This is a genomic window from Morganella psychrotolerans (genome assembly GCF_965118875.1).
GTDB lineage: Bacteria > Pseudomonadota > Gammaproteobacteria > Enterobacterales > Enterobacteriaceae > Morganella > Morganella psychrotolerans_C.
The window spans coordinates 57,672-115,342 of sequence record NZ_CBCPJD010000010.1 but is presented as its reverse complement, the minus strand read 5'-3'; the positions used below and the strand labels follow the sequence as shown (position 1 = coordinate 115,342).

The window sequence follows — 57,671 nt, the reverse complement described above, 5'->3', positions numbered from 1 at the left end:
GAGATGATTCCGTACTCTTAGTGTTGAGTTAGTTGTGACAGACGGTGAACCGCTGCCTGTAAAGCATAACGGTAACCTTCCGCACCCAGTCCGCAGATAACGCCGGTGGCAATATCTGAGAGATAGGAGTGATGGCGGAACGGCTCCCGTGCGTGTACATTCGACAGATGAATCTCGATAAACGGGATACTGACAGCCAGCAGGGCATCACGCAGAGCCACACTGGTGTGAGTGAATGCGGCCGGGTTAATCAGAATAAAATCTGTGTTTCCCCGCGCAGCATGAATTCTGTCAATGAGTTCGTGCTCGGCGTTGGATTGCAGGTGGCTTAATGTCACACCACACTGACCGGCATCCATGGTCAGTGTTGCGACGATATCCGCAAGAGTGAGTGTCCCGTATTTCTCAGGCTCCCGCGTTCCCAGCAGATTCAGATTCGGGCCGTTCAGCAACAAAATTTGGTAACTTTCGGTCATCCTGCTGACATCTCCTGCAATCTTACGTAATCGCACAACATAACGCGATGTTAATGCGTTGTCACCTTTTTCTCATCGTATGCAAAATTATTTTTTGCGGATGAAGGGCGACATTATAAACATTTCATTGCAGTTCGCAGCAAAATACTGGTCTGAACAGGTCAGATACCGGCATAAGCAGGCGGATTAATCGTTATCACCGTGTGTCTTACCTGAACGGTTCTGTGTGACGACTATCCGCGGATGTTAACCAATGTCCGGCCGGTGATGGTATTGCTCATAAGTTTTTCTGCGTAACGGACGGCGTCAGATAAAGATATTTCTGTCGCTGCCTGTAAATAGTAGTCTGCCGGCAGGTTTTTTAACAAACGAGCCCGGATTTCAGAACATTTTTCTGTAGGTTCGCTCACAGAATCCATGATCTGAAGACGGACATTACGTAAAATAAACGGCATCACTGTTGTCGGTAATGTAAATCCGCAGGCCGCCACAGCGGCGTTATAGTGCATCTGTGCAGGCAGATTGGCAAGTATCTGTCCGCCGGTTGTGTCCGCAGCTCCCGCCGGGAGCACTTAACTTCTCCCGCAGCGGTTGTGCCGTATCCACATCGTTAACGGCGGCAGTCAGTATATTATTGCCTTGCTCAGGTACCAGAGCTTTCATCTCCGACTTCATTTTTGGTATGAGGGAACAGATATCATTATTTTGGTATCAACCTCTTAATGTAGAGGACATAACCCGGGTGAGTACTGACAGTCACAAGATTATGACCCGCAAAAAAGAAAGGTTATATTTATTTATAGTATTATTTTGAGATTATTCCGAATAAAAGGTACTGTGGATACGCCATAATCTGGCCGCCCGTCCGGGGTTTTTTCCGGTTTATTCGTGATTTATCCACATATTTTAATCTGAGTCCGGGCCTGATGGTTTCTGCCCGATTGTAAGATTGCGTATATTATATAAAATCCGGTTGAACTTGACGTAAAGTGACGGGTCAACTGTACGACAGTTTCTCATCAGGGATAACGTTTGCATAACGGATATCGCCGGTTTTCGATGAGAATCATGTGTGAAAATTTAAAATCCGGAGATAATAACCGGATTTTTATTACTAATTTTAGTCCGTCTATGCGTATTTCATCAAATTATGAGAAAAAGTCTGCATTTTTGTGCAGCTTTATACTGCGTAGCGTATAAAAATTATCTAGAATAGACCGCTTCCCCTATGTGGTGTGGACACGCTGCTGGCAAGGTGCATGTGCGGCTTGTCGCAAAAAACGTGGTTGGTAAAATAGACGGTTTTATTTCCGTCCCCGGCTTGCAGGATTATCCTTTTGTATGTTTAAAAAAATTCGTGGCATGTTTTCCAACGACTTGTCTATTGACCTGGGTACTGCCAATACCCTGATTTATGTCAAAGGACAAGGTATTGTGCTTGATGAACCGTCTGTTGTGGCTATCCGTCAGGATCGCCCCGGCTCCACCAAGAGTGTTGCGGCAGTCGGGCATGAAGCTAAGCGGATGCTGGGGCGTACCCCCGGTAATATTGCAGCAATCCGTCCGATGAAAGACGGTGTTATCGCTGACTTTTTTGTAACTGAGAAAATGCTTCAGCATTTTATCAAACAGGTTCACAGCAACAGCTTTATGCGTCCGAGCCCGCGTGTTCTGGTGTGTGTACCGGTTGGTGCCACTCAGGTTGAGCGCCGCGCTATCCGCGAATCTGCACTCAGTGCCGGTGCCCGCGAAGTCTATCTGATCGAAGAGCCGGTTTCTGCGGCAATCGGTGCCGGTTTGCCGGTATCAGAAGCGACCGGTTCAATGGTGGTGGATATCGGTGGTGGTACAACAGAAGTTGCTGTTATCTCTCTGAACGGCGTGGTGTATTCCTCCTCTGTCCGCATCGGTGGTGATCGCTTTGATGAAGCCATCATTAATTATGTGCGCCGTAACTACGGTTCACTGATTGGTGAAGCAACGGCTGAGCGCATCAAACACGAAATCGGTTCTGCATATCCGACTGACGAAGTGCTTGAAATCGAAGTTCGCGGCCGTAACCTGGCTGAAGGTGTTCCGCGTGGTTTCACGTTGAATTCCAACGAAATTCTGGAAGCATTGCAGGAGCCGCTGACAGGTATTGTCAGTGCGGTGATGCTGGCGCTGGAACAGTGCCCGCCGGAGCTGGCGTCTGATATTTCCGAACGTGGTATGGTGCTGACCGGTGGTGGCGCACTGCTGCGTAATTTAGACCGTCTGCTGATGGAAGAAACCGGGATTCCGGTGATTGTTGCAGAAGATCCGCTGACGTGTGTTGCACGCGGTGGTGGTAAAGCACTTGAGATGATCGACATGCACGGCAGCGATCTTCTTAGTGAAGAATAAGCGAACTCCCGTTCGTTCAATACTGCAAGCCGGGGGAGTTCGCTCCCTCTGCTCGCCGGATACACCCTCTGTCTGCCCGGACAGAATTACTGTAGCGCCTTGTATCGCAATCTATGAAGCCGATTTTTAGCCGGGGGCCTTCCCTTCAGATTCGCATTATTATCGCGGTTATTTTTGCCATCGGATTTATTGTGGTTGATAACCGGGTTGATGCGTTTACCAAAGTCCGTAACTATCTGGATACGGCGGTCAGTCCGTTCTATTTTTTAGCTAACGGCCCGCGTCAGTTACTTGATGGTATTTCGGATAACTTTGCAACACGCCAGCAACTGGAATTTGAAAACCGGGCATTGCAGCAGGAACTGCTGGTTAAAAACAGCCAGAATCAGTTGCTTGAACAGTTTAAACAGGAAAATGCCCGCCTGCGTGAATTGCTCGGCTCTCCGTTGCGCCAGGATGAGCACATGATGGTCACCCAGGTGATGTCAGGAGCGAATACACCTTACCGCGATCAGGTGGTAATTGATAAAGGCAGCCGTGATGGTGTGTATAACGGGCAGCCGGTTATCAGTGATAAAGGTGTGGTCGGACAGGTTATTGCTGTCTCTCAGCTGACCAGCCGCGTATTGCTGATTTGCGATACAACACATGCACTCCCTATTCAGGTATTGCGTAATGACATCCGCGTTATTGCATCCGGTACCGGATGCAATGATGATTTACAGCTTGAGCCGCTGCCGAACAATATTGATATCCGTGTCGGGGATGTCCTGGTCACATCCGGTCTTGGCGGACGTTTCCCTGAAGGCTATCCTGTCGGGATTGTCTCTGCGGTGAAGGTTGATAATCAGCGCGCGTATACCATTATCAGTGCCAAACCGACGGCTGATCTCCAGCGGTTGCGTTACCTTCTTTTATTATGGGGCGGGGATGGTAATCCGCGTGATCCTTCCGGCCCGTCTGAAGTCTACCGTGCGGCAAATGAACGCATCATGCAGGTCATGCCGCAGGTGGTGCCGCCTATTATGGCCCCGGCACCGGAAAGCACGCCGGACAGTGCTGTGCCGCCGGTAGTACAACCTGCAGTACAACCAAAACCAGCAGTGCAACCTAAGCCTGTACAGCCAAAACCGGCTCAGCCGAAGCCGGTCCGTCCGGCACAACCTGCTGTGCCGCCTGCCGCTCAGGATACACCGGATACCGCAGACACTGCACCTGCCCGTCAGCTGAGAATGAAACCGCAATGAATACCTACCGGGGACAGAACCGGATTATCATCTGGATCTCATTTCTGATAGCGCTTGTGCTGCAAATCATGCCGTGGCCGGAACAACTGCAATTTTACCGTCCGTCCTGGGCGATGCTGTTTCTTATTTACTGGGTGATGGCGCTGCCACACCGGGTCAGTGTCGGCTCTGCTTTTTTTCTCGGTATGATGATTGATCTGATTGAAGGATCCACGCTCGGCGTGCATGCACTGAGCTTATCGATTGTCACTTATCTGGTGGCGTTCAAGCATCAGTTACTGCGTAATATGGCACTGTGGCAGCAGTCACTGGTGATTATGGTATTGTCGGCACTGATGCAGTTCTTTGTTTTCTGGTCAGAATTTCTGCTGTCAAACATTGTGTTTCATCCGGAAGTCTTCTGGAACAGTCTGGTCAATGGTATCTTATGGCCATGGATTTTTTTATTATTGCGTAAGACGCGCCGTCACTTTTCTGTTCATTAATAAGGGAACGGCGGCGTAATACGTTAACAAAACGTCAGGACGCCTGAATGCTGCCGATTTACCTTGCTTCAACTTCTCCCCGCCGTCGGGAACTCATTAAACTGCTGAATGTGCAATGTGAAATACTGTCACCCTGTATTGATGAAATTCGCCGGGACGGTGAATCTGCGCCTGCTTATGCGGAGCGTCTGGCACGGGAAAAATCACAGGCAGGCGTCTTGCTGGCGACAGAAGAGCGGCCGGTTATCGGCTCGGATACCATTGTGGTACTCGACGGCGAAGTTCTGGAAAAACCCCGCGATGAAGCCCATGCTTTCGCTATGCTCAGCGCACTGTCCGGTCATACGCATCAGGTGATGACGGCTGTTGCGGTTTCCGATCGTTTTCGTACCCTCAGCATCCTGATTGTGACAGATGTGACTTTCCGCCGGTTATCTGATTGTGAAATAAAAGAATATATTCAATCCGGTGAGCCGATGGATAAAGCGGGTGCTTATGGCATTCAGGGGCTTGGCGGGCGTTATGTCCGGAAAATTAATGGTAGCTATCATGCCGTAGTGGGATTACCGTTAGTGGAAACCGAAGAATTGATTAAGCGGTACACGGAAACCCTGAACGGGACTGTACCGGCACACTTAGATGGAAAAGAAATACCATGACAGCCGAACTTTTAGTCAACGTGACCCCGTCTGAAACACGAGTGGCTTATATTACAGGCGGGATCCTTCAGGAAATTCATATCGAACGCGAAGCAAAACGCGGCATCGCCGGTAATATCTATAAAGGGCGTGTGAGCCGGGTGCTGCCCGGGATGCAGGCGGCCTTTATCGATATTGGCATGGATAAAGCCGCGTTTTTGCACGCCTCTGACATTATTCCGCATACAGAATGTATTGCCGGTGATGAGCAGGAAAAATTCCGTACCCGCGATATCGGGGAGTTGGTGCATCAGGGGCAGGATCTGATTGTCCAGGTGGTGAAAGATCCGCTGGGCACTAAAGGCGCGCGTCTGACCACGGATATCACACTGCCTTCCCGTTATCTGGTCTTTATGCCCGGTGCTTCCCATGTGGGGGTTTCCCAGCGCATTGAAAGTGAAGAAGAGCGCGAGCGGCTGAAAAATATTGTCTCCGGCTATTGTGATGAGCAGGGCGGATTTATTATCCGCACAGCAGCAGAAGGGGTCGGCGAAGAAGAGCTGACATCTGATGCGGCGTTTCTCAGACGCCTGTGGACAAAAGTTATCCAGCGCAAAAAACGCAATACCACGCGCACCAAAATTTATGGTGAGTTGGCACTCGCTCACCGCATTCTGCGTGACTTTGCCGGTGAATCACTCGACCGGATCCGCATCGATTCCCGCCTGAGTTTCAGTGATCTGCAGGAGTTTGTGGATGATTATATTCCGGAAATGACCGCAAAACTGGAGCTGTACCAGGGCAGCCAGCCAATTTTTGATCTCTATGATACCGAAAACGAGATCCAGCGGGCGATGGAACGAAAAGTCGAAATGAAATCAGGTGGTTACCTGATTATCGATCAGACAGAAGCGATGACAACAATCGACATCAATACCGGTGCATTTGTGGGACACCGGAATCTGGAAGAAACGATTTTTAATACCAATATTGAGGCAACTCAGGTAATTGCCCGCCAGTTACGGCTGCGCAATCTCGGTGGTATTATTATCATTGATTTTATTGATATGACGGATGCGGATCATCGTCGGCGGGTACTCAGTTCTCTGGAGCAGGCGCTGTCGAAAGATCGTGTGAAAACGACTATTAATGGTTTCTCTCAGCTCGGGCTGGTGGAAATGACCCGCAAACGTACGCGGGAAAGCCTCGAGCATGTTTTATGTGAGAAATGTCCGGCCTGTCAGGGCCGGGGAAATGTCCGCTCCGTGGAAACGGTCTGCTATGAAGTCCTGCGGGAAATTGTCCGTGTTCACCGGTTGCTGGATGTTGATCGCTTCCTGGTGTATGCCTCTCCGGCGGTGGCAGAAGCCTTGCAGGGTGATGAATCCCATGCACTGGCGGAAGTGGAAATTTTTGTCGGCAAGCAGGTACAGGTCCGCGCAGAACCACTCTACAGCCAGGAACATTTTGATGTGGTGATGATGTAATATACCCAACGTCATTCAGGATGCAGCTTTGCTTCGAACCTGCAGTTTGAATGAATAAGGGTATAGATTAGCGGTATGTTACCGGATATGAGACAGTGTCCTGTATCGCCGGCCTTGACAGCAGCAGGGAGAAGGGGAGCCAGTGAGGCGACTGCCAAAGGTTTTGTTTACATGTGTTGTTGTGATTGTGATTGCTGCTGCTCTGTTACTGGGCGGTCTGCGTTATCTATTGCCTCAGATTAATGAATACCGCCCGCAAATCGAAGAAACACTCTCTGAAATGACCGGTGCGACAGTCAGGATCGGTGAAATCAGCGGACGCTGGCAGGGTTTTGGTCCTGTACTGACTATCCGCGACCTGACGGTTACCAGTGATGAAGCAGATATATCAGCCGAAAAAATCAATCTGTCTCTGGATATCTGGCGCACCTTGTTCCGCTTTAGTGTCAGTTTTCGTGACCTGACATTCTGGCATATGAATGTGGATTACAAATCCCCTCTCAGCAGTGACGGCGGCAATTTTGAGCCGGATGCCATCTCTTCTCTCTGGCTGGAACGCTTTGATAATTTTGACCTGCGTGACAGTGAGATCCGTTTTCTTACCCCGTCCGGCGACCCCGCTACCTTAGTGGTTTCCCGCCTCTCCTGGCTTAATCAGACCAGGCGCCACCGGGCACAGGGCGAAGTCCGGCTCTCATCCGTGAATAACCCGCGCGGCTGGTTACAGGTACGCCTGGATCTGCGGGATGTGAATGGTCTGCTGGATGAAGGTATGGTGTATCTCCAGGCGGATGAAATTGATATGACGCCGTGGTTCAGCCGCTGGCTGCGGGATAACACCGGACTGAACGAAGCCCGCTTCAGTCTTGCCGGCTGGATGACAGTTGAGCGCGGGACAATCACCCGCGGGCTGGTGCAACTGAATACCGGCGAGGCGGACTGGCTGGTCGGCAAAGACAGACACACGCTGGAAGTCCGCGACCTGGTTGTGCGCATGCGCCGTCAGGGCGAAGGCTGGCTGTTTAATATTCCGGAGCTGTTTAACCTCAAAACAGACGGACAGCAGTGGCCGGAAGGTAATTTATCACTGCTTTATATCCCCGCATCAGAAAAATATCAGGGTAATCAACATCTGCGTATCCGCGCAAACAATATTGAACTTGCCCGGCTGAGTAGCATTGTGCCGACATTCTCTTTCCTGACGAATGATGATGTCAGAGCCTGGCAGAACCGCGACCCGTCCGGGTTGATTCAGGATTTCGCTCTTGATATCACGCCTGCCACCCCGGAAACGCTGGATCTGGACGTCGCCTGGCAGGATGTGAGCTGGAAGCCGTGGGGCGGGCTGCCGTCAGTCTCTCACTTCAGCGGGCTGCTGCGCGGAGACAGAGCAAAAGGCATTATGCGTTTCGCCCTTGCGGACAGCGTGGTGGACTATCGTCCGATGTTTACCGCACCGCTGACTGTTTCGCAGAGTGGCGGACAAATTCAGTGGCGCAATACCGACGGTGATTTCAGTGCCTGGAGTGATAATTTAGATCTGCGATCCGGCGCATTATGGACAAACGGACACTTCCGTTATCAGCAAAATAAAGAAGGTCCGCCGTCACTCGGGATCCTGGCAGGTGTCCGCCTGACGGACGCCGGAGAAGCCTGGCGCTACTTCCCTGTCCCGCTGATGGGTGAACATCTCAATGAATACCTGACACAGGCGCTGATTGCCGGGAAAGTGGAAGACGCCACGGTAATTTTTCAGGGAGATCCTGCTGATTTTCCGTTCCGCAAAAATCAGGGACAGTTTCAGATATGGGTGCCGCTGCGTGATGCCACATTCAAATACGATCCGGACTGGCCTGCGCTGATGGATGTGGATGTCGATCTGAATTTTCATAATCATGGGTTATGGATGACGGCTCCGCAGGCAAAACTGGGTAACGCAACAGCACGGAACCTGAAGGCGGATATTCCGGACTTTACGATTGAGCGCCTTTATATTAAGTCAGATATTGAAGGGAAAGGAGAGTCGCTGGGGAACTATTTTGATCAGACCCCGATGAAAGACTCCATCGGCAATACCCTGAAACAGCTGAAAATTGGCGGCAGTATCAACGGTAACCTAAACCTGGAAATTCCGCTCAATTTTGATGAAATGGTGCGGGCGACCGGTGAGGTCCGCCTGAAAAATAATACTATTGATGTCGTGCCGCTCGCCAGTACGCTGCATGATGTCTCCGGGCTGTTCCGTTTTGATAACGGCGACCTGGAAAGTGATCGCATTACTGCGCGCTGGTTCGGACAGCCGCTGAATATTGACTTCACAACCAAAGAAAATCCGAAAGATTTTGCGGTTAATATCGCACTGAACGGCAACTGGCAGATGAAAGGGATTGATGGCCTTCCTGACGTTGTAAAACAGCATGTAAATGGATCGTTTCCGTGGACGGGAGAGGTGAAAATTGCGCTCCCGCAAAAAGGGGAAGTTAGTTATACGGTTGATCTGGATGGTAAAACAGGAAATCTGACCAGCAGCACGCTGCCTGCAATCCGGCGCTGGGCGGCTGACACCGGCACACTGAATATTCATGCCACAGGAACAGAGCACACACTGAAAGCGGGGGGAACGCTCGGAAAATCCCTCAGTTTCCTGACAGACTGGACACTCGGCGATATTCTGACTCTGCGCGGTGCCGCTATCCGTCCGGGAACAAAAGTACCGGAAAAAATCACACCGGATACCATCAGTATTGCGTTGCCGGCGGTGACGGGTGAGCACTGGGTCGGCGCACTGGCTGCTGCAGGGCAAAGTCATGAATCGCCTGCATCACTGAAACTGCCGGGGAATATTGATATTTCAGCGCCAAGTCTGGATTTTGCCGGACAACGCTGGAATCAGATAAAACTGCGCATCCACCCGCAGGAAAATGGCTGGCTGCTGAGTGCGGACGGAAAGGAGCTGCGTGGTGATATCCGCCTCCCGCCATCAGGACCGTGGCAGGCAAGCATTGATTATCTTTATTATAATCCGGACTCAATTGAGAACGCGTTACCGAAATCTCAGCGCAGTGAGCAGACCAAAACAGATTACCGGGTCGCAAGCTGGCCGGCAATCACGTTGCGCTGTGAGGCGTGTTGGGTCGGCGGGTTGAATATCGGTACGGTGAACGCCAAGGTTTATCCTGAAAATAATACCCTGGTTCTGGATGCGGCATCGGTGAAAAACAGTGCCAGTGAACTGACTGTCAGCGGGCGCTGGGATGCGGGTCTTACTCCGCTATCGCACTTTAAAGGTCAGTTTAAAGGGCCGGTATTTGATAATATGGCTGCCTACTTCGGGGTTCTGGTGCCGATCACCGGTTCGCCGTTTACTGTGGATTTTGACCTGAACTGGCGTGATGTGCCGTGGTCGCCTGATGTGGCCTCACTGAACGGTATTATTAACACCTCACTGGGGAAAGGTGCCATAGAACGCATGGGTGGCGGAAATGCCGGAAAACTACTGCGGCTGGTCAGTTTTGATGCATTATTGCGTAAGTTACAGCTGGATTTTACCGATACCTTCAGTAATGATTTTGTTTTTGACAGCATACGCGGCAAAGGTGTCATCAAAGAGGGTATTCTGAGTACGAATGATACCCGCGTGGATGGTCTGATGGCGGATATCAGTTTTGATGGTTCGATTTATCTTGTGGAGCGTCGCATTGATATGTCGGTGGTAGTCACACCGGAATTGTCTGCGACAGTCGGGGTGGCAACCGCGTTTGTTGTCAATCCGATAGCCGGAGCGGCGGTCTTTGTTGCCAGTAAGGTACTGGGCCCGCTCTGGAGTAAAATTTCGGTGATACGTTATCACCTGAGCGGCAGTTTAGAAGAGCCTAAGATAGATGAAGTTTTGCGTCAGTTAAAGGAGACTCAGTAATGAAAAACGCAAATGTGGCACTATTACAATTGTGCAGCGGCACAAATACCAAACACAATTTGGCGCAAATCGAACAACAGATCAAACAACTGCCTGATAATATCAAATTGGTCATGACGCCGGAAAATGCCCTTATTTTTGCCTCGGGCAATACTTATCATAAATATGCGGAAACCCAGGGTGACGGGCCGTTGCAGAGTGCCGTGGCTGATATGGCGCGCCGTTATGGTGTCTGGATCCTGATTGGCTCTATGCCGCTGATAAGCCGTGAAGATCCGCAGCGCATTACTGCCAGCAGTATTTTGTTTGATGATAAGGGCGACATTAAAGCCCGTTACGACAAAATTCATATGTTTGATGTGAATATTGACGACGAACAGGGTTCTTATAACGAATCCAAAATTTTCCAGCGCGGTGAGCACATCACGGTAGTGGATACCCCGGTAGGACGCCTCGGCATGACTATCTGTTATGATCTGCGCTTCCCGGGCCTGTTCCAGGCACTGCGTGAGCAGGGTGCAGAGATTATTTCTGTCCCGGCGGCGTTTACCCGTCTGACCGGAAAATCACACTGGGAGCCGTTACTGCGCGCCCGTGCGATTGAAAACCAATGCATTATTCTCGCACCGGCTCAGGTTGGTGTACATGGCACCCGCCGTACATGGGGACACTCCATGGTGGTTGATGGCTGGGGTAAAGTCGTGAAGAAAAATCCGGATGCGGTCGCGGCGATTGAAGCGGATATTCGTCCGGAAAGCTTAACATCAATGCGCGAGCAGATCCGTGTGGTCAAACACAACCGGTTCCGTCCTCAGCTGACCTCGCTGATTGAGAAAAAAACGACAGGTAAAGAGTAAATTATGAGTTTTTCAACTGTTAGCAACGATCTGCTGACCGCCAATGGTCTTGATGAACAGGATCTGTTTTCTGTGCTCACTCAGTTGGCTGATCGTCATATTGATTACGGCGATCTCTATTTCCAGAACAGCTTCCATGAAGCCTGGATACTGGAAGATAAAATTATTAAAAACGGCTCTTATAATATCGACCAGGGTGTCGGGATCCGTGCCGTCAGCGGTGAGAAAACCGGATTTGCCTATTCGGATCAGATAAGCCTCACTGCATTACAGCAGAGTGCTTCTGCGGCGCGCAGTATTGTGCGTGAGCAGGGAAATGGTCAGGTTCAGGCACTGAGTCGTGTGAATAACACTGCGCTGTATGCCGCACTCGACCCGCTGCGTTCTATGCCGCGTGAAGAGAAAATTGCGCTGCTGCACCGTCTTGACCGTGTGGCGCGGGCAGAAGATCCCCGCGTTCAGGAAGTGAATGCCAGCCTGACCGGTGTCTATGAAGAAGTGCTGATTGCCGCAACCGACGGCACGCTGGCGACGGATATCCGTCCGCTGGTGCGACTTTCTGTCAGCGTGCTGGTGGAAGAGGACGGTAAACGCGAACACGGCGGCAGCGGCGGCGGTGGTCGTTTTGGTTATGACTATTTCCTCGGTACAGAAGACGGTGAAGTCCGCGCTGATAATTTTGCCCGTGAAGCTGTGCGTATGGCGCTGGTTAATCTCTCTGCGGTTGCCGCTCCGGCAGGTTCAATGCCTGTGGTTCTGGGTGCAGGCTGGCCGGGTGTGTTATTGCATGAAGCTGTCGGACATGGACTGGAAGGTGATTTTAACCGCCGTAATTCCTCTGTATTCAGCGGAAAAATAGGTCAGCAGGTCACATCAACACTGTGTACGATCGTCGATGACGGCACCATCAGCGATCGCCGCGGCTCACTGGCAATTGATGATGAAGGCGTGCCGGGTCAATACAACGTATTGATCGAAAACGGTATTCTGAAAGGGTATATTCAGGACAAACTGAATGCGCGCCTGATGGGTGTTGCGCCGACCGGTAACGGCCGCCGTGAATCCTATGCTCATATGCCGATGCCGCGTATGACCAACACCTATATGCTGGCGGGTGAATCATCGCCGGAAGAGATTATCGCAAGCGTGAAAAATGGTCTGTATGCCCCGAATTTCGGCGGCGGTCAGGTGGATATCACGTCCGGGAAATTTGTCTTTTCCACATCGGAAGCGTATCTCATTGAAAACGGTAAAATTACCAAACCGGTGAAAGGGGCGACACTGATTGGCTCGGGTATTGAAGCCATGCAGCAGGTCTCGATGGTCGGTAATGATCTGAAACTGGATAAAGGCGTGGGTGTCTGCGGAAAAGAGGGGCAGAGCGTCCCTGTCGGCGTCGGACAGCCTACGCTGAAGCTTGACAGTATCACAGTCGGCGGTACGGCGTAATGATGCAGAAGTACGGCACGCTGGTGATTGTCCTGATCGTTGCCGTTTCTGCCTGGCTGGCGGGGTTACCGGGACAATTTATTGATACCCGCCCGTCAGAGCCGGTCCCGCAACGTACAGAACAACCGCAGGCAATTGATGCACTGACGGAAAAATCCCGCGTGGTTCGTTATGTGCAGCAGCACCAGCAGTTACCGGATTACTATGTGACAAAAAAAGCGGCACGGAATGCGGGCTGGCAGCCATCAAAAGGCGATCTTTGCGAGGTGATACCGGGTAAAGCTATCGGCGGTGATCGTTTTGGTAACCGTGAAAAAGGCTTGCCGGATGCCCCTGCGCGGCAGTGGTTTGAAGCAGATATTAATTATAACTGCGGACACCGCGGCAGTGATCGCCTGCTCTACTCAAATGACGGGCTGATTTATGTGACAACAGATCATTACCGCTCATTTCAGAAGGCAGGATAATGCATGACGGCTGAGACAAACACGGCTGAGATAAACACCGTACATTTTGATTTCCGCATAATCCGGACCACAGAGGATTTTTATCAGCAGTTTTGCGATAAATTTCAGTTTGTTGCGGGTTTTGGTCATAACACGGATGCATTATGGGATATGTTAACGGGCGAAATTGAGTTGCCTGTAACGCTGGTGTTTGAGCATATTACTGCGCGTCAGCGGCGGTTGTTCTCGGCGGTGATTGCCACCTGCCGTGATGCAGAGGAAGAGTGGCCGGGGGATATTCAGCTGATACTGACCCCCCTGACCATGCGGACGGATTAAGCGGTTTCAGCCAGTTCTTTCAGATACTGGAACAGCTGGCGGTACGCTTTCGGGGGTTTATTCCCTTCGCGCTCTTTTTTCGCATTACGGATAAGTGAGCGCAGTTGCTGACGATCAAGGTGCGGGAACAGATCGATAGCTTCTTCTGCCACACTGTCGTCACCGGTAACCAGACGATCACGCAGATCTTCCAGCTTGTGCAGCAGAACGACCTGCTGGTTATGGCGGTTTTTCAGTTTATCCAGTGCCGTGATGATGGGATCCATGTCACGGGAGCGCATTAGTTTACCGATGAGCTGTATCTGACGGCGGAGGCCTTCACGTTTGATTTTTTGTGCCAGCAAAATGGCATCGAGTAATTGTTCATCCAGCGGAATTCGTTCCAGCTGTACTTTACTTAACGCAACCAGTTCGGCCCCGAGTTTTTTCAGGATTTCCGCATCGCGTTTGATTTCGCTTTTGCTGACCCAGATAATCTCGTCGTCTTCTTCTTCCTGAGGAAGGGCTTCGGGTTCTTCAAACCAGGTTTCAGGCTGCTTTGCCATAATTTGTATTCCTGTGGCGAAACACAGAGCAGCATGAAGCCGGATGATCTCTGTGTTTGTGAGTGTTAACATTCGTATATTGGCTATTGTAACCGGGGAAAAGGCCGGATAACACCTATTAGCTACCTGATTGGCTGAACGGCCCCTTAATTTATTAGATTGGAACCTGATTGATGAATATCACTTCTCAGATTATGGCGCAACGTACGCGTCTTGAACAGGCAGTTCAACAGGCATTGAGTATTGCACAAAAAGGCTGTGACAGTGCAGAAGTTGCTGTCAGCAGAACCACCGGCATGAGTGTCAGCACCCGTATGGGTGAGGTGGAAAACGTTGAATTTAACAGTGATGGCGCGTTAGGGATAACGGTTTATCATAACCAGCGCAAAGGCAGTGCCTCTTCCACAGATTTAAGCGACGATGCAATTGCCCGCACGGTACAGGCCGCCATTGATATTGCAAGATACACATCAGAAGATCCTTTTGCGGGTCCGGCTGACCGTGACTTGCTGGCATTTGACGCACCTGATCTGCAACTATTTTATCCGGCAGAGGTCAGCGCGGACCAGGCGATAGAATACGCCGCAAATGCAGAAAAAGCTGCACTGAGTGCCGATCCGCGCATTACCAATACCGAGGGCGGCAGTTTCAACAGCCACTGTGGGATCCGTGTTTTTGGTAACACGCTTGGGATGTTACAGAGCTATTGCAGCACCCGTCACTCAATGTCAGCCAGCGTGATCGCCGAAGAAAACGGGGATATGGAGCGTGACTACGCTTACACTATCGCCCGCAAACTTGAGGATTTACAGTCTGCTGAATGGGTCGGAAAAGAGTGCGCACGCCGTACATTATCACGCCTGGCACCGCGTAAGCTGGCAACCCAAAAAGCGCCGGTTATTTTTTCACCGGAAGTTGCCACCGGGCTGTTTGGTCATCTGGTGGGCGCTATCAGTGGTACATCAGTTTACCGCAAATCAACCTTTTTACTCGACAGCCTCGGCAAACAGATCCTGCCGGACTGGCTGACTGTCCGCGAGCTGCCGCATGTGATTGGCGGGCTGGCTTCAACGCCGTTTGACAGCGAAGGTGTCCGTACACAGGACCGCCTGATTATCGAAAATGGTGTTCTGACTAACTGGCTGATGACAACTTACGCTGCGCGGAAACTGGGGCTGAAAAGTACCGGGCACGCAGGCGGGATCCATAACTGGCATATTGCCGGACAAGGGATGGGCTTTGATGCCATGCTCAAAGAGATGGGCACCGGGCTGGTTGTGACAGAGCTGATGGGACAGGGCGTCAGCGGTATTACCGGTGACTATTCACGCGGTGCATCCGGTTTCTGGGTGGAAAATGGCGAGATTCAGTATCCGGTCAGTGAAATCACGATTGCCGGTAATCTGAAAGACATGTGGGCGAATATGATTGCCACCGGGGATGATATCGAAACCCGCAGCAACATCCAGTGCGGCTCTGTCTGGCTGCCGGAAATGAGTATCGCCGGGCAGTAAATAAGCGCGTGCTTTTTCCGGGTTCTTATGCAATATTACCCATGTAGTTTGTGGCGGTAGGAATATCCCCACGTTAAAAACCTGAATTCCTTGTTTGTAGTGGTGGTAGGAATATCCCCACGTTAAAAACCTAAATTCCTTGTATGACTACATGAAAAACCCTGACATTTACGTCAGGGTTTTTTTATGCCGGAAAGAAACATAGCGATGAAATTATTAAAGTTAGATAGTTCATTTTACGAAGATAATCCCGTTATCAGAGAAGCACTTGATTTTGATGCTAAAACACTATCATGGGGGAGATCTGATAATAAAAGACGGGGACATGGAATTGTCAAAATCACACTAAGTAACCTGGTTTTTGCTATACCTGTACGCTCCAATATCAGACACAATGATTGTTTTATTATTGAAATTGACCATTCTGAATCAGACGGAAGGGGAATGGGGCTTGATTATACGAAAGCGATGTTAATCAGAGATATCACTCATATCAGTGATGAGCCATTCTTACTGAAAAATAAAGTTTCCGGTAAAAAATTGCTTGGAAAAGAAGAACATATTGAAAAACAATTTTCTAAGTATATTGACAGGTATATCGCAGCAGTACTGAAGTGTGATGAAAATATCCTGCGGCGTTATCGCTTCGCAACATTGATTAATTATCATCCGGAGTTAGGGTTAAACAGATAATCCTGGTCGCCTGCTTTTTGCGACTGATGCCAAATCTTACATCATCAGCATAGCAATACTTTGACAGACAAAGGTAACCTGACTTTCAAACCCGAACAGCAGAGGGAAAGAGAACTCAGACATCGGCGCAGGCAGGCCAAAAAGGTAAGCAAGGCTAAAGGCAGACATAGTATCTCCGTACTGAAAAGGATATACCGGCATCATGCATCAAAGAAGGGAAAAACGGAAGCTGCGCCCGCAGGTAAAAAGAAAGCGGACGCAGAGTCGGCTAAAGCAGATTAGCGGTGTAATTCACCGGCGGCTTCAGGCTGATAGATAATCTCTAATACTTTGATGCGCGCAGAATCACCGTTCGGCATTTTCCATGAAATCTCGGTACCGACAGAAAGGCCGAGTAACGCCGCGCCCATCGGTGCCATAACGGATAATTGCTCGGCGCTGTCTTTGAGTGATGCCGGATACACCAGGGTGCGGATGCTCTCTTTTTCATTCGACAGATCGATAAAACGGATACGGCTGTTCATCGTGACCACATTGGCAGGGATTTCTTCCGGAGGAAGAATATCAGCGCGATCTAACTCGTCATTTAATGCAGCCGCTATGGCGCTGTCCGCGTAAGCCGGTTGTTCCAGCAGCTTATCCAGACGCTCTGCATCCAGTTCATTAATAATTATGTTGGGTTTATTCATACCACACTCCGAATCATTTCCAATACAAAAGAACACCCCACACCAGAAGGAGGGGGTGCTCTTTTGAGAATTAATCTGATAGTAGGCTGTTCTCCCCTGAAAAGAAAGAGATCAGGATCACGAACCATCAGGCTGCGTGAGTGAAACAGCGTATCAGTTTTTTTTAAGTAAAATATTCCGTTTAGTATAGCTAATCTTCATCAAAACCTGAATCGAAAAGGGAAATAATTGCCTCAATCGCTAAATTCTCATCAGGCCCTGTCGCTTCCACTTCAATAATACTGCCCTGTTCAGAATCGAGCATCAGCATCGCCAGTACACTGTCTGCGCGGGCTTCTTCATTTTGTTTATTGCGAAAGATAACCGTTGAACGGAATGTCTGGATCAGTTCAACCAATTTCATTGCCGGCCGGGCGTGAAGCCCCAGCCGGTTTTTAATCTCAACCTGACAACGGATCGTCATGGATTATTTCCGTTTTTCCAGCGTACGATGACGCGATTGCACGTTTTTACCCCGTGAACGGAAATAGTCTGCCAGTTGCTCCGCGACATATACAGAGCGGTGCTTCCCGCCGGTACAGCCGATAGCAACAGTCAGATAGCTGCGGTTGTTGGTTTCCAGCATCGGCAGCCACAGTTCCAGATAGCTGCGGGTCTGATAAATAAAGTTATGCACCTCAGTGTGGCGGTCAAGGAACGCCGCCACCGGTTTATCCAGCCCGGTCATCGGCCGCAGTTTCGGATCCCAGTGCGGGTTCGGCAAAAAGCGGACATCAAACACATAATCAGCATCAATAGGAATGCCGTGTTTGAAACCGAAGGACTCGAACACCATCGTCAGCTCGCGTTCGCGTTTGCCGAGGATCCGGGTTCTCAGCATTTCTGCCAGCTCATGTACTGACATCTCTGAGGTATCGATAATCAGGTCTGCCCGTGAGCGAAGCGGCTCCAGCAGGTCACTCTCCTCGTCAATCGCACTTTCCAGTGACAGATTTTTGCTGGAAAGCGGATGCAGGCGCCTTGTATCACTGTAACGGCGGATAAGCGTATTACGATCCGCATCCAGGAAAAGCAGTTGTGGTGAGAAACTGGCCGGTAACCTGGTCAGGGCTTCTTCAAAGACTTCCGGAGATTCAGGCATATTCCTGACGTCAATACTCACAGCGGCAGAAATGTCGCGTGCTGTCAGGGTGTCAGCAAGTGCCGGTAACAGGGTCACCGGCAGGTTGTCGACACAATAGAAACCCATATCTTCCAGCGCCCGCAGGGCAACGGATTTACCCGAACCGGAACGGCCGCTGACAATCATCAGCACCATGAGGGGACTCCCTATCGTTTCTCTTTCAATGGCATATTGCCATTATCTCATTGTCGTTAGCCGGCTGATATCATTCCGTGATGATACTGTACAGCTCTTCATCGCTTTGCGCCTGACGAAGACGGCGGCAGAGCGTTTTATCCGCAAGTTTTTTTGCGACTAACGACAGTGTGTGCAAATGGGTCTGACACTGGTCAGAAGGAACAAACAAGGCAAACAGGATGTCCACATTCTGATTGTCAATCGCATCAAACGCGATAGCGTGTTCCAGGTGTAAAAATACACCACAGGCTTTATGCGCCTCGTTGCAGTCCAGTTTTCCGTGCGGAATAGCAATCCCGCCGCCGATACCGGTTGTCCCGACTTTTTCCCGTGTGAGGAGTGCCTCAAACAGCGTGCTTTCCGGCAGGTTCAGTGCCGTGGCTGCCAGCTCACTGATTATTTCCAGTGCACGTTTTTTGCTGGTGCAGTGAATATTATTGCGCGTGCAACTGATACTCAGTACATCGCTCAGGGACAAATTTGCTTCGTTATTCATTTCATTGTTCACTTAGGATCAGAATCCCGGATGCCAGGATGACAGCCGGGATCAGATTACTTCTTTTTTCTGAGAAAATTTAAAATACCCGCTTGCTTATGTTCATGTTCAAACACGCAGACACTGTTAATGGTTTCTCAGTTTTTCTTTATGTTTTGATAACTGACGACCCAGCTTTTCAGCCATTTCATCAATTGCAGCATACATGTCATCTTTTTCCGCTGACGCGTGAAGATCCGCACCGTTTACCTGAGCCGTTGCCTCTGCAATTTTACTGACTTTCTCAATCCGCAGAGTCACCTGGACGCTGTTGATTTTATCGAAAAACTGCTCCAACTTTTTACATTTCGTCGTGATAATCTCACGCAGTGCTTCTGTAATTTCAACGTTGTGGCCAGTAATTTGTAATTCCATAGTGTCTTCCTTCTCAAATAGTATCAGATCAGCTGCTTGCGCTGATTTGAGGGCGGGATGGATAACGACTCACGATATTTCGCGACAGTGCGTCTGGCTACCTGAATGCCCTGCTCGGCAAGTATGTCGGTCAGCTTACTGTCACTGAGTGGTTTTACCGGATTTTCAGCGGCAACCAGTTTTTTCACCAGAGCACGGATGGCCGTGGAGGAGGCTTCGCCCCCGCTGTCGGTACTCACATGGCTGGAGAAAAAATACTTCAGTTCAAAAATACCCCGCGGACTGTGCAGAAATTTTTGCGTGGTAACACGGGAAATTGTTGATTCATGCATCTCAACCCGCATGGCAATATCAGCCAGCACCATGGGTTTCATATATTCGGCACCGTGCTCAAAGAAGGCCTGTTGCTCTTCAACGATGCAGGTAGAGACCCTGAGCAGGGTGTCGTTCCGGCTTTCCAGACTTTTAATGAGCCACTTTGCTTCCTGCAAATTGTTACGGATAAACTGACTGTCACTTTCATTGCGGGTCCGCGAACCTAACGCGGCATAATGGCTGTTCACCCGCAGACGGGGAAGGCTGTCTGAGTTGAGCTCAACGGCCCACTGCTCCCCGTGCTTTCTGACAAGGACGTCAGGAATAACATACTCTGATTCACCGGTGTTGACTACCAGACCCGGACGCGGTTCCATGGTCTGAATCAGATCAATGGCAGATTTTAGTGCGTCTTCTTTTAATTTTGTTACCCGCCCCAGCGTACGGAAGTCCCGGTTTCCCAGCAATCCCAGATGTTTATCCACAATCACAAGCGCGTCTTTCAGGCTTGGTGTGGTTTCCGGCAACATTTTCAGCTGAACCATCAGGCATTCACGCAGATCACGCGCACCAACGCCGACGGGATCAAAACGCTGGATGCGTTTGAGCACGGCTTCGACATCTTCGGTGGTAACCTCATCATCCCCGATACTCAGGCGGATATCTTCCACCGGCACAGTCAGATAGCCGGTCTCATCAATGGCATCAATAACGGAGAAAGCAATTGCCGCGTCGGTTTCGGTAAAGGGTGTCAGGCGGGCCTGCCAGATAAGATAATCTTGCAATGTTTCAGTGGTTTCGCCCTGATAGAGCGGAAGTTCATCATCACTGTAGTCACTGCCGGTACCGGATGGCGAGCCGGCAGTGTAAATTTCGTCCCACTGTGTATCCAGCGGAAGATCTTCAGGCAGTGCGGTTTGCTCAAGTGCCTCAACGCTGTCCATTTCTTTCAGTGTTTCAGCACCAGCCGGCGTGTCTATTTCCTGCTCATTATCATCGAGTTCCAGAAGCGGATTAGATTCCAGCGCCTCGCGGATCTCCTGCTGAAGTTCCAGCGTGGAGAGCTGCAACAAACGGATAGCCTGCTGAAGTTGTGGCGTCATCGCCAGTTGCTGGCTGAGTTTTAGTTGCAGACTCTGCTTCATTGCGGACACGGGCTCCTTACGGAAATTACAGGCGGAAACCTTCGCCTAAATAAACACGTTTAACCTGCTCATTATTCAGAATGGACTCCGGTGTACCGTGGGCTATCATGTGACCCTGGCTGACAATATACGCCCGTTCACAGACATCCAGGGTTTCCCGGACGTTATGGTCGGTGATAAGAACACCGAGTCCGTAATCACGTAAATGCTGAATAATTTTTTTAATATCAAGTACCGAAATCGGGTCAACGCCGGCAAAAGGTTCGTCCAGCAGAATAAATTTCGGATTCGCTGCCAGTGCGCGGGCAATTTCCACACGCCGCCGCTCCCCGCCGGAGAGTGACTGACCGAGGCTGTCGCGCAGATGGCTGATATGAAACTCTTCCATCAGCTCTTCCGCCCGGTCCCTGCGTTCATCATTGTTCAGGTCGTTGCGGATTTCAAGCACCGCCATCAGGTTTTGCCACACCGTCAGACGACGGAAAATAGAGGCTTCCTGCGGCAGATAACCAATACCTTTGCGGGCGCGTTCGTGCAGCGGCAGCAGTGTGATATCTTCATCATCAATACTTATCTCCCCTGCATCACGGGGAATAATTCCCACAACCATATAGAATGTGGTGGTTTTCCCGGCACCGTTCGGTCCGAGCAGCCCGACGATTTCGCCGGAACTGACTTCGAGAGTGACATCCTCGACGACCTTACGCCCTTTGTAGGCTTTGGCTAATTTGCTTGCAATTAATTTTGCCATAAATCGTTACTTACCTTTCTGACCGGTTGCGGCCGGGCCTTTTTCCTGAAGCTGTGACGGCAGCAGAACGGTCGTTACCTGTTTGCCTTTGTCACTGAATGCCTGCATTTGTTGTGTCGGCACAACATAGGTGATTCTGTCACCGCTGATATTGCTGTCTAACTGTTCCAGATACGCATTTCCGGTGAGTGTGACCAGCTCGGTTGCCATCTCATAACGCATTTTACTGCCACGGCCTTTGATTGGCTTGCCGTTGTCCTGCATCTGATAAAACGTGACCGGATTACCAAATGCCTCGATAACCATTTTATTGGAATCACCGCCCGGACGGGTGACAACCACTTTATCTGCCCGGATATCAATAGAGCCTTGTTTTACCGCCACACCATCTGTAAATGTGGTGATATTTTTCTCTAAATCAAGAGATTGCTTTAACGATGTGACGGTTACCGGCTTCTGTGTATCCTCTTTTAAAGCAAATGCAGGGATACTTACAGTCAGGATCGTCGTTGCTATCAATGTATTAAGGATGTTTGCTTTCATTTGGGATCTCATAGTAAGTCTCTACATCTTTGATCAGTTCCGCATTGCGATGGCGTAAATTTCCCCGCATTTGCATCCCGACGGAGCGCAGTCCGGTGCCCAGAATTGTCACTTTATCATCAGAGCGGACATCCTGGGTTATCAGATTGACTTCAGCATTTTCCGTCGTTATCTGCTGTAACTGTGTATCGGCGGTCAGACTGTTTATCTGCACATCACCATATAAATACAACATTCTGTCATTGGTTAATTTGGCCCGCTTTGAACTGACAGTCCATGTGGCGGTTTTATCAGGGTCATACGTGGTCAGTACCGGATTAGTAAACCATGTAATTTTTTCCTGAGCAAAATTCTGCACATCGTCTGCATTCAGCTTATACGCCAGCAGCCCCGTTGGTTCATACGCCAGGGTTGATGATGTTTTTGTCTTATATGTCGGTGTACCGTCTTCCACAATCTCGCTGTCACCGTCACCCATACGGGATCCTGACAGGTTCCAGCCAAGCAGTCCGAGAACAATAAGGGCTAAAATGATGATCAGCCAAAGCTTAAATTTACTCATGAATTCCTTGGTAAAGCCAGTGTAATCAATGAATTATTATTCAGATGGATAAGCCTTTGGCGTCATCCAGTTTATCTTGTGCCAGCAAAATAAGATCACATAATTCGCGAACCGCACCCCGTCCGCCTGCAATCTGTGTAATATAATCCGCTTTCGGTAATAACAAAGGGTGTGCATCAGCGACGGCGACAGATAACCCGACTTCTGCCATGACCGGCCAGTCAATAAGATCATCACCGATATACGCCACTTCTTCCGGGCGGAGTACCAGTTTATCTAATAGTTCACGATACGCCAAAAGCTTATCACTCTGCCCCTGGTAAAGATGTGTAATTCCAAGTGTAATGGCACGATCTGCCAGTAATTTGGCTTTACGACCGGTAATTATCGCCACTTCCACACCGGAGGTGAGCAGGCAACGGATACCATACCCGTCGCGAACGTTGAACGCCTTCAGCTCTTCCCCGTTATTACCCATATAAATGAGCCCGTCAGACATCACGCCGTCAACATCACAAATGAGCAGACGTATTTTAGCGGCTTTTTCTATCACGGTTTGCTTTATCGCGCCATAGCAGGTGGCGACAGTGGCATTTTGGGTCATGACAAATCCTTATACGACGCCGGCATGAAGTAAATCGTGCATGTGCAGCACACCCAGCAGTTTATCACCTTCCGTGACTAATAATGAGGTGATATGACGTGACTGCATTAAATTCAGTGCTTCAACCGCCAGGGTATTAGGACTGATGCGGATCCCGCCCGGTGTCATAACATCGGCAATCCGGCAGTTATTCAAATCGACTCCGGCATCAAAAATCCGGCGCAGGTCACCATCGGTGAAAATCCCCTGAATCAGCATGTCATCGTCACAAATCACTGTCATACCAAATTTTTTGCGGGTAATTTCGACCAGGGCTTCACGCAATGTGGCATTTTTTGGCACGCGTGGAATGTCATCGCCGGTATTCATTAAATCAGAAACCAGTAACAGCAGTTTACGCCCGAGTGCGCCGCCCGGATGGGAGAGCGCAAAATCTTCTGCGGTAAAGCCGCGGGCCTGTAACAGTGCGATAGCCAGGGCATCGCCCATTACCAAAGTCGCAGTGGTACTGGTGGTTGGCGCCAGTCCCAGCGGGCAGGCTTCCTGCGGAACACTGATGCACAGATGGATGTCTGCTGCTTTTCCCATGGTGCTGTCCGGGTTACCGGTCATGCAGATAAGCGGGATATTCTGACGTTTGATAACAGGTATAAGTGCCTGGATTTCTGAGGATTCACCTGAATTTGAAATCGCAATTATCACATCTTTCGGTGTCACCATGCCGAGGTCGCCATGCGCGGCTTCTCCCGGATGGACAAAGAAAGAGGGTGTGCCTGTGCTGGCAAAGGTTGCCGCAATTTTATGCCCGATATGACCGGATTTTCCCATGCCCATGATGATAACTTTGCCTTCACAGTGAAACATCAGTTCACAGGCGCGGTCAAAATCATTATTGATATACTGCTCGAGTGACGCAAGACCTTCACGTTCAATATGAAGAACACGCTTACCTGCCAGTTGAAAATCAGTTCGGGACATCAGGTTTTTCTCACTTTCAGTGTGTTAATGGCTAAAGCTGTACAGCTTAATAGCCCATAAAGAGGCTTGTCAGCCAGGCAATAAATCCGCCGAGCAGAATAATCCCTTTCAGCCGGTTCAGGCGCTGTTTCCGGCCTGCCGAGAAAAGAACAAAAAGAATACTGGCGGCTATCATAACCCAAAAATCAGACACAAAACTGTGCGCGGTCATCGGAGTGGCAGCTAATATGGCAGGGATACCGGCAACGATTGTGATATTAAATAATGTTGATCCGATAAGATTACCGAGAGCAATATCTTTTTCCCCTTTTACCGCAGCAGCAATCGTAGTGCAAAGCTCCGGCAGACTGGTACCGATTGCCAGGATAGTCAGTCCGGTTATCCGCCCGCTGATGCCAGCATAACGGGTAAAGGCGACCGCATTATCAATCACAATCCGCACAGATACCGGCAAAATCAGTAATCCGGCGACCAGCCACAATAAAGCAATCGGCAGACTATTTTCCTGCGGTAGTTCATGGTTTCGTTCAGTTGTGAAACCGTCATATTGATCACGCCGGGCAATCGAGGCAATTTTTACCACCAGCCAGAGACTTGCCAGCCCCGCAAGCAGCAGAAATCCGCCCTGAACCCGGGTAATGCCGCCCGACCAGAGAAACAGCCCGAAAAGCGCCATCACCGCCAGCATAATCGGTAGCTCGCGGCGCAAAATAGCAGACTGGACACTCATAGGGCGGATCAGTGCCGCTAATCCGGCAATAAGCAGTAAATTGGTAATGTTGGAGCCGATAATAGTGCCGAGTGCCAGAGCCGGTTGCCCCTCAAGTACAGCGCCCGCAGAAATAATCAGCTCAGGTAAAGAGGTACCCAGACCGGCAACAACAATACCAATAATAAACGGGGAAATACCAAGCGCACGGGAAAAAATTGCCGCGCTGTAAACAATCCGGTCAGAGGCATAAACAAGCAATATCAACCCGATAAGTAAAAGGATGCAAGTGAGTAGCATAGCTCTCCTCCGGGCCGGAAATAGTGGATTATGATAAAGTGCAGGGAATGAGGTTATTGTACGGGGTGAGTCGCAAAAGTAAATCCCCGTCATCCTTCCGTCCACAGGCGTGTTGGCCGCGCTCAGATTCCCGGGTCACATACTGGTGTATGCTCCCGGGGATGTCCTCACTTAGCCGCCTTCCTGTGAACGAAATGATTTAGGGGATTGCATGGTTCTTTTGAAAGGGCAAGATTCAGGAAATGGTATTTTTCCTTTAAAAATAAAATTCTGCGGATATTCGGTGGAGGGAAACTGGCGGGAAAATAAAATATAAGTACAATATCCTTTCTGTGGCGGGCGCGAATTTAATATCCTGATACACTTATTTATTACCGCTTTTATCACGATTTTCCGGTAATTCCGGATAATTCAGATATCATCGGCCGCATTTAAAGGCGAAAGTTGCCGCGATTTTTTATATTATGATGGGTCAGTCCGATAAGGTGTTGCGCAAACACGAAAAACATAACGTTAAGGTTGTGAGGTTATGAACCGACAGACGGAAAATATTATTGAGATCCGGAATATGTGCTTCCGGCGCGGGTCGCGCATGCTGTTTAATGATATCAGCATGGATGTGCCGCGTGGCAAAGTAACCGCGATTATGGGACCTTCCGGGATCGGGAAAACCACACTGTTACGCCTGATCGGTGGTCAGTTACGTCCGGACAGCGGCGAAATCTGGTTTGACGGCGACAATATTCCTGCACTTTCCCGCAGTAAACTGTATCAGTCACGCCGCAAAATGAGCATGCTGTTTCAGTCCGGGGCTTTATTTACGGATATGACGGTTTATGACAATGTCGCCTTTCCGCTGCGTGAACATACCCGCCTGACTGAACCGTTGATCCACACCACCGTAATGATGAAACTGGAAGCTGTAGGCCTGCGCGGTGCGGCAAATCTGATGCCGTCTGAACTGTCCGGAGGGATGGCGCGCCGTGCTGCACTGGCCCGTGCTATTTCGCTGGACCCTGATCTTATTCTGTTTGATGAGCCGTTCGTGGGGCAGGACCCGATCACGATGGGCGTGCTGGTCAAATTGATTGATGAGCTTAATCAGGCGCTGGGCGTTACCTGTATCATTGTTTCTCATGATGTACCGGAAGTGCTCAGTATTGCAGATCATGCGTATATTGTGGCGGAGCAGTCTGTGATTGCACAGGGCACAGCGGATGAATTGCAGAATAATACGGAGCCGCGCGTACGCCAGTTCCTGGATGGTATTGCCGACGGACCGGTTCCTTTCCGCTATCCGGCGGGTGATTACCACGCTGATTTATTAGGATAAACGAGACATGTTGACACAGGCACTTGCTGCTTTGGGACGCCGCACGATTGAAACGTGCGCGTCTTTCGGGCGGTCAGGATATATGCTGTTCCGGGCACTGTTCGGCAAACCACAGTTTGCCCGCCAGTGGCCGCTGCTGCGCCAGCAGCTCTACAGCGTCGGGGTTCAGTCCCTGCTGATTATTTCAGTATCCGGGCTGTTTATCGGAATGGTTCTGGCTTTACAGGGATATCTGGTTCTGAAAACCTTCGGTGCAGAAGCCAGCCTCGGCATGATGGTGGCACTGTCACTGTTGCGTGAACTGGGGCCGGTCGTGACCGCGCTGCTGTTTGCCGGACGGGCAGGCTCTGCGCTGACGGCTGAAATTGGTCTGATGAAAGCGACTGAACAGCTATCCAGCCTGGAAATGATGGCAGTCGATCCGCTGCGCCGGGTCGTTGCGCCGCGCTTCTGGGCAGGACTAATCAGTATGCCGTTGTTATCCATGATTTTTGTTGCCGTCGGAATTTTGGGCGGCGTCATGGTCGGGGTGGACTGGAAAGGTATTGATGAAGGGTTTTACTGGGCGTCCATGCAGGCGAATGTGGAGTGGCAGAAAGATCTGCTGAACTGCTTTATCAAAAGCGTGGTCTTCGCGCTCACAGTGACCTGGATTGCGCTGTTCAATGGTTATGATGCTATCCCGACGTCTGAAGGGATCAGTCGGGCAACAACACGCACGGTCGTTCATTCATCGCTTGCCGTGTTAGGGTTAGATTTCGTGCTTACGGCACTGATGTTCGGGAATTAAACAATGCAAAGTAAGAAAAATGAAGTTTGGGTCGGGTTCTTTGTCATCGTTGCGATTGCGGCGATTCTCTTCCTGGCACTGAAAGTGGCGGATATCCGCTCTGTCGGCAGCGAAAAAACGTACCGGATTTATGCCACCTTTGACAATATCGGCGGGCTCCAGGCGCGCTCTCCGGTGAAAATCGGCGGTGTGGTGGTCGGTCGTGTCAATAGTATCTGGCTGAATGACAAGTATTCCCCGGAAGTCGCGCTGGATATTTACAGCAAGTATGACCATATCCCGGACACCAGTTCATTATCCATACGTACTTCCGGTTTGCTGGGGGAGCAGTTCCTCGCGCTGAATATGGGGTTTGAGGATGAAGAACTGGGCACGGCTATCCTGAAAGACGGCGGTCGTATTCAGGACACCAAACCGGCGATGGTACTGGAAGATTTGATCGGACAGTTCCTGTACAAGAGTGGTGACGGTAGTAGTGAAGCCGCTCCTGAAACGGCACCGGCTCCGGCAGCACAGCACTGATACGAAAAGTAATGTAAAACCGGGTGTTTTCGTGCTCCGTGCCGGAAAATCTGCACAATACTGTTATTGTTTATACCCGACGTCATTCAGGATGCAGCCGACAAACCTGCAGTCTGAATGAATAAGGGTATACATCATTATTCTATTTTCGCAGCGGGATACCGCCTGTGAGAGATCAGGAGTTAACTATGTTTAAGCGTTTACTGATAGCAGCGATGCTGGTTGTTATTGCCCCGTTTGCCGGTGCTGTTGATCAGACCGATCCGTACGCATTGATGGAAGATGCGGCGGCAAAAACTTTTAACCGCCTGAAAGCTGACCAGGCGCAGATCCGGGCTAACCCGGAATATCTGCGTACTGTGGTTCAGGAAGAGTTACTGCCCTATGTACAGATTAAATATGCAGGTGCGCTGGTATTAGGCTCATATTATAAAGATGCGACACCGGCACAGCGAGATGCCTATTTTAAAGCGTTTGAGGCTTATCTGGCACAGGCTTACGGTCAGGCACTGGCAATGTATACCAACCAGAACTATCAGATAGCACCGGCACAACCACTGGATGATAAAACCATCGTGGCTATCCGCGTGACGATAACTGAACCGGCAGGCCGCCCGCCAATCCGTCTGGATTTCCAGTGGCGTAAAAATACCAAAACCGGTAACTGGCAGGCGTATGACATGATCGCCGAAGGGGTGAGTATGATCACCACCAAACAAAATGAGTGGGCATCCATTCTGCGTCAGAAAGGCGTTGATGGCCTGACGGCGGAACTGGAGCGCAGTGCCAAAACACCTATCACGCTGGATCAAAAATAATGACTGCCGCACTGACGTGGGAAAAACACAATGACGTGCTTGCACTGACAGGTGAACTGGATCGCGACACACTGATGTCGTTCTGGACAGCGCGTCAGACGCAGATGGATTGCGTACGGACAGTGGATGTATCCGGTCTGGTGCATGTGGATTCAGCGGGGCTTGCCATGCTGGTGCGCCTGAAAAGTGAGCAGGGTGATACCCCGCTGGTGCTGTCAGGTGTAAGCCCGAATCTGCAGATGCTTATTTCACTTTACGGCGTTGCATCTGAATTCAGCAATAATGCATGAAACTTAAAATATGGTAAATAACGGCGCGATCGATATAAATTTGCTGTGATTTTCCGTAAGGTAACTGCCTCCGGTAGTCATCATTCCGATGACTGTACTGCCGGGGGCATTTTTAATGGTTTAAGAGTCCGGCATATTCGATTACGATAGTACCTATAACGTACAATCTGATAACCAATTTGAGATATTATGGATACGAATGAAATCAAACAAGTACTGATGGATACATTAGCACTGACTGACGCAATTGTGACCGGAGACGGCAGCCATTTTCAGGTGGTCGCAGTGGGTGACCTGTTCGACGGCATGAGCCGTGTTAAGCAGCAGCAGGCCGTTTATGCACCATTGATGGAATACATTGCGGACAACCGTATCCACGCGTTGTCGATCAAAGCATATACACCAGCTCAGTGGGAACGGGATCGCAAACTGAACGGGCTGTAATCGCGGCCGGGCAAAGCACGAATAAAAAATTAATGATAATGAGAGTGTCTACAGATGGATAAATTTCGGGTAAAAGGTCCTTCCGTCCTTCAGGGCGAAGTGACTATTTCGGGCGCAAAAAATGCTGCATTGCCTATCCTGTTCGCCGCAATCCTGGCAGACGAGCCGGTTGAATTACATAATGTGCCGGAACTGCGGGATATCGACACATCAATAAAATTATTAACACAATTAGGTGCAAAAATTGAACGTAATGGCACTACATTACGTGTTGATGCCTCTGATATTCATGAATATTGTGCGCCGTACGACCTGGTGAAAACCATGCGTGCGTCAATCTGGGCTCTGGGGCCGCTGGTTGCCCGATTTGGTCATGGTCAGGTTTCACTGCCGGGCGGTTGTGCCATTGGTGCACGTCCGGTTGATTTGCATATTACCGGGTTAGAGCAGCTCGGGGCAAAAATCACGTTGGATGAAGGCTATGTGAAAGCTGAAGTTGACGGTCGTCTGACCGGTAACACCATTGTGATGGACAAAGTAAGCGTGGGTGCCACGATCACCATCATGTGTGCAGCAGCGCTGGCAAAAGGCAAAACAGTTATCGAAAATGCGGCCCGTGAGCCGGAAATTGAAGATACTGCTGCATTCCTGAATGCGATGGGTGCAAAAATTACCGGCGCCGGAAGTGACCATATTGTCATTGAAGGTGTAGAACGCCTCGGTGGCGGCTCTCACACAGTCGTACCTGACCGCATTGAAACCGGTACATTCCTGATCGCTGCCGCCGTCTCACGCGGAAAAATTCTGTGCCGTAATGCCAAACCTGACACTCTGGATGCCGTACTCGCCAAGCTGCGCGAAGCCGGTGCCCGGATTGAAACCGGTGATGACTGGATCCGCCTGGACATGAAAGGTCAACGTCCGAAAGCCGTGACATTCCGCACCGCACCGCATCCGGGATTCCCGACTGATATGCAGGCACAATTCAGTCTGCTGAACCTGGTGGCAGAAGGTTCTGGTATGATCACAGAAACTATCTTTGAAAACCGTTTTATGCACATTCCGGAGCTTATCCGTATGGGCGCACATGCTGAAATCGAGAGTAATTCAGTTCTGTGTCACGGTGTGGAAAAACTGTCCGGTGCGCAGGTGATGGCGACAGATTTACGCGCATCCGCAAGTCTGGTGCTGGCGGGCTGTATCGCAGAAGGGACAACGATTGTTGACCGTATCTATCATATTGATCGCGGTTATGAGCATATTGAAGACAAATTGCGTAAATTAGGCGCGAATATCGAACGTATTCATTCAGAAGAGTGATACTCAGAAGAAGAAAGAGCGGATAACCCGCTCTTTTTTTTGATATTTTTTCAGTTTTGTCCGGCGGGCGAGGTAAACTCTTCAATCATCACATCGGCAGAATTCATCTGACCATTACGCAACAATGTTACCGGCACCATACTGCCCGGGCTGAGTTCTGCAACCTGATCCATCATCTCAAGTGGTGAAACGGTTGGTTTGTTATTGACGCTGGTGATGATATCGCCAACCTGAATTCCGGCCTTATCTGCCGGGCCATCCTTCGCGACCTGGAAAACACGTAATCCGCTGATTTGATTGATGTCACTGTTATTTGTCCGGATCGGCGGCAGCTCTTTTGATGTAATGCCGATATATCCGCGGATCACACGACCGTCTTTAATCAGTTTATTCATAATCCGCAGCGCCAGCTCAGCCGGAATAGCAAGACCGATACTGTCACTCAGGCGTGAGGGATCATTACTGTCAAAAGACATGGTGTTGATACCGACCAGTTCGCCTTCGGTATTGACCAGCGCACCACCTGAGTTACCCGCCATAATTGAAGCATCTGTCTGAAGAAAATTCTGGCGGCGTGTCGGACTCAGCCCGACGCGCCCCATCGCACTGATAATTCCCTGGTTTACTGTTTGCCCGACATTGAACGGATTGCCGATAGCCAGCACGACATCACCGACGTGAGACGGACGTTTCGGATTTATCGGGATCACCGGAAGTTTATCGGTGGTATTTATTTTCAATACGGCAAGGTCTGTCAGGTCATCTGCACCAATAAGCATACCTTCATACAGTCTGCCGTAATTGCCGTATTGCAGGGCAATCAGGATTTGATCCGCATTTTTGATAACATGATGGTTGGTCAGAATATAACCCTGCTCATTCATTATCACACCTGAGCCGAGGGAGGTCAGTTCAGGTCCCTGCTGGGAAAGGCTGCCCATACTGCTGCTGTAAACATTAACAACAGCGGGTGCTGCGCGGCGTACCGCTTTGTTATAGCTGACCGGTTCATCATTATTAAACAGATGATTAAACCACTGTGTGACAAATTGCGGGCGAATAGACGGGAGGCTGACCAGCAGAAGGGCAGCAACAATAAGTCCCATGAATACGGATCGCAATAATTTAAACCACATAGTACTTAACCGGTGTTGTGAATTAAGGAAGAAAGGATTGCAGGCAGAATACCATAATCCTGATGATTAATATGTGTGTAATTGCCGTATTTTATGATGATAACCAAACAAATAAGCGCCTGTTTCGGCGCTTATTTTTATATCCGTTCTGACTGATATGTTATCAGCATCAGACTACGGATAAATTATGCCTGTTTACCGGTAGCAGTTAAAAGGGCCTGTCCCCCGTCACCGTTGCCCGGTGCATGATACGGTGGGCATTTCCGTAATCAAAACAGGCGAGATGCTGAGTGCAGCGATTATCCCAGATAGCCACATCCCCGTTTTGCCAGTGCCAGCGGACAACATAGGTTGGCCGGGTACTGTGTTTAAATAAAAATGCCAGCAATATATCACTTTCTTCCTGACTTAATTCATTGATACTACTCGTAAAACCTTCCGTGACAAATAGACATTTCTCACCGGTCACCGGATGTGTTCTGACCACCGGATGGCTCACCGGCGGATGATCCTGCCTGGCTTTTTCCAATGCTGCTTTTGCTTCTTTTGTCTGGGTAAAACGGCTGTCAGGAAATGAACGGCTGATATCATGTTCCGCTGTCAGACCGGATAAAAATTGCTGCATGGGCGGAGACAGATAGGCATAAGCACGGGTCAGAGATGCCCACAACGTATCGCCCCCGAATTCCGGAACCTGTATCGCAGACAAGACACATCCCATCGCCGGTTTTGCCATAAAAGTCATATCGGTGTGCCACAGCTCATTATCTCTTAAATCCAGCAGATGGCTATCCAGTACAATGATTTCATTTGCTTTTTTATGAGAGGGATAAATCGGATGAATATGCAGCTGACCGAACGCAGCAGCCAGGTTACGCTGAACTTCCGGTTTGAGGTATTGCCTGCGGAAAAATAAAACCTGATGTTCTGATAGTGCTGCCTGCAATTTTGACAATGTATCTGCATCTTGTATCTGGTTCAGATCGATATCGCTGATTTGAGCGCCGATAGCGGGTGTTAACTTTTGTATATCCATACTTATCGCCTCTATGCCATTCCCGCCGTAACACGGAAACAGAACTAACAGGAATGATGTAATACTAAACCCGGAAACGGGGCAGTATTTCAATGTTATCTGTTATTGCAGGAGGGCAGAGCCGCAATTTTTATTCCGCTTCTGTCATGACACTTTCTGTTATACGAAAAATTGCTGGCAGGTTCTTGCGGGATAAAAAAAACCGCACCATTTTTAGTGGTGCGGTTCTGTGTTGTTTGTAGCCGGTACTAATCAGCGGCCGGCATTATTGAGCAGCAGGTAAATATCCTCACCACCGCGTAAAATATTCAGTGCGAGAACATTCGGTTTAGCATCAATTATCTTGCGTAACTCAACAATGCTCTGAACCCGCTGGTTATTGACGCCGACAATCAGGTCACCGGCCTGTAGTGTGGATGCTTCAGCAGGTGATCCTTTCTGAACCACATCAACACTCACGCCTTTGTCACCTTGTTTATTACTGCCGTTGCTCAGTGTCGCGCCTTCCAGCAACGTGGTCAGGTTTTCAGCTTTGGTCGTCTGACCTTCGCTGTTATCCAGAATCACACTGACATCCAGGGCTGCGCCTTTACGCAATAAACCAATTTTAACTTCTTTGCCCGGTGGTGTGGTGCCGACTTTTGCCCGCAACTCAGCAAAGCTGCCGACACGCTTGCCATCAACGGAGATAAGCACGTCACCGGCTTTGATTCCGGCTTTGGCTGCCGCTGATTTAGGGATAACTTCACTGACAAATGCGCCGCGCTGAGCTTCCACATTCATGGCTTTTGCAATATCGGCATTCATTTCAGTACCACGGATCCCGAGAACGCCGCGTTTCACTTCACCGGTTGCAATCAACTGACCGGTCAGGTCTTTAGCCATATTGCTCGGGATGGCAAAACCGATCCCGACGTTACCGCCGCCCGGTGCCAGAATCGCGGTATTAATACCGATTAGCTCACCGTTGAGGTTGAGCAGCGCGCCACCCGAGTTCCCCCGGTTAATGGACGCATCTGTCTGAATAAAGTTTTCCAGCCCTTCCATGTTCAGTCCGCTGCGACCTAAGGCAGAGATAATCCCGGAGGTGGCGGTCTGACCTAACCCGAACGGGTTACCGACAGCCACGGTGAAATCACCCACGCGCAGTTTATCTGAGTCAGCCATCGTGATGGCGGTCAGGTTCGGGGCATTTTTCACCTGTAACAGAGCAATGTCGGTCTGCGGATCACGGCCGATTAAAGTGGCGTCATACTCACGTCCGTCATTGAGCTGGATCTGAATTTTATCGGCATTCTGAATAACGTGGTTATTCGTCAGAATGTAGCCTTTTGCTGCATCAATAATGACACCGGAGCCCAGACCTTCAAACGGGCGCACACTTTCCTGTGCAGACGGTGCATTCGGGCCGAAGAAGAACTTAAATTCTTCCGGGACTTGCTGGCGCTGAACCGCTGTACCTGAGACTTTGACACTGACGACAGCCGGTAATACCTTTTCCAGCATTGGCGCCAGGCTTGGTAATGATTCACCGGTAGCCAGTTTAGCCGGCAGTGCGGCATTTGAAACTGCCGGCATGACAGAGAGTGATAATCCGAGGCTGATGGCAACAGCACTGAGCAGGTTTTTTTTCTTCTTGTTCATCATGTATTTTATTTCTCATATTTAATAAGCTGAGTCTGCGGCACACAAAGCCGCAGCATACGCAGATAGTCTTATGACTCTATATGAGGTATGAAAGTTCCGCGTTCAATGAGAATAAAATAACCTTTACAAGGCTTTACGTGAATTTAAACTCGAATGACGAATTGTTTCACACAAATCATTAACTAGCTGAATTCAGATAAAAAAAAACCGTGGAATCCACGGTTTTTCAGATTAACTTTCTTTGTTTTCGGCAGGACGGAACAGACCGGATGAACCGTCTGAATAATCCCGCGGCGGTAATTTAACCGGAGGTTGGTCGTTATCAGCTTCAGCTTCTGTCAGGCGGTAATTAAACGGATTGTCCTGAGCAGGAAGGCCGGGCATCAGTTCTGACGAACTTTTCGCCATGTGCTGATATAACTGGCGGTAATCTTTTGCCATGTTATCAAGTAGCTCTGCGCTACGGGCAAAGTGACTGACGAGCTCTTTACGATACTCTTCCAGTTCAGCTTTGTTTTTATCCAGGTCACGCTTCATCGCTTCCTGTTCCCTGAGTTTTGAACTCCCCAGACGAACAGCAAGCGCACCAATGATTAAACCAACTGCTAAACCGATGAGTGCATATACCCAAATCATGGCAACTCCTTTAAGTGCATCATGCGCGTAAGATTCTGTTATCACTATAACCGGATTTGCTGTCCGGGGGGAATAGCGAACATCGTGGTTGCCGACATTATCCCGGATTTCTGAGTATAATGCCTGCCGCAACATCATAAAAATCTCAATATATCCTTATTCATTCAAACAGCGGGTTCGTTGACGCCATCCTGAATGACGTTGGGTATAAAACCATTGATAATGTTAAGGGATTTCTGTTTATGAGTACAACACCGCGTGAGTTGTATCAGCAGGCTCTGACCGGATCTGCCTTTCAGCCGGATGAGGTTCAGCGGCGCACCGTTGAACGGCTGACGCAGATGCATCAGGCTCTGGGTGAGCTTTCTCCCTGCACACAAGAGCCGGAAAAAGGGCTGCGTGGCACACTGAACCGCTGGCTGAAAAAAATACCTGTGCAAACAGGATGTCAGCCGGTACGGGGGCTTTATATGTGGGGCGGGGTCGGGCGCGGCAAAACCTGGCTGATGGATCTCTTTTATGACAGTCTGCCGGGGTCACGTAAACTGCGTCTTCATTTTCACCGCTTTATGTTACGGGTTCATGAAGAACTGGCAGAACATCAGGGACATGAAAACCCGTTGGAACTCATTGCTGATCGCTTTGCGCAGGAAACCGATGTTCTGTGTTTTGATGAATTTTTTGTTTCAGATATCACGGATGCCATGATCCTCGGGTCGCTGCTGGAAGCCCTGTTTAAGCGGGGGATTGCGCTGGTGGCAACATCAAATATTCCGCCGGATGAGTTGTACCGTAACGGATTGCAGCGGACACGTTTCTTACCGGCGATTGAGCAGATAAAACACTATTGTGATGTCCTGAATGTTGATGCGGGAATTGACTACCGTCTGCGGACACTCACACAGGCACACCTCTGGCTGACCCCGTCAGACGGGCAAACCGGCGCGGTACTGGATTCTATGTTCTCCCGCCTGACCGGCGGCGGGCACCATGCCGGTCAGATGCTGCTGACGATTAATCACCGCCCGCTGCCGGTGGTGCGGGAAGCTGACGGTGTGCTGGCAATTACATTTCATACCTTGTGTGAAGAAGCGCGCAGCCAGTTGGATTATATTGCGCTGTCAAAAATTTATCACACGGTGTTGTTGTATGGCGTGCCGGAGCTGACGACAGAAAACGAGAATGCCGCCCGCCGCTTCCTCGCGCTGACAGATGAATTTTATGAGCGGAAGGTCAAACTGATTATTCAGGCGGATACCCGGATGGACTTGCTCTATCAGGGTAAGTTGCTGGCGTTTGAATTTGCACGGTGTCTTTCACGATTGCAGGAAATGCAAAGTGAGGAGTATCTAAAAATGCCGCATCTGGCATAATACGTCCCCCTGAAAAGTACTTTCAGGTTTTTTTCAAATTGGGGTCGATCTTTTGTGGATAGTTCTCTATAATCTTGCGACCCCACGTTACAGCGGTTTTTTTATTTTCCCGAAAAAATCGCAACTAGTGCCAGATGATTCTGCTCGAAGGGGTAGGTTTACTGGACAAGCGTCGTGTGAACCTCAGTTTTAGTTTTCTGAACATTGAGTGTTCGCCAACATGTAACTTATTTATTGGGTAAGCTTTAATGAAAACTTTTACAGCTAAACCAGAAAGCGTACAACGCGACTGGTTCGTTGTTGATGCAACCGGCAAAACTTTAGGCCGTCTTGCAACAGAATTGGCTCGCCGCCTGCGCGGTAAGCACAAAGCGGAATACACCCCGCACGTTGACACTGGTGACTACATCATTGTTCTGAACGCAGAAAAAGTTGCTGTAACAGGCAAAAAGCGCACAGACAAGATTTATTATCGTCACACAGGTTACGTCGGTGGTATTAAACAAGCGACCTTCGAAGAGATGATCGCCCGCCATCCTGAGCGCGTTATTGAAATCGCTGTGAAAGGCATGTTGCCAAAAGGTCCTCTGGGCCGTGCAATGTACCGTAAGCTTAAAGTTTACGCAGGCAACGAGCACAATCACGCGGCACAGCAACCGCAAGTTCTGGACATCTAATCGGGATTATAGGCAATGGCTGAAAATCAATACTACGGCACTGGTCGCCGCAAAAGTTCATCCGCTCGTGTGTTTATTAAACCGGGTAGTGGAAACATCGTTATTAACCAACGTAGCCTCGAAAATTATTTCGGTCGCGAAACAGCACGCATGGTCGTTCGCCAGCCGCTGGAATTGGTTGATATGTTAGGTAAAATGGATCTGTACATCACTGTTAAAGGTGGTGGTATTTCAGGTCAGGCAGGCGCTATCCGTCACGGTATCACCCGTGCTCTGATGGTGTACGACGAATCTCTGCGTTCTGAGCTGCGTAAAGCTGGCTTTGTAACGCGTGATGCGCGTGAAGTTGAACGTAAAAAAGTGGGTCTGCGCAAAGCACGTCGCCGTCCACAGTTCTCCAAACGTTAATCACTGTTTTCGTTGGAATACAAAAACCCGCCTGTCGGCGGGTTTTTTTTTAACAGCTATAAATATCTCGTCTTATCCTGTTTACCGCATTTATTTCGTTAATCTGTCCCGATTAATATCCGTTTTTAGTATTTTTGAATGATTTTTTGTTCAGATTCACCCTAAGTTGACCGAAATCTGGTAGACTTGCACAAACATTTTTCTCACCCCTGAACACTAAGCTGGTTTAGTGAAAACTAAAACCGGAAGACTGTTTCGCATCCTGATTGGCCGCGATGGTTTTCTTTCCCGGATTCAGTGAGAGACTACAGGTAGCAATAGCGTACTGCGCTGTTCACGCCTTTATTTTGATAAACTTGGAGGTTTTCATGGCTGTCGCTGCCAACAAACGTTCGGTAATGACTCTGTTCTCCGGCCCGACCGATATTTTCAGCCACCAGGTACGAATTGTACTGGCGGAGAAAGGGGTAAGTTTTGAAATTGAGCATGTCGAAGCGGGCAATCTGCCACAAGACCTGATCGATCTGAACCCATACCAGACGGTACCGACACTCGTGGATCGCGAACTGACGTTATATGATTCACGTATTATCATGGAATACCTCGACGAACGCTTCCCGCATCCGCCACTGATGCCGGTTTATCCTGTTATGCGCGCGCAGAGCCGTGTGATGATGCACCGCATCGAGCAGGACTGGTACACGCTGATGAATAAAATCGAGAAAGGCTCAGCCCAGGAAGCGAACCAGGCACGTAAACAGCTGACAGAAGAGCTGGTTGCGGTGTCACCGGTATTCAAAGAGTACGCGTATTTTATGAATGAAGAATTCAGCCTGGTGGATTGCTATCTGTCCCCGTTGTTATGGCGTCTGCCGGTTCTGGGTATTGATCTGTCCGCGCGTCCGTCTTCAGATACCAAACATCTGCAATTCTATATGCAGCGCGTGTTTGAGCGTGACTCTTTCCTGGCATCTCTGACTGAAGCTGAGCGCGAAATGCGTTTACAATCCAGAGGTTAACCGCTGATGGATATCCCGGAAATGACACCACGGCGCCCATATCTGTTACGGGCGCATTATGAATGGTTACTGGACAATGAACTGACTCCGCACCTGGTTGTTGATGTTAATATGCCCGGTATTAATGTGCCGATGGAGTATGCTCAGGACGGACAAATTGTTCTGAATATTGCACCGCGTGCGGTGGGCGGGCTGGAAATGACCAACGAGTGGGTAGGATTTAATGCCCGGTTCGGTGGCATTCCGCGCCAGGTTGATGTTCCTATGGCGGCAATTATTGCTATCTATGCCCGTGAAAATGGTGCCGGACTGATGTTTGAACCGGAACCTGCTTATGACGCGGCAGATGAGGACGATAGTGTTCACGCCCCGGCGACAGATAACATCACACTTATTCATGATGAACCGGCAAAACCAGCGGAGCAGGAAAAGGACGGAAACGAACCCGAACCACCAACGCCGCCGCGCGGTCGCCCGAACTTGCGTGTTGTGAAGTAACCGGCTGATATTAATATTAAAAAAGACCCGTTCCAGGGTCTTTTTTTGCTTTTAATCCGTTAATCCGCAATAGTGAAATATCAGATTTCTGGCGCTATCCGTTTGTTAAATTATAATAATCTGATAGCTGTGATATAATAAAATAATTATGATATTCCGGTTTTTCAGTATTTCATTTTTTTAAAATACGTATTAGTTATTAATAAAATAATAGTTTCCTGAAGTTAATGTGGGAAATAACGCATTCTGTTTGTAGTATTTAATCATGAAATGACAATTGAGTTGTTAAGTTCAGGAGATACAAGAAAGTACGGTTTTTTTAAGGGTAATATGGAATAATCTGAATATGTAATCAATAATATTATCTGTAAAGTAAAATCACTAATGTTATTTTTTATTACTGTTATAATATGTTATTTTACGGAATAACGGTTTTTTGATAATAATATGGGTAGGGCGTATTGTCCTGAGTAACGATTTTACTTTATGGATAAATGAATTAATATATTACAACTACTTGTGAGCAGGGATGTTATGGAAAAGGAATTTAATGTAATCAGTAAGGTTTTTTATACGTCTGTAACGCTATTACTATCTGTTACGCTCTCCGGATGTACCGGGTCATCAACCCCGAAAGATCCTGTCATAAAGCATTCATTTAAACATCAGAATGCCGGCTATATTCTTGTCCCTGTGACAATAGATAATGACAAGTATACATTCTTATTAGATACAGCCTCTCCGTCTTCTGTTTTGGATTCTGCCTTAGTCAACAAATTATCGGATAAAGTCTACAGCCCGCCGGTTTCTTACAAGCACTATTCTGATGAGCTTGAAAAACCCGGCACAGAAGGCAATGTTAGTTTTATTAAGCCGGTTAATTTTAAGATTGGTAATTATACCTTTAATGGCGGGGATGTATGGGTATCGAATGACCTTAATATTCTCTCACAGTCAACCGGAGAGAGAATATCCGGCGTTTTGGGTATCGATATTTACAGACGGTTAAACTGGGAAGTTGATAATAAAAATAAAACGCTGACCTTGTATTCAAATCCGCCAAGCCTTGAAGAATATGAAGACTGTATTCCTTATAGTGATGTTGCATTTCATTCACCTCATTTCAGCGGAAATTTTAATAATAAAAAACGCACTGAGGTCAGTCTGGATACCGGTTCTGAGTCAAATTACATGGCTGAGGATATCCTGAAATATCTGATAAAAAATAATAAAGCGACCTATCTTAATGAGATTGAAAACTCAGTTTCAACAGATATTACCGGTGTGCAGGAAAGTACCAAATCGTCTTATTATGTCAGTGACTTTGAATTAAATAATACGACTTTCCCCGGACAGCGTTTTTCAGGTAATAAAAAATCGGAAAGTGCCCTCGGAATGGATTTTTTTAAATCATTTGATAAGTACGTGTTGTCACCGGACAGAATGCTGATTTGTTATAATAAAAGTGAAAAAAGCCGGCTGAATTTTAAGCGTATCAGATCGTTAAACCTGCGGGCAACAGAGGGTAAAGTTGAATTATTCTATAACAGTGCAAAAGTACTGAAAGAGCATAATTTAAGAAACGGGGATATATTAATCAATATTAATGGTACTCAGTATCCTGCAAGTTCAGTGACTAAAGCCGGAGATTTGATTGATACATTACCTGACGGTGATGTGAAGCTTATCTTTAATCGTAATGGTGAGCTGATTAATGTAAACCTGTAAACCTGTAAACCTATACCCTTATTCATTCAAACTGCAGGTTTGTTGGCGGAACGAGGACAGCCGGGTCACATACTTGTGTATGCTCCCCGGCGGTCGGAGCTTGCCGCCTCCCTGCATCTTGAATGACGTTGGGTATATACTCTTTGTGCTTCAGTCCGGTTGATTAACAATGCGCTCTGAAATGACAGAGCGCATTGTTGTTTTTAAACATGCAGATAATCGAGAATGCCTTCAGCGGCGCGGCGTCCTTCCGCGATGGCGGTCACAACAAGATCAGATCCGCGCACCACATCTCCGCCTGCAAAAATACCACTGACTGAGGTTTCAAACGGGTACTGTGCCTGTGAAGAGGCACTGATCCGCCCCTGTGTGTCGCGTTTAATATTCAGTGCATCCAGCCAGGGCATGGCATGAGGCCGGAAGCCAAAGGCAATTATTACTGCATCTGCGTCGATGGTATAAGCGGAATCATTGTCTGTTTCAATTATACGACGTCCGTTACTGTCGGTGCTGCCCAATTGCGTTGCCATAACGCGGACTCCGCACACTTCTCCCCGGTCATTGATGTTGATGGCGGCGGGTTGACAGTGAAACTGAAAGTTCACCCCTTCTTCTTTTGCATTTTTTACTTCGCGCCGGGAGCCGGGCATATTTTCTTCATCACGACGGTAAAGGCAGGTGACATCCGCAGCGCCCTGACGGATAGCGGTACGCAGACAATCCATGGCGGTATCTCCGCCACCGAGCACAACCACTCGTTTATTCTTCAGGTCAATGTAGGGCGATGAATTATCATCCGGCAACTCCATAATATGGCGTGTGTTGCCGATAAGGTATGGCAGGGCGCTGTAAACACCGGGAGCCTGTTCATTCGGTAGTCCGCCATTCATCGGCTGATAGGTTCCGGCACCAATAAATACGGCATCATATTGTTGTTGTAATTCACTGAGTGAAATATCTTTTCCGATCTCAGTATTGAGATGAAACTCAATACCCATTTCGGTGAATAATTCACGGCGGCGCTGCATTATAGATTTTTCCAGTTTGAATGCCGGAATACCAAAGGTGAGCAATCCGCCGATTTCAGGGTGCTTATCATAGACAACCGCATTGACGCCGTTGCGGATTAACACATCCGCACAGGCAAGCCCGGCGGGACCCGCGCCAATTACCGCCACGGTTTTACCTGTTGGCCGGACAGCGGAGAGATCCGGTTTCCAGCCCATTTCAAAGGCTTTATCCGTAATGTAGCGCTCAATATTACCGATAGTAACCGCACCGAATTCATCATGCAGCGTACACGCACCCTCACACAGTTTGTCCTGCGGACATACCCGGCCACACACTTCCGGCAGACTGTTGGTCTGATGGGCAAGTTCAGCGGCTTCAATAATCCGCCCCTCTTCAGCCAGTTTCAGCCAGTTCGGGATATAGTTATGAACCGGGCATTTCCATTCACAGTATGGATTGCCGCACCCGAGGCAGCGATCGGCCTGATCCTGAACCTGGTTGTGTGAGAAGGATTCATAAATCTCGATAAATTCAGTTTTACGGCGCACCAGCGGTAATTTTTGCGGATCAATACGCTGTAATTCAATAAATTGATAAACATTGCGGCTCATATTTTTTCTCCCTGCGGTGTCCGCAAACGTAATTCGGTATGGACCCGGCTGTGCTGTGTTATCAGTGTACTGAGATCGGCCGATTTGGGTTTGACCAGGATAAACCGCCCGACCCAGTGTGTCCATGCGGTGAGGATGGCATCTGCCCGTGCCGATCCGGTCAGGCGGAGATGCTCCTGTAACATGCTGCGCAGGTGTTCCTGATGAACGGGCAGCGTGCTGATGGTAAGGCTTTCTGTCATCTCAGGATTAACGCGCCCGGCAATACTGCCATCTTCATCAGCCAGATAGGCAAATCCGCCGGTCATTCCCGCGCCGAAGTTGATCCCGGTTTTCCCGAGCACACAAACAATGCCGCCGGTCATATATTCACATCCGTTATCACCTACGCCTTCCACGACAGCCAGAGCGCCGGAGTTGCGCACGGCAAAACGTTCTCCGGCACAGCCTGCAGCATAGAATTTCCCGCCGGTCGCGCCATAAAGACAGGTATTTCCGGCAATGGTGGTTTCATGGGCAATAAACGCGGAGCCGGGATACGGATGCAGAACAATCTGCCCGCCGGCCATGCCTTTCCCGACGTAGTCATTGGCATCCCCCGTCAGGGTTAACTCAATACCGGCGGCATTCCAGACACCGAAACTTTGCCCGGCAGTACCGGTAAAATACAGTTTCAGCGGAGCGGCAGCAGCACCTGTGTCGCCATGAGTTTCTGCAATAAACCCGGACAGTGATGCACCGACAGAGCGGTCAGTATTACGGATGTCATAATAAAATGCCCGCGATTGCTGATTCTGCACATAAGGGCGGGCATCCTCAAGAATCCGCTGATTAAGTTCACCTTTATCAAATGCCGGATTGCTTTCTGAGCAGAAACGGGCAGCCCCGTTTTGCGGGACAGGTGAAACCAGCAGATCCTGTAAATTAATTTTTTGATGTCTGGCAGTCGTTCCGGGTATCTGATACAGCAAATCGGTGCGCCCGATAAGGTCAGTCAGCTTTGTTACACCAAGCTGTGCCATCAGTTCGCGGGTTTCCTGCGCAATAAAACGGAAGTAGTTCATTACCCGCTCCGGTAGCCCGTGGTAATGATCACGGCGCAGTGTTTCATCTTGTGTGGCAACACCGGTCGCACAGTTATTCAGATGACAGATACGCAGGTATTTACAGCCGAGCGCCACCATCGGACCGGTGCCGAAACCGAAACTTTCTGCGCCGAGAATAGCGGCCTTGATAACATCCAGCCCTGTTTTCAGCCCGCCATCTGCCTGCAACCTGACTTTGTGGCGTAATCCGTTGCTGACCAACGCCTGCTGTGCTTCTGCCAGACCCGGTTCCCACGGAGAACCGGCATATTTTACCGAGGTCAGCGGGCTGGCACCGGTGCCGCCGTCATAACCCGATATGGTGATGAGATCCGCGTAGGCTTTTGCTACCCCGGTCGCGATTGTGCCGACACCCGGTTCAGACACCAGTTTGACGGAGATAAGCGCCTGCGGATTAACCTGCTTGAGGTCAAAAATCAGCTGTGCCAGATCTTCGATAGAGTAAATATCATGGTGAGGCGGCGGGGAAATCAGTGTGACACCGGGAACGGAATAGCGCAGTGAGGCAATATACGGCGTCACTTTATCGCCGGGAAGTTGTCCGCCTTCACCGGGTTTTGCACCCTGAGCCACTTTAATCTGAATAACCCGGGCGCTGCGCAGATAGCCCGGCGTTACACCAAACCGTCCTGATGCCACCTGTTTAATTTTGGACTCTTTTTCTGTTCCGTAACGCGCCGGGTCTTCACCCCCTTCACCTGAATTGGAGCTGCCGCCGAGGCGGTTCATGGCAATCGCCAGGGCTTCATGGGCTTCAGGGCTTAATGCGCCGACAGACATCGCGGCGGTATCAAACCGGGTAAACAGAGAGTCGGCGGATTCCACCTCATCTATGCTTACGGGCTGTGTATCCGTACGCAGTGCCAGCAGGTCGCGCAACATCGCGACCGGGCGGGTGTTAACCAGATCCGCGTAACACCGGTAATCGGCATAGTCTCCGCTGTGAACGGCTTTTTGCAATGCGTTTACCACATCCGGATTCCAGGCATGATATTCACTGTTATGGACATATTTCAGCAGCCCGCCCGCATCCGGTTGTTTGCGCGGCAGCCAGGCATGGCGGGATAAATCAGACAGATCCTGCTGAAAATCACTGAAATCAGCCCCGCCGATCCGGTTTGCCGCGCCCTGAAAACAGAGATCCGCCACCGCATTATCCAGCCCGACCGCTTCAAACAGTTTTGCACAGCGGTAGGAAGCGACTGTGGAGATCCCCATTTTGGACATAATTTTATACAGCCCTTTGTTGATCCCGTTACGGTAGTTAAGCAGAACCTGTTGCGCAGGGTGATTAATTACTCCGGCGCTGCTTAATTTCAGCAATGATTCACAGGCCAGATAGGGATAAACAGCCGTGGCACCAAAACCAAGCAGGACGGCAAAGTGGTGGGGGTCACGCGCCCCGGCAGTTTCAGCAATAATATTGGCATCACAGCGCAGATTTTGGCTGACCAGGCGCTGTTGTATTGCACCAACAGCCATTGGTGCGGGGATCGGTAGTGTGTCAGGTGAGATATGTCTGTCACTGAGTATCACCAGCACCACGCCCCGGCGGACGGCGGCTTCTGCATTATCACACAGAGAACGGATCGCCTGCTCCAGTGAGGTTTCCTGCGGATTAAAACAAAGGTTAAATACTTCCGACCGGTAGTTATGCGGATCACGGCTCAGGAGTTGCTCAAAATCAGTGTGCATCAGTACCGGGGATTTCATGCTCAGGCGGTGCGCCTGACCTTCTGCCTCACAAAAGACATTCATTTCCCGCCCGATACTGGTTGCCAGTGACATCACATGGGCTTCACGCAGCGGATCAACCGGCGGGTTTGTGACCTGAGCAAACTGTTGACGGAAGTAATCATAAATCAGACGGGGACGGGCGGAGAGTACCGCAAACGGGGTATCATCACCCATTGAACCGATTGCCTCCTGTCCGTTTTCACCCAGTACCCGCAGTACTTGCTCCAGTTCTTCAAGGGTATAACCGAATTGTTTTTGATAAACGGCAAGCTGTGCGTCATCCAGTGTCCGCTGAGGGGGCATACTGTCCATCAGGGTTTCATAAGGTGTCAGACGCAGAACATTTTTTTCCAGCCAGGCTTTGTACGGATGGCGGGTTTTGAGGTCATTATCCGTCTCATGTGCATGCAGAATTTTACCTTCCTGCGTGTCGATAACCATCAGCTCGCCCGGTCCGACACGCCCTTTTTCCACCACTTCATCGGGCTGATAGTCCCATATTCCGATTTCAGAGGCGCAGGTGATTAGCTTGTCGGTGGTTATCACATACCTCGCGGGGCGTAATCCGTTGCGGTCAAGATTACAGGCGGCATAGCGCCCGTCAGAAATCACGATACCGGCAGGACCATCCCACGGCTCCATGTGCATGGAGTTGAAATCAAAAAAGGCGCGCAAATCCTCATCCATATCCGGATGATTTTGCCATGCCGGCGGCACCAGCAGGCGCATGGCGCGCACCATATCCATTCCGCCGTTGAGAAATAACTCCAGCATATTATCCAGTGAACTGGAGTCAGATCCGGTTTCATTCACAAACGGAGCTGCATTGATAAGATCAGGGATAAGCGGCGTACGGAATTTATAGGCGCGGGCCCGAGCCCATTCACGGTTGCCGGTAATGGTATTGATTTCACCATTGTGTGCCAGATAGCGGAAAGGTTGCGCCAGTGGCCAGCGGGGAACGGTATTTGTCGAAAATCGCTGGTGGAACAGACAGATGGCAGATTGCATCCGTAAATCAGCCAGATCAGGATAGAAGCGCGGCAGGTCTGCCGCCATGCATAATCCTTTGTAAATCGTCACCAGATTGGAAAGGCTGCAGACATAGAAATCCGGATCAGTAATGCGTTTTTCAATACGCCGCCGCGCCATAAACAGGCGGCGCTCCAAATCACGTGCGCGCCATCCGGCCGGCGCATTGACAAAAACCTGCTCAATCAGAGGCATTCCGGCAAGGGCAATTTCACCCAGGATATCCGGTCTGACCGGCACTTTGCGCCAGCCTGCAACAGACAGTGTTTCATCACGAAGTTCTTCTTCGATAATTTCGCGGCAGGCTTGTGCAATCTGCGGGTCCTGACTGAGAAACAGCATCCCGACTGCATAATTACGCGCCAGCTGCCATTGATTCTGCTCAGCTATCAATCGGAAGAAGCGATCAGGTTTTTGTAATAGCAGCCCGCAGCCGTCGCCGGTTTTGCCATCGGCGAGGATAGCCCCGCGGTGCTGCATACGGGCTAATGCATTGATTGCGGTACGCACCACTTTGTGGCTGGGCTCTCCCTCAAGATGGGCTATCAGCCCGAAACCGCAGTTATCCTTGTCTTGTGACGGGTTATAAAGCATACAGGCCCCTTTTGCGTGTCTCACATTGTGCCGTTAATTCAACGACTAAGCGTGTTTCCGGGCCTCAGTCAGCCGTTACTGATAGTTAATACGTCAGTAAAAGAGACAGTGATGATGTGTTTGTGCCGGTACCGGTATGAATAGTTATGATGCCGGAGCAGGCGACAGGCAGCCCGGAAGGTCGTTTTCAACTTATCGGTAAATGATATTCAGGTCAAATATCAGGGAAATAGCAGTAACGGATACTGATTGTTGCGATAATACAATGAAAAAGAACTATTTTATGGTCTTTCATTCCATTTTTTATGCGGATGTATAACCCTTTTTTTATGTGATGAATATCACTGTTTTTTGCGGCTTAGCACCATGTAGCATGGGCATTTTTTTATATAACCTGATTTTATCTGCTTTGTTCCTGCTAATTTGCAGATAAATGTCGTGTTTTTATTTTTGTTCAGTGAAAAAAACAGAGACCGGTATCAAAGCAGTCATATTATCCGGTGTGATGTGGTTATTTTTTCTGTTAATTTGATTTTTTATGTAATCCGTTATGATACGGGCCGGGACAATAACAGCTCAGCACGCGGTGATCCGCACATTTTACGATATGATACTAACCCTTATTCAGCGGGTGGAGCAGGTATGAAGTTGCTACGCGGTTTAGCGCAATATTATGTTGATTTACTGATGAAGCTCGGGCTTGTCAGGTTCTCGTTATTACTGGCTTCCGGGCTGGTGGTGCTGGCGATGGTGGTGCAGATTGCCGTCACGATACTTTTGCAGGGAGAAGTGCAGAGTATCGATCTTGTCCGGTCGATTTTCTTCGGGCTGCTTATCACGCCATGGGCCGTCTATTTTATGTCTGTGGTGGTGGAGCAACTGGAGGAATCCCGCCAGCGTCTGTCGCGTCTGGTGAGCAAACTGGAAGTGATGCGCAAGCGGGATCTGGAGCTTAATGAGCAGTTGAAGGAAAACATCAGCCAACTGAATCTGGTTATCACTGAGCGCGAAAAAGTGGAAGGCGAGCAGGTTGTCCTGCTGGATAAACTGAAAAAAGAGATGAGCCGCCGCGAGCAGACCCAACTGGAGTTTGAGCAGCAATCTGTCCTGCTGCGCTCTTTTCTGGATGCCTCTCCTGATCTGGTTTACTACCGCAACGAAAAAAATGAATTCTCCGGCTGTAACCGCGCGATGGAACTGCTGACCGGGCGCAGTGAAAAACTGCTGCGCGGGCTGACTCCGCGTGATATCTATGAGACTGAAATTGCTGATAAAGTGATGGAAACAGATGAAAAAGTCTTCCGCCATAATGTCTCTCTCACTTATGAGCAGTGGCTGGTGTATCCGGACGGGCGGAAAGCCTGCTTTGAGCTGCGCAAAGTGCCGTTCTATGACAGTGTCGGAAAGCGTCACGGTCTGATGGGATTCGGTCGTGATATCACTGAGCGCAAGCATTATCAGGAGGCGATTGAAAACGCCAGCCGTGAAAAAACCACGTTTATCTCCACCATCAGTCACGAACTGCGCACGCCGCTGAACGGTATTGTCGGGCTGAGCCGCATTTTGCTGGATACAGAACTGGACGCGGAGCAGGAAAATTACCTGAAAACTATCCACGTCAGTGCTGTGACACTCGGCAATATCTTCAATGATGTGATTGATATGGATAAGCTGGAGCGGCGCAATGTCCGCCTGGATATACAACCGGTGAATTCAGCTGAGTTTATTTCAGATTTGGAAAATCTCTCCGGGCTGCTGGTTCACCCGAAAGGATTGCAGTTTACGCTTGATCTTGTTCAGCCTGTTCCGCAGGTGCTTCTCACGGATGGCACACGTCTGCGCCAGATCCTGTGGAACCTGATTGGCAATGGTGTGAAATTTACCCGTAAGGGCGGAATTTCGGTAAAAGTGTGGCGTGAAGCAAATGACATGCTCTATTTTGAGGTCCGTGATTCCGGGATAGGTATCCCGCAGGAAGAGCTGGAAAAAATCTTTGTGATGTATTACCAGGTCACGGACAGCGCAGGCGGGCGTCCGGCAACCGGCACAGGAATTGGTCTGGCGGTTTCCCGCCGTCTGGCACAGGCAATGGGCGGGGATATCACCGTGACCAGTGAGCCGGGCAAAGGCTCCTGTTTTACACTCTCAATTTGCGCACCCGCGCAGGAAGAGTCGGCAGAGGATGAAGATGATGGTCTGCTTCTGCCGGCACTGAATATTTTGCTGGTGGAAGATATTGAGCTGAATGTGGTGGTGGCGCGCTCTGTCCTGGAAAAACTGGGCAATACCGTGGATGTCGCCATGAATGGTCACGACGCACTGGCGATGTTCTCTCCTGAAGAATATGACCTGGTACTGCTGGATATTCAGTTACCGGATATGAGCGGGCTGGATATTGCCCGTGAACTGCACCGGCGTTATCAGCCGGATGACTTGCCGCCGCTGGTGGCACTGACGGCAAATGTGCTCAAAGATAAAAAAGAGTATCTGGATGCCGGAATGGATGAGGTACTGAGTAAACCACTTGCTGTCGGCGCTCTGACGCAGGTCATAGCGAAATTCTGGGGAGATGGTACCGAGGGTCTGCCTGCGTCTGAATCTGCACCACAAGCCGCAGAGGACGTTTATGCGCAGTCACTGGATCTGGAGATGCTGAATCAGTACATCGAACTGGTGGGACCTAAACTTATCCATGACAGCCTGGATGTGTTTGAAAAAATGATGCCGGGTTATCTGGCTATTCTCAATTCCAATATGGTGGCAAAAGATCAGAAAGGTGTTGCGGAAGAAGGACACAAGATTAAAGGTGCGGCAGGCTCTGTCGGATTGGTTCATCTGAGACAGGTCGCTCAGCAGATTCAGTCTCCGGATTTACCGGCATGGGCGGATAATGTGCAGGAATGGGTTGATGAACTCAATCATGATTGGGAAAGTCAGGTGGGTATTTTAAGAAAGTGGTTGGCTGATCGCAGGTAAAAAATAACCCCAACCGAAGTTGGGGTGCGCGAATACTGCGCCAACACCAGGGAAACTGGTTCACCCGCTTCAACTATTTATCGTTATTTAGGCGAGTGATGAATTAGGCTTTCACATCATACAGACATCAACATAGCAAAGATAAGTATTTTTGTTACAAGATTCATTAAAAACTGTGATGAAGATAGGTGTTTGCGTCTCTGAAAGGTCAGGGATTAATCTACTGCAAAGGGAGTCCGATATGAAATCCGTTGGTATTGTTTTAAGTGGGTGCGGTGTTTTTGATGGCAGCGAGATCCATGAATCCGTTCTTTCACTGCTCAGTTTGACACAATCCGGTGCCTGCGTTCATTTTTTTGCACCGGATGAACCTCAACGCACTGTTATTAATCACCTTTCAGGTGAGGAAAAAAACGACAAACGTAATGTTCTGGAAGAGTCCGCACGGATTTCCCGCGGGGAAATCCGCCCGTTATCGGAGGCTGATGCGGCGCAGCTTGATGCCCTGATTATCCCCGGGGGATTTGGCGCTGCTAAAAATTTATGTGATTTCGCCACAAAAGGATCTGCCTGTGAAATTAATAAATATTTTTTATTATTAGCGAGGGGAATGCTGGCACAAAACAAACCGATGGGATTTATGTGCATCGCGCCGGTAATGATCCCGAAAATCGTAAATTCATCAGTTCAGCTTACCATTGGTGATGATCCCGCTATTGCAGAAGCGATAGCAGAAATGGGTGGCATTCATGTAAACTGTACGGTGGATAATATCGTCGTAGACGAAACCCATAAAATCGTAACAACACCAGCTTATATGCTGGCTGAGAATATCGTACAGGCGCAGGCCGGTATTGATAAACTGGTTAAGAAAGTTCTGCAAATGGCCGGATGATCAGTGAGGGAAATTATGGGGAGGATTTTGCGGTTTCTGCGGAAAATAGTTGTTTTTGTTATGTTGTTATGGGTAACAATGATAATTTTGTTCGCATTTCTCCCTGTACCCTATTCTATGGTGATGCTGGAAAGGCAGGTTTCAGCATGGGTAACATTTAATTTTTCTTATGTCGCCCGCAGCACATGGGCAGGCGAAAGTACCATTTCTCCTAATATGAAGCTGGCGGTGATTGCATCAGAAGATCAACGCTTCCCGGATCATCACGGATTTGATTTTGACGCAATTTCTGATGCGCTCTCACAAAGCAGTAAAAAAGGGCATTCATCCAGAGGCGCGTCCACACTGACACAGCAGACAGTGAAAAATCTGTTCCTGTGGGACGGGCGCAGCTGGGTGCGTAAGGGGCTGGAAACGTTGCTGACGCCGGGTGTGGAACTTATCTGGTCAAAATCCAGGATACTGACGGTCTATCTCAATATTGCTGAGTTCGGACCGGGGATTTTTGGCGTGGAAGCGGCATCACAGCACTTTTTCCGTAAAAGTGCCAAAAACCTGACAGCGGCTGAGGCAGCTCTGCTTGCTGCGGTATTACCTAACCCGCATCGTCTGCGCGCGGATAAGCCATCTGCTTATGTACGCGGTCGCCAGCAATGGATTTTACACCAGATGCAACTGCTGGGCGGGACCGGGTTCCTGGAGAAAAATAACCTGACAGATAAGTAACCGGAATATAATCAATTTCCTTTTTTTTTCGTCTTAACGATAAGTATAAATAATGAGAGTGGTTGAATTAGTAAGTTTGATATAATTCTCTCAATATTTGTTATTTATTGATATATCCTGTGTTTTTTATCAATACAGTAAACCTGCCGTGACAGACCGGTCTGAAACGCAGAGTAAAAAAAACCTGACTCCGGGTCAGGTTTCTTATCTGTTTCTGAAAGCCCCGGTTAATTCAGCCAGGTAAAGGCGGTGGTGACTTTCTTCGCCCCGTCGGTTTCACTGGCAATTTTTGCCGCGGCAGCGCCTTCCTGACGCGTTACCACACCCAACAGGAAAATCTCTCCGTTTTCAGTCAGCACTTTAATATTAGCCGATTTTACCGCGTCACTGGTCAGTAACTTGGAGCGGACTTTGGTGGTTATCCATGCATCTTTTGATGCGGTGCCCAAATCGACAGGGGCTCCCTGACGGACTTCGTTGTAGACCATTTCGGTTCCGTCAACTTTAGCGGCAATTTCTTTTGCGCGCCGCGCCAGAGACAAATCATCAGCCTGACCAATCAGCAGAACTTTTCCCTGATAGGCAACCGGGATAATACGCGTCTGTTTGATATCTTTATCTTTATTGAGCTGGCCACTGACACGGGCTTCTAATGTGCCGTCATCGACCTGTGTACCGACAGATCGGGGGTCTGTAGCGGCTTTGGTTGCAACAGCCGCCGACCCGACGATAGCTGCGCCGATACATCCCTGTAACAGTAATGCGGTACAGACAAGTGCTGCCACGGGCACGATTCTCATAATATCTCCTTAGTCTTCCTGATGGGGGAAAAGGGTATTGTCGATTAAATCACATAAACAATTTACCGTCAGCATATGCACTTCCTGTATGCGAACACTGCGTTGTGACGGCACGCGGATTTCAACATCCTGCGGACCCAGTAATCCGGCCAGTTCCCCGCCATCGTAGCCCGTCAGGGCAACAATCGTCATATCGCGGGTAACCGCAGCCTCGACAGCTTTAATAATATTACGGCTGTTTCCGTGTGTGGAAATGGCCAGTAATACATCACCTGTCTGTCCGATAGCCCGGACTTGTTTAGCATAAATCTCATCCTGCTGCCGGTTGGCGGCAATCGCCGTCATCACGACATTATCTGTATTCAGCGCCAGTGCCGGTAAGCTCGGACGTTCAGTCTCAAAGCGGTGGATCATACTGGTGGCGAAGCGTGATGCAGTCGCCGCGGAACCGCCGTTTCCGCAACAGAGTATTTTATTGCCATTTAATAAAGACTGAACCATCATCATGGCCGCACGGGAAATGGCATCCGGCAGGGCTTCCGCCGCCGCAATCTGAGTCTGAATACTTTCAGTAAAACACTGTTTGATTCTATCTAACACGTTAGGGCCTGCTATTAGCGACGGGTTATACCCTTATTCATTCAAACTGCAGGTTCGTTGGCTGCATCCTGAATGACGTCGGGTATATTACATTAATAAAAGTCAGTATGACCAAAGGCGTTTTTCAGCCATTCGACATGGTCACCGGTTATGGCGCAAATGTCAAAACGACAGTCGCAGGTCATCATGCTCAGCTGCCGCTGAGACAACCAGCAGGCGGCAGCATACAGTAACCGGCGCTGCTTGGTTTTGGTGACACTGGCCGCAGCACCACCATACAGTGCATTGCGGCGGTAACGGACTTCAGTAAATACCCATGTGCCGTTATCCTGCATAATTAAATCGATTTCACCACGGTGAAACCGGACGTTTTGTGCAACAAACGTCAGTCCCTGACTCTCCAGCCAGATCCTGGCAGATTGTTCGTACTGCCGGCCTGTCAGCCATCTAAGCATAAATACGCCATCCCTGTGAATCTATTATGCCAAACAGAACGGGGGTGACATCCGGTCACCCTCAAAAATCAGACAAAACTTAGTCAGCAGATGCCAGCGGTGTGATGTTGCCCTGCTTAAAGACAAGCCACGGAAGCCGGCGGTAAACCGTACAATTATCCGAAATGGAGAGATCTCCGCTCGCACCACTTATGCGCAGGGAATGGCTCTGCATATCCCCGTACTGATTTGCCAGGCGCCAGGCATCCATCCCCATGGCATACAGCCGGACCCGGGTATAATCATTACCAAACCGTCCGGCGACCTGACTCAGTAACTGCGGGTTACCACCTGCAATTAACGGAATATCAGTCAGTCTGAGACCTTCCATTTCAAACTGAAAATCTTTGCCGGTGCCGGCTTTGTTGCTGCGGGAGCTGGCATAAAAGGCCGGACGCCCGCGGGCACTGGTGGCAAATTCCAGCATTGGTTTAATGTAAGTCAGCTGATCGGAGGTGGCGATAATATAGACAGAATCCACACCGCCACCGGCAGGCTCCGGCTGGCTTACCAAACCTTCAGTCTGTCCGGTCTGCTGTGATGCAGGAATAACCGGGACACCGGAAAGCGGGATGGCGCTGCCCGGATTTCCGGAGAACGTCTGGTGGCGTACAACGCCGCCGCCGGTTTTCTGCCATTCTTCAGCAAAGCTTTGCGCAATACGACGACCGAAGCTGTTGTCCTGCGTCAGTACCAGCGGTGCAGATTTATTTTCCTGACGGATAAACTGCGCGGCATTGCGGGCTTCATCTTCCGGAGAAAGTGAAAAATAGCAGACATTCGGCTTGGCAATTGGTGTATCTAATTCATTGAGCGCGAGAATGTTCAGAGGTGTATTACTTGATGCGAGGGCAGTAACATCCCCCTTGAACAATGGCCCGACAATCAAATCCATGCCGTCAGCCTGTGCCTGTGCCAGTAATGTTGTGAGCGGCTGGCTGTCGGTGTCGTAGATTTTTACGTCTGTGACATTGCGGGCTTCTCCGCTGTATGGCTGAGCCTGCGGAGCAGATGTTACGGCAGGTTCCTGTGCCGCCGCCACGACCGGGCTGGCAGCCGTTGCACCGTCACTGTCAGTATTATTGGATGGCGCACCATTAGCCTGATCCGGCGTGCTGATATCTTTATCCGGATCTGCGGCACTGACAGTGGTTTGTACTGTCACCGGCTCTGTTGTCAGCGCGGGCTGATTTGCAGGAGTCTGTGTTGTTGTCCGCTGATAGCCGGTGGCAAAGTTTGCCGCACCATTTTGTGCATCAGTAAAGCCCTGACGGATGGCATCACCCATCAGTTTTGCCTGACCACTCAGCGGCAGAAAGAGCGCGACACGGGCATTTTTGCCGGTCTGATTGTACATGCTGCTCATGGACTGGATTAAATCCTGCGGCAGAAGTTTTGCCGCCGGGTTCTCCGGATAACGGATTTGCCAGTCACCGATGGCGGCAAGCAGCGCTTTCTGATCCTGCTGGTTGCCCTGCCAGATGATCAGGAGATCCATCCAGCCACGCAAAGTGGTTTCATCGGCGTTAATCTGAACCTTGTTGCGCTCATCAGGTGAAAAACGTGTTAGCATCAGCCAGGTTTCGTTAATGTTTTGCTGGTGTGCGTCCGGGTCGGTGAGCAGTGGCTCCTGAGCGATAAATGCACGAACGGCATCCATTGACGGCTGTCCGGCGGCAGCATCGATAACCCGCTGATATTGCTGAACCAGCGTTTCCGGTTGGTTTTTGCCACCTGTACCCGCAGTTTGATTATCAAGCGTACACCCTGAGATAATCAATGTTGAAAATAATGCGGTACAAAGTAATTGCTTGCGGTAACGCGATAAAGTTAAGGAAAACATACTGTACCCGGTTATAGTTTTCTGAAAGCTCAATTCTAATGTGATCATCTGGATGAAACAATGAATCAACCTAATCGAGCCGTGGTTGCGGCAGCGACACTGTATGTTGTGCCGACACCTATCGGCAATCTGAACGACATCACTGCGCGCGCCCTGGAGGTTCTTACGCATGTCGATCTGATTGCGGCTGAAGATACACGGCATACCGGTTTGTTACTTTCTCATTTCGGGATTAATAACCGGCTGTTTGCGCTGCATGATCATAATGAACAGTATAAAGCAGATCAATTAATTACCAAATTACAGTCCGGGACGAGTATCGCATTAGTCTCTGATGCAGGTACACCATTAATTAACGATCCCGGCTATCATCTTGTCCGCCGTGCCCGTGATGCAGGACTGACTGTTATCCCGCTGCCGGGCGCCTGCGCTGCGGTGACAGCACTGAGTGCAGCAGGTCTGCCGTCGGATCGTTTTTGTTACGAAGGGTTTCTGCCGGCAAAAACAAAGAGCCGTCAGGACACATTGCAGGCGCTGTCTGAAGAGCCGAGAACACTGATTTTCTATGAATCTACGCATCGCCTTCTGGATACACTGGCAGATATGGTCACTGTATGGGGTGCTGAGCGCTATGTTGTGCTGGCTCGGGAGCTGACAAAAACCTGGGAGTCTATTCAGGGCAAGCCGGTCGGTGAATTACTGGCGTGGGTTCTGGAAGATGAGAATCGCCGTAAAGGTGAGATGGTCCTGATTGTTGAAGGTGCGAAGCCGGTTCAGAATGATGACTTCAGCCCGGAAATTTTGCGCGCGCTGGCGATTATTCAAAAAGAACTGCCGCCGAAAAAAGCCGCCGCAATTGTGGCTGAGATCTACGGTGTGAAGAAAAATGCGCTGTATCGTTATACCCTGGATAGTGATACACCGGAGCTGTGACGCATTTCCCGTCATTCAGACGTTCAGTGCGGACTTATTCTGTACATCGGCAGGAAAGCCGCTTATAATCCGCCCCGGAGTCAGCCAGGCAATCGCTGCTTTATCGTAGTCCCTTCGGGAGACGGGTAGAGGGGAGGAAAGTCCGGGCTCCACAGGGCAGGGTGCCAGATAACGTCTGGGAGGCGCGAGCCTACGACAAGTGCAACAGAGAGCAAACCGCCGATGGCCCGCAAGGGCACAGGTAAGGGTGAAAGGGTGCGGTAAGAGCGCACCGCGCGGCTGGCAACAGTTCGTGGCATGGTAAACTCCACCCGGAGCAAGGCCAAATAGGGGTTCACATGGTGCGGCCCGCACTGAACCCGGGTAGGCTGCTGGAGCCAGTGCGCGAGTGCTGGCCTAGAGGAATGGTTGTCCAAGACAGAACCCGGCTTAACGGCTGACTCCACACTTATAAAAACCCCGCGTCTGACGCGGGGTTTTTTCGTTTCAGCCGGACTGAATCAGAAATACAGAATCAGAAATACCACGTCAGGCAATGATATCAATCAGCAGCGCCCTGCAATCTGTCCGTGCGTTAAACGTGATTTCCCGGCTCTCCTGAATAAAGGCGCCATCACCACACTCAACTATTTCCTGCTTCTGCCCGTCACCGGCAACAACACATCCGTGTATTGACTGATAAAATGCACGCCTGCCATACAGAGGTAAGGTGAATGAATCGCCGGCCCGAATATTCAGATGAGAGATCCGGATCCCCTGCTGTAAATCAATACTGCCGTTTTCACCATCCGGTGAGGCAATCAGCTGCACCGGAGCAGATGTCAGCGTGAGCGACTGTGAACCTCCGCGTGGCGAGCCCGGAACGGCACGCAGCCAGATCTGAATACGTGTCAGCGGCGACTCCCCGCAGGGATTGGTTTCGGTATAACTGATGCCCTTGCGGGGGGAGAAGAACCTGCACTCATCCTGTTTATTTTCAAGATACAGCCTGTCATTGTCACGAATATCGTGTTTCCCTCTCAGGATCAGGTTTACAATATCCACATCAGGATAGGATTTGGGCTGGAATCCGGCACCGGGTGCCAGAACTTCCTGATTCAGCGCTTTCAGCGGACCATATCCCAGAAATTCCGGATCAAAATAGTGCCCGAAAGAGAAGGCATATTTTGCCTGCAACCAGCCATAATCTGCGGAGCCGGCTTGTTTTGCGGTTCGGTGTATAATCATGATGGTCTGCCTGCTGAGAAAAATATACTGAAATAATAAAGGGCTGGACGCGGAATTGTTAGCCAGTT

Annotated in this window: 56 protein-coding genes and 1 other RNA gene; 30 read left to right on the top strand and 27 right to left on the bottom strand. The window is 49.7% G+C overall.

Going from position 1 to position 57,671, the window contains the following annotated elements; all coding sequences use genetic code 11:
- Nucleotides 1-17 precede the first annotated feature (17 nt).
- On the bottom strand, nt 18-476 hold the full coding sequence (gene aroQ / locus ACMHKJ_RS11565; RefSeq protein ID WP_413494072.1) for a type II 3-dehydroquinate dehydratase: 459 nt from the start codon (nt 474-476) through the stop codon (nt 18-20).
- 233 nt (nt 477-709) lie between these two features.
- A complete protein-coding gene (locus ACMHKJ_RS11560; protein ID WP_413494070.1) occupies nt 710-1,048 on the bottom strand; it encodes an MDR/zinc-dependent alcohol dehydrogenase-like family protein in 339 nt (112 codons plus the stop codon).
- Between the two features lie 769 nt (nt 1,049-1,817).
- On the opposite strand from ACMHKJ_RS11560, the gene mreB reads away from it, so the two are divergent.
- The 10 genes from mreB (at nt 1,818) to ACMHKJ_RS11510 (ending at nt 13,725) form a co-directional block, all read left to right on the top strand.
- Entirely contained in the window at nt 1,818-2,861 is a 1,044-nt protein-coding gene (gene mreB, locus ACMHKJ_RS11555; protein ID WP_004236290.1) for a rod shape-determining protein MreB, read from the top strand.
- 113 nt (nt 2,862-2,974) lie between these two features.
- Nucleotides 2,975-4,108 carry a rod shape-determining protein MreC gene (mreC, locus tag ACMHKJ_RS11550; RefSeq protein WP_413494069.1) on the top strand — a complete coding sequence of 378 codons (1,134 nt, stop codon included), beginning with the start codon at nt 2,975-2,977 and terminating at the stop codon, nt 4,106-4,108.
- Nucleotides 4,105-4,593, top strand: a complete 489-nt coding sequence (gene mreD, locus ACMHKJ_RS11545; RefSeq protein ID WP_067425443.1) for a rod shape-determining protein MreD — start codon at nt 4,105-4,107, stop codon at nt 4,591-4,593. The genes mreC and mreD overlap by 4 nt, the downstream gene beginning before the upstream one ends.
- 47 nt (nt 4,594-4,640) lie before the next feature.
- Nucleotides 4,641-5,252: a Maf family protein gene (locus ACMHKJ_RS11540; RefSeq protein ID WP_413494067.1), complete on the top strand. Its 612-nt coding sequence runs from the start codon at nt 4,641-4,643 to the stop codon at nt 5,250-5,252.
- On the top strand, nt 5,249-6,718 hold the full coding sequence (gene rng / locus ACMHKJ_RS11535) for a ribonuclease G (RefSeq protein WP_413494065.1): 1,470 nt from the start codon (nt 5,249-5,251) through the stop codon (nt 6,716-6,718). The genes ACMHKJ_RS11540 and rng overlap by 4 nt, the downstream gene beginning before the upstream one ends.
- Before the next feature lie 142 nt (nt 6,719-6,860).
- Nucleotides 6,861-10,634 carry an AsmA2 domain-containing protein YhdP gene (yhdP, locus tag ACMHKJ_RS11530; protein WP_413494063.1) on the top strand — a complete coding sequence of 1,258 codons (3,774 nt, stop codon included), beginning with the start codon at nt 6,861-6,863 and terminating at the stop codon, nt 10,632-10,634.
- Complete coding sequence (gene nit1, locus ACMHKJ_RS11525) at nt 10,634-11,491, top strand: deaminated glutathione amidase (protein WP_067366895.1); 858 nt, start codon at nt 10,634-10,636, stop codon at nt 11,489-11,491. The genes yhdP and nit1 overlap by 1 nt, the downstream gene beginning before the upstream one ends.
- A 3-nt stretch (nt 11,492-11,494) precedes the next feature.
- Nucleotides 11,495-12,940, top strand: a complete 1,446-nt coding sequence (gene tldD / locus ACMHKJ_RS11520; RefSeq protein ID WP_067366898.1) for a metalloprotease TldD — start codon at nt 11,495-11,497, stop codon at nt 12,938-12,940.
- Nucleotides 12,940-13,407 (top strand): ribonuclease domain-containing protein, encoded by a 468-nt coding sequence (locus ACMHKJ_RS11515; protein ID WP_413494060.1) that lies wholly within the window; start codon nt 12,940-12,942, stop codon nt 13,405-13,407. The genes tldD and ACMHKJ_RS11515 overlap by 1 nt, the downstream gene beginning before the upstream one ends.
- 3 nt (nt 13,408-13,410) lie before the next feature.
- Entirely contained in the window at nt 13,411-13,725 is a 315-nt protein-coding gene (locus ACMHKJ_RS11510) for a barstar family protein (RefSeq protein WP_413494058.1), read from the top strand.
- Here ACMHKJ_RS11510 and yjgA read toward each other — a convergent pair.
- On the bottom strand, nt 13,722-14,270 hold the full coding sequence (gene yjgA, locus ACMHKJ_RS11505) for a ribosome biogenesis factor YjgA (protein ID WP_067367300.1): 549 nt from the start codon (nt 14,268-14,270) through the stop codon (nt 13,722-13,724). The genes ACMHKJ_RS11510 and yjgA overlap by 4 nt on opposite strands.
- A 173-nt stretch (nt 14,271-14,443) precedes the next feature.
- On the opposite strand from yjgA, the gene pmbA reads away from it, so the two are divergent.
- Complete coding sequence (gene pmbA, locus ACMHKJ_RS11500; RefSeq protein WP_413494056.1) at nt 14,444-15,784, top strand: metalloprotease PmbA; 1,341 nt, start codon at nt 14,444-14,446, stop codon at nt 15,782-15,784.
- A gap of 186 nt (nt 15,785-15,970) precedes the next feature.
- Nucleotides 15,971-16,477 (top strand): type III toxin-antitoxin system TenpIN family toxin, encoded by a 507-nt coding sequence (gene tenpIN / locus ACMHKJ_RS11495; protein WP_413494054.1) that lies wholly within the window; start codon nt 15,971-15,973, stop codon nt 16,475-16,477.
- A 36-nt stretch (nt 16,478-16,513) separates the two neighbouring features.
- Here tenpIN and ACMHKJ_RS11490 read toward each other — a convergent pair whose 3' ends face one another.
- The 13 genes from ACMHKJ_RS11490 to ACMHKJ_RS11430 all read right to left on the bottom strand — a co-directional run bounded on the left by ACMHKJ_RS11490 (nt 16,514) and on the right by ACMHKJ_RS11430 (nt 25,343).
- Nucleotides 16,514-16,645, bottom strand: coding sequence for a hypothetical protein (locus ACMHKJ_RS11490; RefSeq protein ID WP_263317262.1), 132 nt, complete (start codon nt 16,643-16,645; stop codon nt 16,514-16,516).
- A gap of 110 nt (nt 16,646-16,755) precedes the next feature.
- The gene (gene rnk / locus ACMHKJ_RS11485; RefSeq protein ID WP_413494051.1) at nt 16,756-17,166 is read right to left on the bottom strand and encodes a nucleoside diphosphate kinase regulator; all 411 of its coding nucleotides are present in this window, start codon (nt 17,164-17,166) and stop codon (nt 16,756-16,758) included.
- Nucleotides 17,167-17,356: 190 nt separating this feature from the next.
- Nucleotides 17,357-17,629: a PTS phosphocarrier protein NPr gene (npr, locus tag ACMHKJ_RS11480; protein ID WP_067366910.1), complete on the bottom strand. Its 273-nt coding sequence runs from the start codon at nt 17,627-17,629 to the stop codon at nt 17,357-17,359.
- A 3-nt stretch (nt 17,630-17,632) separates the two neighbouring features.
- Entirely contained in the window at nt 17,633-18,484 is an 852-nt protein-coding gene (rapZ, locus tag ACMHKJ_RS11475) for an RNase adapter RapZ (protein WP_067401368.1), read from the bottom strand.
- 70 nt (nt 18,485-18,554) lie between these two features.
- Nucleotides 18,555-19,022 (bottom strand): PTS IIA-like nitrogen regulatory protein PtsN, encoded by a 468-nt coding sequence (gene ptsN / locus ACMHKJ_RS11470; protein WP_413494049.1) that lies wholly within the window; start codon nt 19,020-19,022, stop codon nt 18,555-18,557.
- A gap of 126 nt (nt 19,023-19,148) precedes the next feature.
- Nucleotides 19,149-19,436 carry a ribosome hibernation promoting factor gene (gene hpf / locus ACMHKJ_RS11465; protein WP_413494047.1) on the bottom strand — a complete coding sequence of 96 codons (288 nt, stop codon included), beginning with the start codon at nt 19,434-19,436 and terminating at the stop codon, nt 19,149-19,151.
- A gap of 23 nt (nt 19,437-19,459) precedes the next feature.
- Nucleotides 19,460-20,896, bottom strand: a complete 1,437-nt coding sequence (rpoN, locus tag ACMHKJ_RS11460; RefSeq protein ID WP_413494045.1) for an RNA polymerase factor sigma-54 — start codon at nt 20,894-20,896, stop codon at nt 19,460-19,462.
- A 25-nt stretch (nt 20,897-20,921) separates the two neighbouring features.
- On the bottom strand, nt 20,922-21,647 hold the full coding sequence (gene lptB / locus ACMHKJ_RS11455) for an LPS export ABC transporter ATP-binding protein (RefSeq protein ID WP_413494043.1): 726 nt from the start codon (nt 21,645-21,647) through the stop codon (nt 20,922-20,924).
- 6 nt (nt 21,648-21,653) lie between these two features.
- Nucleotides 21,654-22,190: a lipopolysaccharide ABC transporter substrate-binding protein LptA gene (gene lptA, locus ACMHKJ_RS11450; protein ID WP_413494041.1), complete on the bottom strand. Its 537-nt coding sequence runs from the start codon at nt 22,188-22,190 to the stop codon at nt 21,654-21,656.
- Nucleotides 22,171-22,752 (bottom strand): LPS export ABC transporter periplasmic protein LptC, encoded by a 582-nt coding sequence (gene lptC / locus ACMHKJ_RS11445; RefSeq protein WP_413494039.1) that lies wholly within the window; start codon nt 22,750-22,752, stop codon nt 22,171-22,173. Before lptC ends, lptA begins: the two co-directional genes overlap by 20 nt.
- A gap of 40 nt (nt 22,753-22,792) precedes the next feature.
- Nucleotides 22,793-23,356 carry a 3-deoxy-manno-octulosonate-8-phosphatase KdsC gene (gene kdsC, locus ACMHKJ_RS11440; RefSeq protein ID WP_413494037.1) on the bottom strand — a complete coding sequence of 188 codons (564 nt, stop codon included), beginning with the start codon at nt 23,354-23,356 and terminating at the stop codon, nt 22,793-22,795.
- 9 nt (nt 23,357-23,365) lie between these two features.
- A complete protein-coding gene (gene kdsD / locus ACMHKJ_RS11435) occupies nt 23,366-24,334 on the bottom strand; it encodes an arabinose-5-phosphate isomerase KdsD (RefSeq protein WP_413494035.1) in 969 nt (322 codons plus the stop codon).
- A 46-nt stretch (nt 24,335-24,380) separates the two neighbouring features.
- Nucleotides 24,381-25,343 carry a calcium/sodium antiporter gene (locus ACMHKJ_RS11430; protein ID WP_413494033.1) on the bottom strand — a complete coding sequence of 321 codons (963 nt, stop codon included), beginning with the start codon at nt 25,341-25,343 and terminating at the stop codon, nt 24,381-24,383.
- Nucleotides 25,344-25,872: 529 nt separating this feature from the next.
- Between ACMHKJ_RS11430 and mlaF the strand changes: the two genes are divergently transcribed.
- The 7 genes from mlaF to murA all read left to right on the top strand — a co-directional run bounded on the left by mlaF (nt 25,873) and on the right by murA (nt 30,860).
- Nucleotides 25,873-26,676, top strand: coding sequence for a phospholipid ABC transporter ATP-binding protein MlaF (mlaF, locus tag ACMHKJ_RS11425; RefSeq protein ID WP_413494031.1), 804 nt, complete (start codon nt 25,873-25,875; stop codon nt 26,674-26,676).
- Nucleotides 26,677-26,683: 7 nt separating this feature from the next.
- Entirely contained in the window at nt 26,684-27,466 is a 783-nt protein-coding gene (gene mlaE / locus ACMHKJ_RS11420; protein ID WP_413494029.1) for a lipid asymmetry maintenance ABC transporter permease subunit MlaE, read from the top strand.
- Between the two features lie 3 nt (nt 27,467-27,469).
- On the top strand, nt 27,470-27,988 hold the full coding sequence (gene mlaD, locus ACMHKJ_RS11415) for an outer membrane lipid asymmetry maintenance protein MlaD (protein WP_413494028.1): 519 nt from the start codon (nt 27,470-27,472) through the stop codon (nt 27,986-27,988).
- A gap of 188 nt (nt 27,989-28,176) precedes the next feature.
- The gene (gene mlaC, locus ACMHKJ_RS11410; RefSeq protein ID WP_413494026.1) at nt 28,177-28,806 is read left to right on the top strand and encodes a phospholipid-binding protein MlaC; all 630 of its coding nucleotides are present in this window, start codon (nt 28,177-28,179) and stop codon (nt 28,804-28,806) included.
- Nucleotides 28,806-29,096, top strand: a complete 291-nt coding sequence (gene mlaB, locus ACMHKJ_RS11405; protein WP_413494024.1) for a lipid asymmetry maintenance protein MlaB — start codon at nt 28,806-28,808, stop codon at nt 29,094-29,096. Before mlaC ends, mlaB begins: the two co-directional genes overlap by 1 nt.
- Nucleotides 29,097-29,285: 189 nt before the next feature.
- On the top strand, nt 29,286-29,540 hold the full coding sequence (ibaG, locus tag ACMHKJ_RS11400) for a BolA family iron metabolism protein IbaG (protein ID WP_067366956.1): 255 nt from the start codon (nt 29,286-29,288) through the stop codon (nt 29,538-29,540).
- A 54-nt stretch (nt 29,541-29,594) separates the two neighbouring features.
- Complete coding sequence (gene murA / locus ACMHKJ_RS11395; RefSeq protein ID WP_413494022.1) at nt 29,595-30,860, top strand: UDP-N-acetylglucosamine 1-carboxyvinyltransferase; 1,266 nt, start codon at nt 29,595-29,597, stop codon at nt 30,858-30,860.
- A gap of 50 nt (nt 30,861-30,910) precedes the next feature.
- On the opposite strand, the gene degS is transcribed toward murA, so the two are convergent.
- From degS to zapG, 4 genes are all read right to left on the bottom strand, one after another.
- Nucleotides 30,911-31,996, bottom strand: coding sequence for an outer membrane-stress sensor serine endopeptidase DegS (degS, locus tag ACMHKJ_RS11390; protein ID WP_413494020.1), 1,086 nt, complete (start codon nt 31,994-31,996; stop codon nt 30,911-30,913).
- Nucleotides 31,997-32,204: 208 nt separating this feature from the next.
- Nucleotides 32,205-33,032, bottom strand: a complete 828-nt coding sequence (tauD, locus tag ACMHKJ_RS11385; protein WP_413494018.1) for a taurine dioxygenase — start codon at nt 33,030-33,032, stop codon at nt 32,205-32,207.
- A 252-nt stretch (nt 33,033-33,284) separates the two neighbouring features.
- Nucleotides 33,285-34,679 carry a serine endoprotease DegQ gene (gene degQ, locus ACMHKJ_RS11380; RefSeq protein WP_413494016.1) on the bottom strand — a complete coding sequence of 465 codons (1,395 nt, stop codon included), beginning with the start codon at nt 34,677-34,679 and terminating at the stop codon, nt 33,285-33,287.
- A gap of 231 nt (nt 34,680-34,910) precedes the next feature.
- Nucleotides 34,911-35,315, bottom strand: a complete 405-nt coding sequence (zapG, locus tag ACMHKJ_RS11375) for a Z-ring associated protein ZapG (RefSeq protein WP_067401573.1) — start codon at nt 35,313-35,315, stop codon at nt 34,911-34,913.
- A 242-nt stretch (nt 35,316-35,557) separates the two neighbouring features.
- On the opposite strand from zapG, the gene zapE reads away from it, so the two are divergent.
- The 6 genes from zapE (at nt 35,558) to ACMHKJ_RS11345 (ending at nt 41,018) form a co-directional block, all read left to right on the top strand.
- Complete coding sequence (gene zapE / locus ACMHKJ_RS11370) at nt 35,558-36,688, top strand: cell division protein ZapE (RefSeq protein ID WP_413494014.1); 1,131 nt, start codon at nt 35,558-35,560, stop codon at nt 36,686-36,688.
- Nucleotides 36,689-36,936: 248 nt separating this feature from the next.
- Nucleotides 36,937-37,365 carry a 50S ribosomal protein L13 gene (gene rplM / locus ACMHKJ_RS11365; RefSeq protein ID WP_067366990.1) on the top strand — a complete coding sequence of 143 codons (429 nt, stop codon included), beginning with the start codon at nt 36,937-36,939 and terminating at the stop codon, nt 37,363-37,365.
- 15 nt (nt 37,366-37,380) lie between these two features.
- Entirely contained in the window at nt 37,381-37,773 is a 393-nt protein-coding gene (gene rpsI / locus ACMHKJ_RS11360) for a 30S ribosomal protein S9 (RefSeq protein ID WP_067366993.1), read from the top strand.
- A gap of 368 nt (nt 37,774-38,141) precedes the next feature.
- A complete protein-coding gene (sspA, locus tag ACMHKJ_RS11355; protein WP_067366996.1) occupies nt 38,142-38,792 on the top strand; it encodes a stringent starvation protein SspA in 651 nt (216 codons plus the stop codon).
- Between the two features lie 6 nt (nt 38,793-38,798).
- Nucleotides 38,799-39,290 (top strand): ClpXP protease specificity-enhancing factor, encoded by a 492-nt coding sequence (gene sspB / locus ACMHKJ_RS11350; RefSeq protein WP_413494012.1) that lies wholly within the window; start codon nt 38,799-38,801, stop codon nt 39,288-39,290.
- Between the two features lie 534 nt (nt 39,291-39,824).
- Entirely contained in the window at nt 39,825-41,018 is a 1,194-nt protein-coding gene (locus ACMHKJ_RS11345) for an aspartyl protease family protein (protein ID WP_413494010.1), read from the top strand.
- Nucleotides 41,019-41,221: 203 nt separating this feature from the next.
- Here ACMHKJ_RS11345 and ACMHKJ_RS11340 read toward each other — a convergent pair whose 3' ends face one another.
- Both ACMHKJ_RS11340 and gltB read right to left on the bottom strand, forming a co-directional pair.
- Nucleotides 41,222-42,640, bottom strand: coding sequence for an FAD-dependent oxidoreductase (locus ACMHKJ_RS11340; protein WP_413494008.1), 1,419 nt, complete (start codon nt 42,638-42,640; stop codon nt 41,222-41,224).
- Entirely contained in the window at nt 42,637-47,109 is a 4,473-nt protein-coding gene (gltB, locus tag ACMHKJ_RS11335) for a glutamate synthase large subunit (protein WP_413494006.1), read from the bottom strand. The genes ACMHKJ_RS11340 and gltB overlap by 4 nt, the downstream gene beginning before the upstream one ends.
- A gap of 642 nt (nt 47,110-47,751) precedes the next feature.
- Here gltB and arcB point away from each other — a divergent pair.
- From arcB to mtgA, 3 genes are all read left to right on the top strand, one after another.
- Nucleotides 47,752-50,085, top strand: a complete 2,334-nt coding sequence (gene arcB / locus ACMHKJ_RS11330; protein ID WP_413494004.1) for an aerobic respiration two-component sensor histidine kinase ArcB — start codon at nt 47,752-47,754, stop codon at nt 50,083-50,085.
- 241 nt (nt 50,086-50,326) lie between these two features.
- Nucleotides 50,327-50,980 (top strand): isoprenoid biosynthesis glyoxalase ElbB, encoded by a 654-nt coding sequence (elbB, locus tag ACMHKJ_RS11325; RefSeq protein WP_413494002.1) that lies wholly within the window; start codon nt 50,327-50,329, stop codon nt 50,978-50,980.
- A 15-nt stretch (nt 50,981-50,995) separates the two neighbouring features.
- Entirely contained in the window at nt 50,996-51,706 is a 711-nt protein-coding gene (mtgA, locus tag ACMHKJ_RS11320) for a monofunctional biosynthetic peptidoglycan transglycosylase (protein WP_413494001.1), read from the top strand.
- A 227-nt stretch (nt 51,707-51,933) separates the two neighbouring features.
- Here the strand turns inward: mtgA and dolP are convergent, their stop codons facing one another.
- The 4 genes from dolP to ACMHKJ_RS11300 all read right to left on the bottom strand — a co-directional run bounded on the left by dolP (nt 51,934) and on the right by ACMHKJ_RS11300 (nt 55,443).
- Complete coding sequence (gene dolP / locus ACMHKJ_RS11315) at nt 51,934-52,506, bottom strand: division/outer membrane stress-associated lipid-binding lipoprotein (protein ID WP_413493999.1); 573 nt, start codon at nt 52,504-52,506, stop codon at nt 51,934-51,936.
- A gap of 9 nt (nt 52,507-52,515) precedes the next feature.
- Nucleotides 52,516-53,106, bottom strand: a complete 591-nt coding sequence (gene diaA / locus ACMHKJ_RS11310; protein WP_067367024.1) for a DnaA initiator-associating protein DiaA — start codon at nt 53,104-53,106, stop codon at nt 52,516-52,518.
- A 92-nt stretch (nt 53,107-53,198) separates the two neighbouring features.
- On the bottom strand, nt 53,199-53,561 hold the full coding sequence (locus ACMHKJ_RS11305) for a YraN family protein (RefSeq protein ID WP_413493997.1): 363 nt from the start codon (nt 53,559-53,561) through the stop codon (nt 53,199-53,201).
- Nucleotides 53,562-53,640: 79 nt separating this feature from the next.
- Entirely contained in the window at nt 53,641-55,443 is a 1,803-nt protein-coding gene (locus ACMHKJ_RS11300; RefSeq protein ID WP_413493995.1) for a penicillin-binding protein activator, read from the bottom strand.
- 60 nt (nt 55,444-55,503) lie between these two features.
- Here ACMHKJ_RS11300 and rsmI point away from each other — a divergent pair, with 60 nt between their 5' ends.
- Together rsmI and rnpB are read left to right on the top strand one after the other, a co-directional pair.
- Nucleotides 55,504-56,376: a 16S rRNA (cytidine(1402)-2'-O)-methyltransferase gene (gene rsmI, locus ACMHKJ_RS11295; RefSeq protein WP_413493993.1), complete on the top strand. Its 873-nt coding sequence runs from the start codon at nt 55,504-55,506 to the stop codon at nt 56,374-56,376.
- A gap of 76 nt (nt 56,377-56,452) precedes the next feature.
- Nucleotides 56,453-56,824: RNase P RNA component class A (rnpB, locus tag ACMHKJ_RS11290), an RNA gene on the top strand.
- 80 nt (nt 56,825-56,904) lie between these two features.
- Here the strand turns inward: rnpB and ACMHKJ_RS11285 are convergent.
- Nucleotides 56,905-57,603, bottom strand: coding sequence for a pirin family protein (locus tag ACMHKJ_RS11285; RefSeq protein ID WP_413493991.1), 699 nt, complete (start codon nt 57,601-57,603; stop codon nt 56,905-56,907).
- Between the last annotated feature and the right edge of the window lie 68 nt (nt 57,604-57,671).

Coding starts and splice junctions, on each gene's coding strand:
- aroQ (WP_413494072.1), bottom strand. CDS start 476: ATGACCGAAAGTTACCAAATTTTGTTGCTGAACGGCCCGAATCTGAAT.
- mreB (WP_004236290.1), top strand. CDS start 1,818: ATGTTTAAAAAAATTCGTGGCATGTTTTCCAACGACTTGTCTATTGAC.
- mreC (WP_413494069.1), top strand. CDS start 2,975: ATGAAGCCGATTTTTAGCCGGGGGCCTTCCCTTCAGATTCGCATTATT.
- mreD (WP_067425443.1), top strand. CDS start 4,105: ATGAATACCTACCGGGGACAGAACCGGATTATCATCTGGATCTCATTT.
- ACMHKJ_RS11540 (WP_413494067.1), top strand. CDS start 4,641: ATGCTGCCGATTTACCTTGCTTCAACTTCTCCCCGCCGTCGGGAACTC.
- rng (WP_413494065.1), top strand. CDS start 5,249: ATGACAGCCGAACTTTTAGTCAACGTGACCCCGTCTGAAACACGAGTG.
- nit1 (WP_067366895.1), top strand. CDS start 10,634: ATGAAAAACGCAAATGTGGCACTATTACAATTGTGCAGCGGCACAAAT.
- tldD (WP_067366898.1), top strand. CDS start 11,495: ATGAGTTTTTCAACTGTTAGCAACGATCTGCTGACCGCCAATGGTCTT.
- ACMHKJ_RS11515 (WP_413494060.1), top strand. CDS start 12,940: ATGATGCAGAAGTACGGCACGCTGGTGATTGTCCTGATCGTTGCCGTT.
- ACMHKJ_RS11510 (WP_413494058.1), top strand. CDS start 13,411: ATGACGGCTGAGACAAACACGGCTGAGATAAACACCGTACATTTTGAT.
- yjgA (WP_067367300.1), bottom strand. CDS start 14,270: ATGGCAAAGCAGCCTGAAACCTGGTTTGAAGAACCCGAAGCCCTTCCT.
- pmbA (WP_413494056.1), top strand. CDS start 14,444: ATGAATATCACTTCTCAGATTATGGCGCAACGTACGCGTCTTGAACAG.
- tenpIN (WP_413494054.1), top strand. CDS start 15,971: ATGCCGGAAAGAAACATAGCGATGAAATTATTAAAGTTAGATAGTTCA.
- ACMHKJ_RS11490 (WP_263317262.1), bottom strand. CDS start 16,645: ATGTCTGCCTTTAGCCTTGCTTACCTTTTTGGCCTGCCTGCGCCGATG.
- rnk (WP_413494051.1), bottom strand. CDS start 17,166: ATGAATAAACCCAACATAATTATTAATGAACTGGATGCAGAGCGTCTG.
- npr (WP_067366910.1), bottom strand. CDS start 17,629: ATGACGATCCGTTGTCAGGTTGAGATTAAAAACCGGCTGGGGCTTCAC.
- rapZ (WP_067401368.1), bottom strand. CDS start 18,484: ATGGTGCTGATGATTGTCAGCGGCCGTTCCGGTTCGGGTAAATCCGTT.
- ptsN (WP_413494049.1), bottom strand. CDS start 19,022: ATGAATAACGAAGCAAATTTGTCCCTGAGCGATGTACTGAGTATCAGT.
- hpf (WP_413494047.1), bottom strand. CDS start 19,436: ATGGAATTACAAATTACTGGCCACAACGTTGAAATTACAGAAGCACTG.
- rpoN (WP_413494045.1), bottom strand. CDS start 20,896: ATGAAGCAGAGTCTGCAACTAAAACTCAGCCAGCAACTGGCGATGACG.
- lptB (WP_413494043.1), bottom strand. CDS start 21,647: ATGGCAAAATTAATTGCAAGCAAATTAGCCAAAGCCTACAAAGGGCGT.
- lptA (WP_413494041.1), bottom strand. CDS start 22,190: ATGAAAGCAAACATCCTTAATACATTGATAGCAACGACGATCCTGACT.
- lptC (WP_413494039.1), bottom strand. CDS start 22,752: ATGAGTAAATTTAAGCTTTGGCTGATCATCATTTTAGCCCTTATTGTT.
- kdsC (WP_413494037.1), bottom strand. CDS start 23,356: ATGACCCAAAATGCCACTGTCGCCACCTGCTATGGCGCGATAAAGCAA.
- kdsD (WP_413494035.1), bottom strand. CDS start 24,334: ATGTCCCGAACTGATTTTCAACTGGCAGGTAAGCGTGTTCTTCATATT.
- ACMHKJ_RS11430 (WP_413494033.1), bottom strand. CDS start 25,343: ATGCTACTCACTTGCATCCTTTTACTTATCGGGTTGATATTGCTTGTT.
- mlaF (WP_413494031.1), top strand. CDS start 25,873: ATGAACCGACAGACGGAAAATATTATTGAGATCCGGAATATGTGCTTC.
- mlaE (WP_413494029.1), top strand. CDS start 26,684: ATGTTGACACAGGCACTTGCTGCTTTGGGACGCCGCACGATTGAAACG.
- mlaD (WP_413494028.1), top strand. CDS start 27,470: ATGCAAAGTAAGAAAAATGAAGTTTGGGTCGGGTTCTTTGTCATCGTT.
- mlaC (WP_413494026.1), top strand. CDS start 28,177: ATGTTTAAGCGTTTACTGATAGCAGCGATGCTGGTTGTTATTGCCCCG.
- mlaB (WP_413494024.1), top strand. CDS start 28,806: ATGACTGCCGCACTGACGTGGGAAAAACACAATGACGTGCTTGCACTG.
- ibaG (WP_067366956.1), top strand. CDS start 29,286: ATGGATACGAATGAAATCAAACAAGTACTGATGGATACATTAGCACTG.
- murA (WP_413494022.1), top strand. CDS start 29,595: ATGGATAAATTTCGGGTAAAAGGTCCTTCCGTCCTTCAGGGCGAAGTG.
- degS (WP_413494020.1), bottom strand. CDS start 31,996: ATGTGGTTTAAATTATTGCGATCCGTATTCATGGGACTTATTGTTGCT.
- tauD (WP_413494018.1), bottom strand. CDS start 33,032: ATGGATATACAAAAGTTAACACCCGCTATCGGCGCTCAAATCAGCGAT.
- degQ (WP_413494016.1), bottom strand. CDS start 34,679: ATGATGAACAAGAAGAAAAAAAACCTGCTCAGTGCTGTTGCCATCAGC.
- zapG (WP_067401573.1), bottom strand. CDS start 35,315: ATGATTTGGGTATATGCACTCATCGGTTTAGCAGTTGGTTTAATCATT.
- zapE (WP_413494014.1), top strand. CDS start 35,558: ATGAGTACAACACCGCGTGAGTTGTATCAGCAGGCTCTGACCGGATCT.
- rplM (WP_067366990.1), top strand. CDS start 36,937: ATGAAAACTTTTACAGCTAAACCAGAAAGCGTACAACGCGACTGGTTC.
- rpsI (WP_067366993.1), top strand. CDS start 37,381: ATGGCTGAAAATCAATACTACGGCACTGGTCGCCGCAAAAGTTCATCC.
- sspA (WP_067366996.1), top strand. CDS start 38,142: ATGGCTGTCGCTGCCAACAAACGTTCGGTAATGACTCTGTTCTCCGGC.
- sspB (WP_413494012.1), top strand. CDS start 38,799: ATGGATATCCCGGAAATGACACCACGGCGCCCATATCTGTTACGGGCG.
- ACMHKJ_RS11345 (WP_413494010.1), top strand. CDS start 39,825: ATGGAAAAGGAATTTAATGTAATCAGTAAGGTTTTTTATACGTCTGTA.
- ACMHKJ_RS11340 (WP_413494008.1), bottom strand. CDS start 42,640: ATGAGCCGCAATGTTTATCAATTTATTGAATTACAGCGTATTGATCCG.
- gltB (WP_413494006.1), bottom strand. CDS start 47,109: ATGCTTTATAACCCGTCACAAGACAAGGATAACTGCGGTTTCGGGCTG.
- arcB (WP_413494004.1), top strand. CDS start 47,752: ATGAAGTTGCTACGCGGTTTAGCGCAATATTATGTTGATTTACTGATG.
- elbB (WP_413494002.1), top strand. CDS start 50,327: ATGAAATCCGTTGGTATTGTTTTAAGTGGGTGCGGTGTTTTTGATGGC.
- mtgA (WP_413494001.1), top strand. CDS start 50,996: ATGGGGAGGATTTTGCGGTTTCTGCGGAAAATAGTTGTTTTTGTTATG.
- dolP (WP_413493999.1), bottom strand. CDS start 52,506: ATGAGAATCGTGCCCGTGGCAGCACTTGTCTGTACCGCATTACTGTTA.
- ACMHKJ_RS11305 (WP_413493997.1), bottom strand. CDS start 53,561: ATGCTTAGATGGCTGACAGGCCGGCAGTACGAACAATCTGCCAGGATC.
- ACMHKJ_RS11300 (WP_413493995.1), bottom strand. CDS start 55,443: ATGTTTTCCTTAACTTTATCGCGTTACCGCAAGCAATTACTTTGTACC.
- rsmI (WP_413493993.1), top strand. CDS start 55,504: ATGAATCAACCTAATCGAGCCGTGGTTGCGGCAGCGACACTGTATGTT.
- ACMHKJ_RS11285 (WP_413493991.1), bottom strand. CDS start 57,603: ATGATTATACACCGAACCGCAAAACAAGCCGGCTCCGCAGATTATGGC.